49 protein-coding genes and 1 pseudogene (1 of these 50 only partly in view) are annotated in these 51567 nt (G+C 65.8%); 31 read left to right on the top strand and 19 right to left on the bottom strand.

The annotated features are described in order from the left end of the window. The 6 genes and pseudogenes from DFR67_RS18355 to DFR67_RS18330 form a co-directional block, all read left to right on the top strand. A pseudogene (locus DFR67_RS18355) lies at positions 1-225 on the top strand (cytochrome ubiquinol oxidase subunit I); the annotation flags it as partial. A 1-nt stretch (position 226) separates the two neighbouring features. Further along, positions 227-1486: a phosphoserine phosphatase SerB gene (gene serB, locus DFR67_RS18350; RefSeq protein WP_245938024.1), complete on the top strand. Its 1260-nt coding sequence runs from the start codon at positions 227-229 to the stop codon at positions 1484-1486. 2 nt (positions 1487-1488) lie between these two features. Then, on the top strand, positions 1489-2286 hold the full coding sequence (locus tag DFR67_RS18345; RefSeq protein WP_110470912.1) for an aminoacyl-tRNA hydrolase: 798 nt from the start codon (positions 1489-1491) through the stop codon (positions 2284-2286). Positions 2287-2295: 9 nt separating this feature from the next. Further along, entirely contained in the window at positions 2296-2739 is a 444-nt protein-coding gene (locus DFR67_RS18340) for a cupin domain-containing protein (protein WP_110470911.1), read from the top strand. A 93-nt stretch (positions 2740-2832) separates the two neighbouring features. Then, on the top strand, positions 2833-3663 hold the full coding sequence (locus DFR67_RS18335) for an ABC transporter ATP-binding protein (RefSeq protein WP_110470910.1): 831 nt from the start codon (positions 2833-2835) through the stop codon (positions 3661-3663). Then, positions 3660-4463, top strand: a complete 804-nt coding sequence (locus DFR67_RS18330; protein WP_110470909.1) for an NUDIX hydrolase — start codon at positions 3660-3662, stop codon at positions 4461-4463. The genes DFR67_RS18335 and DFR67_RS18330 overlap by 4 nt, the downstream gene beginning before the upstream one ends. Positions 4464-4477: 14 nt before the next feature. On the opposite strand, the gene ligD is transcribed toward DFR67_RS18330, so the two are convergent. Then, the gene (gene ligD / locus DFR67_RS18325; RefSeq protein ID WP_110470908.1) at positions 4478-5446 is read right to left on the bottom strand and encodes a non-homologous end-joining DNA ligase; all 969 of its coding nucleotides are present in this window, start codon (positions 5444-5446) and stop codon (positions 4478-4480) included. A gap of 46 nt (positions 5447-5492) precedes the next feature. Here ligD and DFR67_RS18320 point away from each other — a divergent pair, with 46 nt between their 5' ends. Both DFR67_RS18320 and DFR67_RS18315 read left to right on the top strand, forming a co-directional pair. Beyond that, positions 5493-6281 carry an enoyl-CoA hydratase-related protein gene (locus DFR67_RS18320; RefSeq protein ID WP_110470907.1) on the top strand — a complete coding sequence of 263 codons (789 nt, stop codon included), beginning with the start codon at positions 5493-5495 and terminating at the stop codon, positions 6279-6281. Between the two features lie 30 nt (positions 6282-6311). Beyond that, positions 6312-7277 (top strand): class I SAM-dependent methyltransferase, encoded by a 966-nt coding sequence (locus tag DFR67_RS18315; RefSeq protein ID WP_110470906.1) that lies wholly within the window; start codon positions 6312-6314, stop codon positions 7275-7277. Positions 7278-7351: 74 nt separating this feature from the next. Here the strand turns inward: DFR67_RS18315 and DFR67_RS18310 are convergent, their stop codons facing one another. The 3 genes from DFR67_RS18310 to DFR67_RS18300 form a co-directional block, all read right to left on the bottom strand. Then, positions 7352-7849, bottom strand: coding sequence for an FBP domain-containing protein (locus tag DFR67_RS18310; RefSeq protein WP_110470905.1), 498 nt, complete (start codon positions 7847-7849; stop codon positions 7352-7354). A 261-nt stretch (positions 7850-8110) separates the two neighbouring features. Beyond that, positions 8111-8872: a MerR family transcriptional regulator gene (locus tag DFR67_RS18305; RefSeq protein ID WP_110470956.1), complete on the bottom strand. Its 762-nt coding sequence runs from the start codon at positions 8870-8872 to the stop codon at positions 8111-8113. A 145-nt stretch (positions 8873-9017) separates the two neighbouring features. Beyond that, positions 9018-9782, bottom strand: coding sequence for an HNH endonuclease family protein (locus DFR67_RS18300; protein WP_342766741.1), 765 nt, complete (start codon positions 9780-9782; stop codon positions 9018-9020). A gap of 36 nt (positions 9783-9818) precedes the next feature. On the opposite strand from DFR67_RS18300, the gene DFR67_RS18295 reads away from it, so the two are divergent. Next, positions 9819-11009, top strand: a complete 1191-nt coding sequence (locus DFR67_RS18295) for a THUMP-like domain-containing protein (protein ID WP_110470903.1) — start codon at positions 9819-9821, stop codon at positions 11007-11009. 87 nt (positions 11010-11096) lie between these two features. Here DFR67_RS18295 and DFR67_RS18290 read toward each other — a convergent pair whose 3' ends face one another. Next, positions 11097-12401, bottom strand: coding sequence for a PQQ-binding-like beta-propeller repeat protein (locus DFR67_RS18290; RefSeq protein ID WP_245938023.1), 1305 nt, complete (start codon positions 12399-12401; stop codon positions 11097-11099). Between the two features lie 99 nt (positions 12402-12500). Between DFR67_RS18290 and DFR67_RS18285 the strand changes: the two genes are divergently transcribed. Then, positions 12501-13247 (top strand): acyltransferase, encoded by a 747-nt coding sequence (locus DFR67_RS18285; protein WP_110470901.1) that lies wholly within the window; start codon positions 12501-12503, stop codon positions 13245-13247. Here the strand turns inward: DFR67_RS18285 and DFR67_RS18280 are convergent. From DFR67_RS18280 to DFR67_RS18270, 3 genes are read right to left on the bottom strand one after another with little or no spacing between them, the layout of a single operon-like run. Continuing rightward, positions 13234-14520 carry a glycosyltransferase family 4 protein gene (locus DFR67_RS18280; protein ID WP_110470900.1) on the bottom strand — a complete coding sequence of 429 codons (1287 nt, stop codon included), beginning with the start codon at positions 14518-14520 and terminating at the stop codon, positions 13234-13236. The genes DFR67_RS18285 and DFR67_RS18280 overlap by 14 nt on opposite strands. Beyond that, positions 14517-16040: a 1,4-alpha-glucan branching protein domain-containing protein gene (locus tag DFR67_RS18275; protein ID WP_110470899.1), complete on the bottom strand. Its 1524-nt coding sequence runs from the start codon at positions 16038-16040 to the stop codon at positions 14517-14519. Before DFR67_RS18275 ends, DFR67_RS18280 begins: the two co-directional genes overlap by 4 nt. A 26-nt stretch (positions 16041-16066) precedes the next feature. Then, entirely contained in the window at positions 16067-16870 is an 804-nt protein-coding gene (locus DFR67_RS18270) for a methyltransferase domain-containing protein (RefSeq protein ID WP_110470898.1), read from the bottom strand. A gap of 228 nt (positions 16871-17098) precedes the next feature. On the opposite strand from DFR67_RS18270, the gene DFR67_RS18265 reads away from it, so the two are divergent. The 7 genes from DFR67_RS18265 (at position 17099) to DFR67_RS18235 (ending at position 24150) form a co-directional block, all read left to right on the top strand. Continuing rightward, entirely contained in the window at positions 17099-17884 is a 786-nt protein-coding gene (locus DFR67_RS18265; RefSeq protein WP_084894269.1) for an electron transfer flavoprotein subunit beta/FixA family protein, read from the top strand. Between the two features lie 47 nt (positions 17885-17931). Beyond that, a complete protein-coding gene (locus DFR67_RS18260) occupies positions 17932-18888 on the top strand; it encodes an electron transfer flavoprotein subunit alpha/FixB family protein (RefSeq protein ID WP_110470897.1) in 957 nt (318 codons plus the stop codon). A gap of 143 nt (positions 18889-19031) precedes the next feature. Next, positions 19032-19838 carry a GNAT family N-acetyltransferase gene (locus tag DFR67_RS18255; RefSeq protein ID WP_110470896.1) on the top strand — a complete coding sequence of 269 codons (807 nt, stop codon included), beginning with the start codon at positions 19032-19034 and terminating at the stop codon, positions 19836-19838. A 5-nt stretch (positions 19839-19843) separates the two neighbouring features. Further along, positions 19844-20713 (top strand): lysophospholipid acyltransferase family protein, encoded by an 870-nt coding sequence (locus tag DFR67_RS18250; protein ID WP_146240472.1) that lies wholly within the window; start codon positions 19844-19846, stop codon positions 20711-20713. 64 nt (positions 20714-20777) lie between these two features. Beyond that, entirely contained in the window at positions 20778-21998 is a 1221-nt protein-coding gene (locus DFR67_RS18245) for a cysteine desulfurase family protein (RefSeq protein WP_110470894.1), read from the top strand. Next, on the top strand, positions 21998-23140 hold the full coding sequence (gene mnmA, locus DFR67_RS18240; RefSeq protein WP_110470893.1) for a tRNA 2-thiouridine(34) synthase MnmA: 1143 nt from the start codon (positions 21998-22000) through the stop codon (positions 23138-23140). The genes DFR67_RS18245 and mnmA overlap by 1 nt, the downstream gene beginning before the upstream one ends. After that, a complete protein-coding gene (locus DFR67_RS18235; RefSeq protein WP_110470892.1) occupies positions 23137-24150 on the top strand; it encodes a uroporphyrinogen decarboxylase/cobalamine-independent methonine synthase family protein in 1014 nt (337 codons plus the stop codon). The genes mnmA and DFR67_RS18235 overlap by 4 nt, the downstream gene beginning before the upstream one ends. Before the next feature lie 101 nt (positions 24151-24251). Here DFR67_RS18235 and DFR67_RS18230 read toward each other — a convergent pair whose 3' ends face one another. Both DFR67_RS18230 and DFR67_RS18225 read right to left on the bottom strand, forming a co-directional pair. After that, positions 24252-24512: a GlsB/YeaQ/YmgE family stress response membrane protein gene (locus tag DFR67_RS18230; protein ID WP_110470891.1), complete on the bottom strand. Its 261-nt coding sequence runs from the start codon at positions 24510-24512 to the stop codon at positions 24252-24254. A gap of 53 nt (positions 24513-24565) precedes the next feature. Next, positions 24566-24970 (bottom strand): MmcQ/YjbR family DNA-binding protein, encoded by a 405-nt coding sequence (locus tag DFR67_RS18225; RefSeq protein WP_110470890.1) that lies wholly within the window; start codon positions 24968-24970, stop codon positions 24566-24568. Between the two features lie 57 nt (positions 24971-25027). On the opposite strand from DFR67_RS18225, the gene ligA reads away from it, so the two are divergent. After that, positions 25028-27181: an NAD-dependent DNA ligase LigA gene (ligA, locus tag DFR67_RS18220; protein WP_110470889.1), complete on the top strand. Its 2154-nt coding sequence runs from the start codon at positions 25028-25030 to the stop codon at positions 27179-27181. Here ligA and DFR67_RS18215 read toward each other — a convergent pair. Both DFR67_RS18215 and DFR67_RS18210 read right to left on the bottom strand, forming a co-directional pair. Beyond that, positions 27178-27843, bottom strand: coding sequence for an ACT domain-containing protein (locus DFR67_RS18215; protein WP_110470888.1), 666 nt, complete (start codon positions 27841-27843; stop codon positions 27178-27180). The two genes, ligA and DFR67_RS18215, sit on opposite strands and share 4 nt — an antisense overlap. Before the next feature lie 81 nt (positions 27844-27924). Beyond that, the gene (locus DFR67_RS18210; RefSeq protein ID WP_084836644.1) at positions 27925-28275 is read right to left on the bottom strand and encodes a YbjQ family protein; all 351 of its coding nucleotides are present in this window, start codon (positions 28273-28275) and stop codon (positions 27925-27927) included. 95 nt (positions 28276-28370) lie between these two features. Here DFR67_RS18210 and DFR67_RS18205 point away from each other — a divergent pair, with 95 nt between their 5' ends. The 3 genes from DFR67_RS18205 to gatA all read left to right on the top strand — a co-directional run bounded on the left by DFR67_RS18205 (position 28371) and on the right by gatA (position 30879). After that, positions 28371-28988: an antibiotic biosynthesis monooxygenase gene (locus DFR67_RS18205; protein ID WP_110470887.1), complete on the top strand. Its 618-nt coding sequence runs from the start codon at positions 28371-28373 to the stop codon at positions 28986-28988. 101 nt (positions 28989-29089) lie between these two features. Then, positions 29090-29389, top strand: coding sequence for an Asp-tRNA(Asn)/Glu-tRNA(Gln) amidotransferase subunit GatC (gatC, locus tag DFR67_RS18200; protein ID WP_211325094.1), 300 nt, complete (start codon positions 29090-29092; stop codon positions 29387-29389). Beyond that, the gene (gene gatA, locus DFR67_RS18195; RefSeq protein WP_110470885.1) at positions 29386-30879 is read left to right on the top strand and encodes an Asp-tRNA(Asn)/Glu-tRNA(Gln) amidotransferase subunit GatA; all 1494 of its coding nucleotides are present in this window, start codon (positions 29386-29388) and stop codon (positions 30877-30879) included. The genes gatC and gatA overlap by 4 nt, the downstream gene beginning before the upstream one ends. Before the next feature lie 75 nt (positions 30880-30954). Here gatA and DFR67_RS18190 read toward each other — a convergent pair whose 3' ends face one another. Continuing rightward, a complete protein-coding gene (locus DFR67_RS18190; protein WP_110470884.1) occupies positions 30955-32163 on the bottom strand; it encodes an alpha/beta-hydrolase family protein in 1209 nt (402 codons plus the stop codon). Further along, positions 32160-32765 carry a hypothetical protein gene (locus DFR67_RS18185; protein WP_245938022.1) on the bottom strand — a complete coding sequence of 202 codons (606 nt, stop codon included), beginning with the start codon at positions 32763-32765 and terminating at the stop codon, positions 32160-32162. The genes DFR67_RS18190 and DFR67_RS18185 overlap by 4 nt, the downstream gene beginning before the upstream one ends. Positions 32766-32930: 165 nt before the next feature. Here DFR67_RS18185 and DFR67_RS18180 point away from each other — a divergent pair, with 165 nt between their 5' ends. The 4 genes from DFR67_RS18180 to gatB all read left to right on the top strand — a co-directional run bounded on the left by DFR67_RS18180 (position 32931) and on the right by gatB (position 37635). Continuing rightward, entirely contained in the window at positions 32931-34202 is a 1272-nt protein-coding gene (locus DFR67_RS18180; RefSeq protein WP_158539986.1) for a sensor histidine kinase, read from the top strand. 15 nt (positions 34203-34217) lie between these two features. Next, the gene (locus tag DFR67_RS18175) at positions 34218-34871 is read left to right on the top strand and encodes a response regulator (RefSeq protein ID WP_110470882.1); all 654 of its coding nucleotides are present in this window, start codon (positions 34218-34220) and stop codon (positions 34869-34871) included. 141 nt (positions 34872-35012) lie between these two features. After that, positions 35013-36044 (top strand): ATP-dependent 6-phosphofructokinase, encoded by a 1032-nt coding sequence (locus DFR67_RS18170; RefSeq protein WP_110470881.1) that lies wholly within the window; start codon positions 35013-35015, stop codon positions 36042-36044. A 100-nt stretch (positions 36045-36144) separates the two neighbouring features. Continuing rightward, positions 36145-37635, top strand: a complete 1491-nt coding sequence (gatB, locus tag DFR67_RS18165; protein ID WP_110470880.1) for an Asp-tRNA(Asn)/Glu-tRNA(Gln) amidotransferase subunit GatB — start codon at positions 36145-36147, stop codon at positions 37633-37635. Between the two features lies 1 nt (position 37636). Here gatB and DFR67_RS18160 read toward each other — a convergent pair whose 3' ends face one another. Further along, positions 37637-38779 (bottom strand): PQQ-dependent sugar dehydrogenase, encoded by a 1143-nt coding sequence (locus tag DFR67_RS18160; protein WP_110470954.1) that lies wholly within the window; start codon positions 38777-38779, stop codon positions 37637-37639. A 100-nt stretch (positions 38780-38879) separates the two neighbouring features. Here DFR67_RS18160 and DFR67_RS18155 point away from each other — a divergent pair, with 100 nt between their 5' ends. After that, positions 38880-39920, top strand: coding sequence for a DoxX family protein (locus DFR67_RS18155; protein WP_245938021.1), 1041 nt, complete (start codon positions 38880-38882; stop codon positions 39918-39920). A 67-nt stretch (positions 39921-39987) separates the two neighbouring features. On the opposite strand, the gene ilvD is transcribed toward DFR67_RS18155, so the two are convergent. Next, entirely contained in the window at positions 39988-41835 is a 1848-nt protein-coding gene (gene ilvD / locus DFR67_RS18150; protein WP_110470879.1) for a dihydroxy-acid dehydratase, read from the bottom strand. Positions 41836-41909: 74 nt separating this feature from the next. After that, the gene (locus DFR67_RS18145; RefSeq protein ID WP_110470878.1) at positions 41910-42458 is read right to left on the bottom strand and encodes a PH domain-containing protein; all 549 of its coding nucleotides are present in this window, start codon (positions 42456-42458) and stop codon (positions 41910-41912) included. Between the two features lie 273 nt (positions 42459-42731). On the opposite strand from DFR67_RS18145, the gene DFR67_RS18140 reads away from it, so the two are divergent. The 3 genes from DFR67_RS18140 (at position 42732) to ilvC (ending at position 46334) form a co-directional block, all read left to right on the top strand. Next, complete coding sequence (locus DFR67_RS18140) at positions 42732-44750, top strand: acetolactate synthase large subunit (RefSeq protein WP_110470877.1); 2019 nt, start codon at positions 42732-42734, stop codon at positions 44748-44750. Further along, positions 44747-45253, top strand: a complete 507-nt coding sequence (gene ilvN, locus DFR67_RS18135; RefSeq protein ID WP_084894248.1) for an acetolactate synthase small subunit — start codon at positions 44747-44749, stop codon at positions 45251-45253. The genes DFR67_RS18140 and ilvN overlap by 4 nt, the downstream gene beginning before the upstream one ends. A gap of 79 nt (positions 45254-45332) precedes the next feature. Then, positions 45333-46334 (top strand): ketol-acid reductoisomerase, encoded by a 1002-nt coding sequence (gene ilvC, locus DFR67_RS18130; RefSeq protein ID WP_030172040.1) that lies wholly within the window; start codon positions 45333-45335, stop codon positions 46332-46334. A 435-nt stretch (positions 46335-46769) separates the two neighbouring features. Here the strand turns inward: ilvC and DFR67_RS18125 are convergent, their stop codons facing one another. Then, complete coding sequence (locus tag DFR67_RS18125) at positions 46770-47432, bottom strand: chymotrypsin family serine protease (RefSeq protein WP_110470876.1); 663 nt, start codon at positions 47430-47432, stop codon at positions 46770-46772. Between the two features lie 295 nt (positions 47433-47727). Between DFR67_RS18125 and serA the strand changes: the two genes are divergently transcribed. Together serA and DFR67_RS18115 are read left to right on the top strand one after the other, a co-directional pair. Beyond that, positions 47728-49323 (top strand): phosphoglycerate dehydrogenase, encoded by a 1596-nt coding sequence (gene serA / locus DFR67_RS18120; RefSeq protein WP_110470875.1) that lies wholly within the window; start codon positions 47728-47730, stop codon positions 49321-49323. Next, positions 49320-50333, top strand: a complete 1014-nt coding sequence (locus DFR67_RS18115; protein ID WP_110470874.1) for a 3-isopropylmalate dehydrogenase — start codon at positions 49320-49322, stop codon at positions 50331-50333. Before serA ends, DFR67_RS18115 begins: the two co-directional genes overlap by 4 nt. 94 nt (positions 50334-50427) lie before the next feature. Here DFR67_RS18115 and DFR67_RS18110 read toward each other — a convergent pair whose 3' ends face one another. Then, positions 50428-51567 carry the 3' portion of an MFS transporter gene (locus tag DFR67_RS18110; protein WP_110470873.1) on the bottom strand. Its footprint extends 63 nt past the window's final position, so only the last 1140 of its 1203 coding nucleotides appear in the window; the start codon falls outside the window, past its right edge; the stop codon is at positions 50428-50430.

Raw genomic sequence — 51567 nt, 5'->3', positions numbered from 1 at the left:
GAATGGGCAACCAGCTGCCCGCCGCCGCGGCACAACTTCACCGAGCTCCCGCGCATCCGGTCGGAGCGGCCTGCATTCGAGTTGCACTACCCGCATATGGTGGACCGCATGCGCGACGAAGCCCACGTGGGCCAGAAGAGTCACAAGGCCGAAGAGATCAAGGAAGAGCCGTTGACCGTCGGAAGTCACGAGTCGTCGGCCGAATCAGATTCCGGTTCGAACTGAAGTGACCACCGATATCAACCCCGGCCGCGCCCACACCGCGGGGCCGGAGGGTACGTCTGTGCTCATCACCGTCACCGGCCACGACAAACCAGGAGTGACCTCCGTCCTGTTCGGAGCGTTGTCGACACGCAACGTCAGCATCCTCGACGTCGAGCAGGTGGTCATTCGCGGGCGCCTCACCCTTGGTGTGCTCGTCCGATGCATCGGCGACAGCGAAGAGCTCCAGGAAGTCATCGAGCAGGCGATGGACTCGGTCGGTGTCGACGTCACGGTCGAGGTGGGCGCCGAGAACGGCGACCGCCGGCTCTCCACCCACGCGGTGGTGGTCCTCGGAAGCCCGGTCAGTGCAAAGAGTTTCAGTGCACTCGCCGGTGAGCTCGCCCGCCAGGGCGGCAACATCGATTCGATCCGGGGGATCGCGGACTACCCGGTGACCGGTCTGGAATTGCTGATCAGTGTCGACCGCGACAGCGTTGCCGCGGACGCCGCCCTGCGCAAGGGGCTGGCCGGAGTGGCCAGCAAGTTCGGCATCGACGTCGCGGTCGAGCGCGGTGGCCTGGCCCGCCGGGCCAAACGTCTCATCGTCTTCGACGTCGATTCGACGCTGATCCAGGGTGAGGTCATCGAGATGCTCGCCGCTCGTGCCGGCCGCGAAGCGGAGGTTGCAGCGGTGACCGAGGCCGCGATGCGCGGCGAACTCGATTTCGCCCAGTCGCTGCATGAGCGCGTTGCCGCCCTGGCCGGACTCGATGTGTCCGTGCTCGACGAGGTGGCCGGCGAACTGGAGTTGACGCCAGGTGCGCGGACGACGATCCGGACCCTGCATCGGATGGGCTATCACTGCGGCGTGGTCTCCGGCGGGTTCCGCCAGGTCATCGAGCCACTCGCTCACGAGCTCGAACTCGACTTCGTCAAGGCGAACACCTTGGAGATCTCCGAGGGCAAACTGACCGGCAGGGTGGTGGGCGAGGTCGTCGACCGCGCCGGAAAGGCCAAGGCTCTGCGCGCTTTTGCCGACAGCGTCGGAGTGCCGATGGAACAGACGATCGCCGTCGGTGACGGTGCCAACGACATCGACATGCTGACGGTCGCCGGACTCGGTATCGCGTTCAACGCCAAACCTGCGCTGCAGGAGGTGGCCGATGCTGCTCTGTCGCACCCGTTCCTCGACGCCGTGCTGTTCATTCTCGGTGTAACCCGGGATGAGATCGAGGCAGCCGATGCGATCGACGGCGTCATGCGTCGGGTACCGCTCAACTGATCATGGATCCTGACCCGTTCGACTCCTCGCAGGCGCAGCCAGCCCAGGCTCAGCCGTCAACGTTCGCGGAGAGGTTTGCTCGCCTGGTCGAATACATTGGCGGGCACAGTGATCCGCCGGATCCGGGCAAGGTGCTCGCCATGCAGATGGTGCTGCACATCCCGAAGGCGGAGCAACCGGATCGCACAGATCTGCTCAATGCCGCGGCATCGGCGGTCGCACTGCTGTGTCTCGACGAGCGCAGTGGCGGCGACGGCCCGTGGGCCGGGCCCATGGACGCCTGGTGTGATGCGCGGATCAGGAAAATCGCCCGGCGTGCGCGCGGGGCACACTGGGAAGCGGCGCAAGACGTTCCAGGAGTGACGGCGACCTGTGGGACGGCGATGGCCAGAGCCATCGTGCCCGGTCCGGTGGGGGAGACCGACAAGCGAATAGCCCGTCTGCAGATCGGGGGTACGGAAATCTCCGGGGACACCGCAGGCAGTCCGACCACGGACGGCCCGGTGCTGTGGGTGAACCCGACGCTGGAGATGACCGTCGGGAAGCTCGCGGCGCAGGTCGGTCACGCCTCGATGCTGGCCGTCAAACTGATGGATCAAAAGTCGGCCGAGCAATGGTTTTCGGCCGGATGCCCGGTCTCGGTTCGTGACGCATCCGCGGGCAACTGGGATCGGCTCCTGGCAGCGGATGCCGTGGGAACGGCGGTCGCGGTCCGGGACGCGGGGTTCACCGAGATCGCGCCTGGTTCGGTGACCGTGATCGCCGAGACGAGTCGCGGCGAAGGGCCGACGCCGGACTAATCTGGGCCCATGACACAGCTGCCGGATTGGGCCGTCGACCTCGGACTGGAACCGCACCCCGAAGGGGGTTTCTATCGGCAGACGTGGGTCAGCGACCTGACCATTCCCACATCGGCGCTACCCGACGGGTATCCCGGAGAGCGCTCCGCCGGGACGGCGATCTTGTTCCTGCTCCTGCCCGGCCAGCACTCTGCGTGGCATACCGTGCGCAGCGCCGAGATCTGGCTGCATCACCGGGGATCTCCGGTCACACTCGGCTTGGGTGGCCAGGGCAGCGCACCGGTGAACGAGCACACGGTGCTGGTGGGTTCCGATGTTCTCGCCGGGCAGCACCCGCAGTACGTCGTGACGCCGGGCCAGTGGCAACGCGCCACCCCGCGCGGAGACGAACCGTCGTTGGTGAGTTGTATTGTGGTGCCCGGCTTCGATTTTGCCGATTTTGCGATGGGCTGACCTTCGGGTACAGCCGCATACTCCGATCGGCGGATTTGGCGACACTCTCGGCATCGGACGGTCAGTTCTGTCGCGGTGCGGCACGATAGGGGGGTGCGTGAAACGGATCCAGACCTACTGATCGACTTCGAGGACGTGGCGTTGCGGCGCGGCGGGAACACACTCGTCGGGCCCATCTCCTGGAAAGTCGAACTGGACGAACGGTGGGTCATCCTCGGACCCAACGGCGCGGGCAAGACATCGCTGATGCGGATGGCCGCCGCCGAGACCCACCCCTCCAGCGGCAGCGCCTTCTTGCTCGGTGAACCCGTCGGCCGGACCGAGGTTCGTGAGCTGACCACCAGGATCGGTGTGACTTCCGCTTTGCTCGGTGAGCGGATTCCGGAGCGGGAGATCGTCAGTGATCTCGTCATCTCCGCCGGCTACGCGGTGCTCGGCCGTTGGAAAGAGACGTACGACGACGTCGATCGCGATCAGGCGCTCGAAATGCTCGAATCGATGGGCGCCGAGCATCTTGCCGACCGCACCTTCGGCACGCTCTCGGAAGGCGAACGCAAACGCGTGCTCGTCGCGCGTGCCCTGATGATCAACCCAGAATTGCTGTTGCTCGATGAGCCCGCCGCCGGCCTGGACCTCGGCGGACGCGAGGAACTGGTGGCCCGGCTCGCGGTCCTGGCGGCCGACCCCGACGCCCCGGCGACCGTCCTGGTGACGCATCATGTCGAAGAGATCCCGATCGGGTTCACTCACGCGATGTTGCTCAAGGAGGGTCTGGTCGTGGCTCAAGGCCTGATCGAAGACGTCATCACCGCCGAGAACCTGTCGAGTGCGTTCAGCCAGTCCATCGCTCTGGACAAGGCCGATGGCCGGTTCTTTGCCCGGCGGGCACGTGCCGCAGGCGGACACCGGAGGCGCGCCGAATGACGTTCACCATCGTCGACGACCCCGAATCAGTGCCCATGCGGGACGCGGCGACCGTAGTGCTCGTGCGGGCCGGGGAAAGCGCGCCCATCGAGGTGTTCCTGATGCGGCGGGTGAAACAGATGGAGTTCGCCGGCGGCATGACCGTGTTCCCCGGCGGTGGTGTCGACCCCCGCGACGCCGAAGTCGACCTGGCCTGGACCGGACCCGACGAGCACTGGTGGGCGAAGCAGTTCCACACCGAACCTGCGACTGCCCAGGCGCTGGTCTGCGCGGCGGTCCGCGAACTCTTCGAAGAATGCGGCGTGCTCTTGGCCGCGCGGCACGACGGCAGCTTCCCCGACACGTCGCAACTGACCGCAGAGCGTGCCGGGCTCGTCGACAAGTCGCTGTCGTTTGCGCAGTTCCTGCGCGAGGCCGGCCTCTCGCTGCGTGCGGACCTGCTTCGCCCGCTCGCGCACTGGATCACCCCGCTCGGAGAGAAGCGTCGCTACGACACACGGTTCTTTCTCGCCGTCTTGCCGGAGGGACAGACTGCTGACGGTGAGACCACCGAGGCGTCCGAGACCGGTTGGGCGACCCCGCAGGCGGCGATCGCGTCGTGGGATGACGGAAAGCACTTCTTACTGCCACCAACCTGGACCCAGTTGAAGGAACTGTCGAAGTACGACAGTGTCAACGACGCACTTGCTGCCGACCGGGTGGTCGAGAGCATCACCCCGAACTTCGTATCCACCGGAGAAAAGGTTCGGATCGAGTTCGACGGCGAAGAGGAATACCGTCGGGTCAACGATCTCTTCTGACCAGGGAACCCTGCTCAGGCGTCGGGATCAGGTGTCGGTTCGGCACCTTCGCGTTCGTCGCGGTCGGCCCACTCGAGCAGGGTGTCGAGACGGTAGGCGCGATCGTCGATCTCCGCGTGTAGATCGCCGAGTTCGGCGAAGCGATCGGGCACCGTCGCGATGGTCAGACTCGGCGGGTCCACGTCGTCGATCTCGTGCCAGGTGATGGGCGTGGAGACAGTGCCCTCGGGGTTGCCGCGTACCGAGTAGGCACTGGCAATCGTGTGGTCGCGGGTGTTCTGGTTGTAGTCGACGAACACGGCGCTGGGGTCGCGGTCTTTGCGCCACCAGGTGGTGGTCACCTCACTCGGAGCCCGGCGCTCGACTTCTCTGGCGAAGGCATGAGCGGCGCGGCGGACGTCGGCGAAACCCCACTCGGGTTCGATGCGCACGTAGATGTGCAGGCCGGACCCGCCGGACGTCTTCGGGAAACCGCGTATGCCGAGTTCGTCGAGGACCTCATTGGCGACGTGCGCGGTGCGCCGCACCTTGTCGAAGGAACAGTCGGGCATCGGGTCGAGGTCGATCCGCCACTCATCGGGTTTCTCTGTGTCGAATCGCCGCGAGTTCCAGGGATGGAACTCGACGGTCGACATCTGCACCGCCCAGATCACGCTGCCGAGCTCGGTCACACAGACTTCGTCCGCTGTCCTGCCGAACCGGGGAAAGTAGATGTTGACGGTCTCCAGCCAGTCCGGTGCGCCGGCCGGGATCCGTTTCTGGTGGACCTTCTGTCCGGCGACACCCTTGGGATAGCGGTGCAACATGCACGGTCGGTCCCGCAGGGCCCGCACGATCCCGTCGCCGACCGAGAGGTAATAGTTGACGAGGTCGAGCTTGGTCTCACCGCGAGCCGGAAAGTACTCGCGTTCGGGGCTCGACACCCGCACCACGCGGCCACCGACCTCGATCTCGACTGCCTCACCGTGTGGGGTCGCTGCCATCCCCCGACAGTAGGGGATCACCGGTGCACCCGGTAGCCTGCGGGACATGCCTGAGTTCGTGACGTTGCAGACCTCTGACGAGTTCCCCGGGGTCGGGACCATCCTGCTGAACCGTCCGCCGATGAACGCGCTGAGCCGCCAGGTCCAGGCCGAGTTGGCCGAGGCCGCGCGGGAGGCGACCGTGCGCGACGACATCAAGGCGGTTGTCGTCTACGGCGGCCCGAAGGTCTTGGCTGCGGGCGCCGACATCAAAGAGCTCAACGACCTGACGTTCGCCGAGGTTCGCAAGGTGGCGGGCCGACTGCAAGCCGACCTCGGTTCCATCGCGGCCATCCCCAAACCGACCGTCGCGGCCATCACCGGTTACGCACTGGGCGGTGGACTCGAGGTCGCACTCGGTGCCGATCGCCGGATCGCCGGCGACAACGCGAAACTGGGTGTCCCCGAGATCTTGCTCGGCGTGATCCCCGGTGGTGGAGGCACGCAGCGCCTAGCCCGCCTGATCGGCCCGGCAAAGGCGAAGGACCTGGTGTTCACCGGTCGTTTCGTAGGTGCCGCAGAAGCTCTGGAGATCGGCCTCGTGGACGAGGTCGTCGCGCCGGACGAGGTCTACAACGCCGCGCTCAAATGGGCGTCGAAGTTCAATGGCGCAGCGAGTGTCGCGCTCGCCGCGGCAAAGGCCGCCATCGACGAGGGCCTCGACGTCGACCTCACCACCGGACTCAAGATCGAAGAGCATGTCTTCGCGGCGTTGTTCTCCACCGATGACCGCAAAATCGGGATGGCATCCTTCGTCGAGAACGGCCCGGGCAAGGCCGAATTCACCGGCAAATAGCCTCCCTCTACGGAAAGTGGTTGTAGACCCATGACTTCGTCTCCCAGCGATCCCGCTCCCAATCCGCACGCCAGTGCCGACGAGGTGCAGGCGGCGCTCAAGGACACCAAACTCGCCCAGGTGCTCTACCACGACTGGGAAGCCGAGACCTATGACGACAAGTGGTCGATCAGCTACGACGAACGTTGCATCGATTACGCCCGTGGCCGGTTCGACGCGGTGGCCGGGGACCAGCCCCTGCCGTACGAACGCGCTCTGGAACTTGGTTGCGGCACAGGGTTTTTCCTGCTGAACCTGATGCAGGGCGGGATCGCGACCAAGGGATCTGTCACCGACCTCTCGCCGGGCATGGTCAAGGTTGCCCTGCGTAACGCCGAGAATCTCGGCCTCGACGTCGACGGCCGCGTTGCAGACGCCGAGACCATTCCATACGACGACAACACCTTCGACCTCGTCGTGGGTCACGCGGTGCTGCACCACATCCCCGACGTCGAGAAGTCGTTGCGCGAAGTGCTGCGCATCCTCAAGCCCGGCGGCCGCTTCGTGTTCGCCGGTGAACCGTCGACCATCGGCGACTTCTACGCCCGCTGGCTCTCCCGTGCCACCTGGGCTGCGACCACCAACGTCACCAAGTTCGGACCGCTGCAAGACTGGCGCAGGCCGCAGGCGGAACTCGACGAATCCTCCCGCGCCGCAGCGCTGGAAGCAGTCGTCGACATCCACACCTTCGACCCGGCCGATCTCGAGGCGATGTCGCGGTCGGCAGGCGCGGTCGACGTCAAGACCGCGACCGAGGAGTTCGCCGCCGCGATGCTGGGGTGGCCGGTGCGTACCTTCGAGGCCGCGGTGCCGCCCGAGAAGCTCGGGTGGGGATGGGCCCGCTTCGCCTTCGGTGGCTGGAAGCGGCTCACCTGGGTGGACGAGAACATCTTGCGAAAAGTGGTGCCGCCCAAGTTCTTCTACAACGTGATCGTCACCGGCACCAAGCCGAACTGAGATCCGTCTGAAGGCACAGAAGAAGAGACCCCCACCATCTCCGGTGGGGGTCTTTTTCGTCTTGGTGCGAGCGATCAGACGTCCTCCGCGGACAACGCATTGGAAACGAACGCCTCGACGCGTTGCCTTAGTCCTGCCACGGCCTCGGCTCGCAACGCCTCGAGGTCGGTGGCTTTGTGAAAGGCCGGCGGTAGGCGGCGAGCGTTACGCGGACAGCTGAAGTCCTCGCACGCGAGGACGCCGATCGTGTCGCCGCGACGCCCGGCCTGCCCAGCCCGGCGGGTCGAGAACATCACTGCCACGCTGGTGAGGTTCACGTCGCGACACCAAGCGCACATCGCTCGCCTTTTCGGTACAGCGTCGGCCTGGGTCAGCAGCAGCGTGACGAGGTCGCCCTGATGGGGCACACAGATGTACCCGCGGCGCGGGATCTTGCGGTCCCGCCATCCGTAGAAATCGAGTGCGTCGAAATCGGTGTCGGCGAAATCGGTCGGTAAGGTGACCCGCTTGATCTCGCTGCGCGTCGCGCCACGAAATGAGTCGATGATCTGTTGGTGAGTGAGGTGCTGCATGGTGCATCCATCCCGGCAAGCACTGCTGATACGCAATACCTGCCATCGGAGAGCCGCGTCCGTGACGCGGTGAGTCGAATCCCCGACCGAGTCGGGGCGAGGACATGGCTACGCAGCCGACCGGCACGGACGGCTGCGGGGCGCGGTCATCTCGATGCGGCGCGCGGGGCGCCGGCACCTGCTTCGTCTCGATGGATCACGTGGCCACCGTACCGCGGGGCGAGACGGTGATGCATCTCCATTACCGACCGCTGCCGGCCATCACTCGAGCATCGCATCGGCATAGACGGCCATCGCGTCGCGGTAGTACTCCGCGAGGCCGGTGGCGATCTTGTCGTAGGTCGCGGTGAACCGCGGATCATCGACGTACATGTCGCCGAGGCACTTGAACGCTGTGGCGTCCGGAGTCCACATCGTGCAGATCGTCCGGTAGGCCGCATCGATCTCTGCCTGAACCGCGGGATCACCGATGTCGGTTCCGGCGCCCATGAGTTCGGCCATTCGGATCATCGCAGCGGTCTGCTCCTGCTGCAGCCGCTCGACGTCCGCCGGGGTCATCGCCGCGGTGCGCTGCTTCGACTCCTGCCACTGCTCGGGCCATCGCTGCCTGGCCTCCTCGTCGTACTCGGTCGGGTCGAATCCCTCGAAGAGATTCTCGGGCCTGTTGATGCGCGACATGTTGCTGTCTCCTGCATGGTTTTCAAGTTCTTCGATGGTGCGGGCGACGGTGTGTGCCACCCGGGTCAGTCGGTCGCGTTCGGTGAGCAGTCGCTGGTGGTGGCCGCGCAGGGCCTCCGCCGGATCGGACTGCTCGTCGAGAATTGCCTTGATCTCGGTGAGTCCGAGATCGAGCTCCCGCAATACGCGAATCTGCTGGAGCCGCAACAGATCACTCTCGTGGTAGTAGCGGTAACCGTTGCTCTGCACACCGGCTGCCGGGAGCAGCCCGATGTCGTCGTAGTGACGAAGGGTCCGCGACGTCACCCCGGACATCCGGGCGACCTCCACGATCGACCACGACATGCGACCACCTCCCACCTGAACTCGGCCGGAATCTCCGACCATCATGACGGTAGAGGTTGACGTTGCGTGAACGTCAAGGCCGATTTTGGTGGGTTCTGGCGACCGCCACCTGGGCGAACGGTCGCCGAAACCCACCAAGATCGGGTCAGCAGGTGGCCAGCGTCCTCGCCATGGCGTCTTTTTCGGCAGCGGTGACCCAGAGCCCGTAGTGAGCCTTCACCGCGATCTGTCTGCTGACGTAGGTACAGCGATAGGCCTTGTTGGGAGGCAACCAGGTGGCGGCGTCGCCATTGCCCTTTTTCTGATTGGTCGGCCCATCGGTGGCTTGCAGGTTGGCGGGATCATTGGCGAAGTCGGTGCGCTTGGCTCTGTCCCACTGCGCGGCGCCCTTCTGCCAGGCGTCTGACATCGCGACCACGTGGTCGATCTGGACGGCAGGAGAGGTCTTCTCGCCCCGCATGAAGTCGATGGTCTTCCCGGAATAGGGGTCCAGGAGGATCCCGGAGAGCACCACGCACTCCCTGGACCCCGGTTTGACGGTGATGGCGGTGAGGTCGCGCCGCAAGACGTCGTTGCGGGTGTCGCACCCATTGCGACCCTGGGCAACGGTGACGTCATCGGTCCAGGCCTGCCCGAACTCGCTGCGTTCATAACCGGTTTTCGGGGCGCGTCCCTTGACATCGAGCGTGTCGAGTTGGGCTTGCGCCGTGGACGGTGAGACCGGCGTAGTCGGTGATGAGAGCGGGGGAGCGGGAGCCGACGTCGTCATCGACGGTGCCTTACCCTGCTCGCCCCCGCCGGTGTTCACGCCGATCCAGGTCAGGCCCGCGATGGCCACCACCACGATCAGTGCCACCGGCCCGGCGGCCCGGCCACGCATACGGCGGGATCGGGGTTTGGGTCGGTTCACGTTCTCCTCTTGGCCGGCATCGATACTGTTATACCTGTGGGATACGACTTCACCATCGACGACGTCACGTTTCTGCGGTCGGATTCCGGACGCAGCGCTCTGGCGTACGCCGATTCGCTTGTCCTGCAACCGGACACGATGCTCGCCGACATCGGAAATCTCTCTCGGAGATTCCCGGAACACCAGGCGGCGTTGGTGGAGACCGTCACGTGTCGTCGGAAGGCGGTCGGAAAGCTGCGCCATCCGGATCGGTTGTTGCTGACCGCTGATGCCCTGCAGCAGGCGACCGCGTTCCAGGTCGCCGAACACCGCGCCGCCGAGATAGCGGACCGGTATCCGGACGCGACCGTGCACGATGTCACCTGCTCCATCGGCGCCGATCTCGCCGCCCTGACGGCGGCCGAAGGCATCGCCGGAGCGATCGGCAGCGATCTCGACGTGGTCCGGCTCGCGATGGCCGCCCACAACGTCCCGGCCGCGACGCTGGCCCGTGCCGATGCGCTGACACCGACGAGCAACGCGGATGTCGTGATCGCCGATCCGGCCCGCCGCAGTGGAGGCAGACGCAGCTTTCGGATCGAGGACACCGAACCTCCGCTCCTGGAGGTGCTCGCGGTGTACGCGGGCAGGCCACTCGTGGTGAAATCAGCGCCGGGCGTGGACTATCGGCTGCTGCGGGACCGATACGGATTCGCAGGCGAGGTGCAGTTGGTGTCGCTGAACGGGGGCGTTCGGGAGGCCTGCCTCTGGTCGCAGCCGAGCCCCGGTGTACGCCGCCGCGCAACGGTGATCCGTACGGCTGGAACGAGTTTCGAGATCACCGACGCCGCGGATGATGCGGCAGACGTCGATGACGCCGGCACCTGGATTCTCGACCCCGACGGTGCGGTGATCCGGGCCGGCCTGGTCCGGCATTTCGCGCAGGCGCACGGGCTGTGGCAACTCGATCCCCAGATCGCCTATCTCAGCGGCGAGGAGTTGCCGCCGGGGGAGCGCGGCTGGCGGGTCATCGAGCAACTCGGCTTCTCGGAGAAAAATCTCAAGCGCCGCCTCGCCGAGTTGGAGTGCGGAACTCTGGAGATCACCGTCCGTGGCATCGATCTGGACCCGGATCGGTTGCGTAAACGGCTCAAGCTCAAGGGTTCACGATCGCTCGCTGTGGTGATCACGCGTATCGGCAGGGCCGGGGTCATGTTCATCTGCGAGTCCGGAGTTCGGCAGAGCTAGCCGGCAGTCACAAACCCAGCTGGTGCAGGCAAACCCACCTGCTGCAGCACGTGGGTTTGCCTGCAGAACCTGGGCTTGTGGGACCGGCTACTGCTGCTTCGGCACGTCGTAGAAGTAGACCTCGCCGAGGTTGGTGGCGGTGGCGACCTGTCCGGAGGCCGACACCGCGACCCCGGTGGTGAAACCGACCGAACCCGGTATGGCAAGTGAGCGTTTGGTGGTTCCGTCCGCGGCGTTGAGCTCCATCAGGGTGAGCTCGTCCTCGTTGGGCTCGCGCACCACGGTCCAGGCGGTGCCGTAGTTGGTCAACGCGGACAGACTGACCGACCGCAGATCGTTGCGCTGCCACACCGGAACCGCTTTGTCGCCCTCGTCTTTGAACGCCCTGACCGGTGAGTCGAGAACGCCGGTGGGAATGAGCAACCCGTCCGGTGTGATCGTCATCGTGGCGAAGCCGTAGTTGTCGACGAAGTAGTCCCACTTCGGGGTTCCGGTCAACGCGTCCAGTGCATAGATGCTGCCGAGGCGATTGAAGACGTACACCGTCCGGCGGTCGGCAGACAGGGTCGGCGGTCCGATGACCCCACCGGGGATCTCGGTCTGCCACGATTCGCGGATGTCGCGGCCACCGTCTCGCTCGGCGTACTCGTAGCTACGCACTCCCGACGCGATGGCACCCTCGGGCCAGTAGTTCAGATAAAAGCGTTCTCTGTCGGAGTCGACGGCGGGCGGCGCCTGCACGGGACAACGAGGACCGCCCGACACACAGTCGCCGAGACCGTAGAGCGGTTGGTTCGGATCCGCGTCGGGGCGAAGCGCAACCCCGGGTGCCGCGAGTTTGCCGGTCTGCGAATCGAACAGCAGGATCTGGCCGAGGTGACTGACCATCAGCACCAGCCCGGGTGCCGCGAACTTCGCCGAGAGTGGCACCCCGATCGTGCCGAAGCGCCAGCGGACATCGCCGGACCCGGTGAGCCCGAAGAAGGTGCCTGCCTCCCCGAGGTAGATGTTCTCGTACTGATCGACCAGCATTGCGTTGAGCTCGACACCGTCGGCGAGGTTCTTGCAGAAGTTCTTCCGGCCGGCGCGGGGGTCGAACAGGAAGGTGTTGCACCCCGACTCGGTGCCCGCGGTGACGCCGACGCTGGAGCGGCCGGAGATCGTCAGCGGCGCCGAGATCGGTCCTCCGACCGGCCGCGACCAGGACAAGCTCAGTTCATCGCTGACCTCGGGGTAGACGAAGTTCGAGTTCTGGGCGTTTCCGCCGAAGCTCGACCATCCCGCACTCGGGATCGAACGAACGTCGTCGACGCCGTCCGAGCAGGAGCTGATCAGCACCGCGAGCAGTGGCACCAGCACCAACAGGGCGCGTGTGGTGGTCCGGCGGCGCATCGTGCTCCTCATCGTCACTCGCACTTGCTTCGATCGCCCGTGAGCCTATCGCGAACGACCGGCACGACCCGGAAACGGTGTCGATTAGTGTTCCTAGACATGACGAGCATGTGGAATGCCCCGCTGCATCGCCGATGGCGGGCAGGTCGGCGCCGCGACAAGGCGCAGGCCAGGTTCCTGACCCGGGAGTCGTTGCGGTGGGTGATCGCCAATCGGGCGTACTCGCCCTGGTACCTCGTACGCTATGCACGCCTGCTGCGATTCCGGCTGGCCAACCCGCATGTGGTGCTGCGGGGAATGGTGTTCCTGGGCAAGGACGTCGAGATCCACGCGACCCCGGAGTTGTCGCGGATGGAGATCGGGCGCTGGGTGCACATCGGTGACGGGAATTCGATCCGCTGCCACGAGGGCTCCCTCAAGATCGGCGACAAGGTGGTGTTCGGTGAGAACAACGTCGTCAACACCTACCTCGACATCGAGATCGGGGCTTCGACGCTGGTCGCCGACTGGTGCTATATCTGCGACTTCGACCACAAGATGGACGACATCACCGTCGCCATCAAGGATCAGGGGATCGTCAAGGGGCCGGTGAGAATCGGGCCCGACACGTGGGTTGCCGCGAAGGTCTCGGTGCTGCGTAACACGGTGGTGGGCCGCGGATGCGTGCTCGGTTCGCATGCCGTCGTCAAAGGTGTGATCCCCGACTTCTCGATCGCCGTCGGTGCCCCGGCGCGGGTGGTCAAGAATCGTAAGGACGACTGGGCCACCAATGCAGAAGAACGTGCCGAACTCGAACGCGCCCTCGCCGACATCGAGCGTAAGAAGGCTGCCGCTAGGGGAGAGTGATGTCGACCGGTTTCGCCGGATCTCGTTCGGGTAGGGGGCGTTCGACGATGTTCGGTCGTCCCAGTGGCCGACGGATGCGCCGTTTGGCACCGAGATACACCCCGGCGGTGCGCTGGGCGACCTGATTCCACGCGAACCCCTCTGCGACTCGGTGGCGAGCGGCGATCGCTCGGTTCTGGGTGGCGTCCGGATCGGAGAGGGTGCCACGGATCGCGGCGGTCAGACCGGTGACGTCGCCGGGAGCGAAGCTCATCCCGGTGACCCCGTCGGTGACCGCTTCGCCGAGACCGCCGGCGGTGGAGGTCACCAGCGGCGCTCCGGTCGCCGCTGCCTCCAGTGCGACGATCCCGAACGGTTCGTACCGGCTGGGGAGCACGATGGCGTCGCAGCGATGCAGGAGTGTGGTCAGGCCGACGCGGTCGACGCTCCCGACGAAGCGAACCGCCCGCGAGACCCGGTGCTTGCGCGCCACGTCCTGCAGCCAGGCCAGCTGTGTTCCGTCACCGGCGACGGTGAGCGTGGTGCCGGGATGTGTCCGGCGGACGCGGGCGAGCGCTGCGATCGCGTCCTGTAGGCCCTTTTCGTATTCGAGTCTGCCGGCGAAGAGGAGCTCCGGTCCGGAGTTTGTGGGGGTCCGTGCGGCGAACGGCCAGGCGTCGATGTCGATGCCGTTGTGGATGGTGTGGATCTCGGACAGTTCGGGTCCGAACAGCCTGTTCACCTCATCGTGCATCGACACCGAACAGGTGATGAGTGCATCTGATTCGGCGGCGAGCCACCACTCGACCGAGTGGACTTGCTTGTTGACCCGGCCACTCACCCAGCCGCTGTGCCTGCCGGCCTCGGTGGCGTGGAACGTGCTCACCAGGGGCACGTCGAAGTGTTCGGCGAGTGCTATCGCGGGGTGTGCCACCAACCAGTCGTGGGCGTGTACGACGTCGGGGATCCAGGGGCCTTTGGCGCCGAGGTTCTTGGAGTCGCCGAGCTTCAAACCTGCTCGGATGAGCGAGTGACCCATCGCCAGCACCCACGCCATCATGTCTTCGCCGAACACGAAGTGTGGGGGATCTTCGGAGGCTGCGATCACGCGGACGCCTTCGCAGGCGCGGTCGCTGCCGGGGTGGCTCAAACCGTCGCTCCCACCGGGTTGACGGGACAGCACCACCACGTCGTGGCCGGCGCGGGCCAACTCCACCGCGAGGTGGTGGACATGACGACCGAGACCGCCGACCACCACCGGCGGGTATTCCCAGGACACGATCAGAACTCTCATACGGCGCCCATCCTGCGTGCATCGAGGCCGGCGAAAAGGTTGTCTGCGATGTTCCACCGCGCGGAGAGGTCGTTTGCGAGACCCTCTCTGCCGCGATCGGCGGCATCGCAGATCTCTCGGGTCGCGTGTGCGTGGGTGTACATCCGGTTGCGTGCGTAGTCGGCGGCCGTGTCCTTGGAGACCATGAACGGCCAGTCCGACGAGGCGGTCAGGAGTGCCTCACGCAGGATCTGATCGCTGACCCGGTCACGTGTGACGTCGCCGCGGCCCCGGCGCTTGTCGACGGTGGCCAGTGCGCTCTGCACGACTTCGGCGTTGATCTGGACCAGATCTTCGACCTCGGGTCCGTTCCACACCCGCCAATCCTTGCCCGATCCCCATGACGATTTCGGCAGAGCCGCAGGTGCACCGACGAATCCTTGCTCACGCGCAGCCCGTAACGTGCCGACCCGGATGCCTGCTTCCGGGAGCGCACGCAGCACCGCCTCGAGCCATTGCGGCCCCTCGTGCCACCAGTGTCCGAACAGCTCGGTGTCGAAGGCGGCGACGACCAGTGCCCCTCTGCCGATGCGGGCGCTCTCGTCGATCAGGCGGGCGCGGACGCAGTCCACGAAGTCGGCGACATGGCGCGACAGCACCGCCTGCGTGCGTTGCGGTTCGTAGGGTTTCTTGTCGGCGCCGGCGACCCCACGGCCCGTGACCCGGGCGGGTTTGAGCCCGAAGAGATGGTCGTAGGTGTGAAAGTCGCGGTACGCCGGGTGGCCCGGATATCCGGATTTCGGAGACCAGACCCGGTAGGACACCTGCAGGTCGCGGCCGAAGGCGACGACGTCGCTCTCGTGTACCGGTCGGCCCAGCGAGGTGTCCCCGTGCAGCGCAGGGCCATCGACCATGAAGTGGCCGACACCCGCCCGCTGGTAGTCGGTCTCCATCCCGGGCGCGTAGGCACATTCCGGCGCCCAGATACCGGCGGGTGTGGCGCCGAATCGCTGCTGGGAGTCGGCGAGACCCTCCCGCAACGAGAAATCACGCAGTCGTGGATCCAGCAGCGGCCCGAAGGGATGCGCGAGTGGCCCGCCGAGCAGTTCGATGGTGCCCGCGTCGACCATCGAACGGATCAACGCAGAACCGCCGTGGCGCCAGTGTGTTTCGAAATCGACGAGTGTCGCTGCCGCGGAACGGTATTCGCGTAGGCCCAGGTCGTTGATCGTCGACGCCGACCGGGCGGTGGTGCCCGCCTCGTCGCCGGCCACCGCCGCCTCGCTCGCCCGCAGCTGCCAGTCGCCCAGCCACTGGTGCATCGAGGAGAGGCAGTGCGGATCGTCGAGCTGAGCGGCGAGCACCGGCGTCACCCCCAGGCTCAGTTGGTCGGTGAAACCGTCCGCAGCCAGCCTGCGCAACGCCGCGAAGACGGGTTGATAGGAACCCGCCCACGACTGGTACAGCCATTCCTCGCCGACGGGCCATCGGCCGTGGTTCGCGAGCCAGGGCAGGTGCGAGTGCAGCACCAACGAGAACATTCCCGGAACCGCGCGACCGGTTGTGGTCAAGGCTTCACCGCGACGAACAGCAGATCCAGACTGGTGTCGAGGTCGTCATCGTCGATGTCGAAGTCCGCGGTCCGGATGGCCGCGACATCGGCGGTCAACTCCGGCGGCCATGGCTGCCCCGACAATGCGCGCTCGATTTGAGCATCGATGAACGACCCGCCCCAGGTCGCATCGAACTCGCGCAGGCGTGTGCCGTGCGACACACCGAGTGCCTCCGTCACGACGAAACCGGACGCGGTGACGAGCGCACGTAATTCCGCCGGATCGAGCTCGCGAGTGTGGAATGGATTGAGCGGGGTGTCGCGGCCGGGGGAGAAGGTGATGCGGTTCGGCGTCGAGATGAGCAGCTCGCCGCCGGGGCGCAGCACCCGCAGGCACTCGCTGATGAAGGCCTGCTGATCCCACAGGTGCTCGATGACCTGGAAGTTGACCACGGTGTCGACGGAGGAGTCCGGTAGTGGCAGATCGATCAGGTTGGCCTGGTGAATTGTCACATGCGGGTAGCGCGACCGGGTGTGTTCGACTGCGGATAGATCGTAATCAACGCAGGTCACGGCGCTCGCGACGGTCGAGATGAGGTTGGCTCCGTACCCCTCGCCCGACCCGGCCTCGAGCACGGCGCGGTCCCGGCACCGCTCGAGGATGTACTCGTACGCCACCTCGTGACGCCGAAACCAGTAGTTCTCCTCGGCGATGCCCGGCACCGTTCGTTCGCCGGTCAGCGCTAGCGTTTCGGGCTCTGGCTCCATCGTCTGCGGAGTAGAAATGGTGTCGTGTGGTCCACGAGGTCCTCTGGCCATGGGGGGAGCCTAGTGGGCGGTGAACGAGACCTGAAGCATCAGCTAGAACCGGAGTACAGAACCTGGGACGGCGAGGGCGAATGTGACGCACCTCATTCCGGGCGTAATCTGGTGTTCGACCTGGCATTAGGGCGCGCTAAGGTGGGTAAGACCCCGGAGTACTTACCGCTTAGTAAGTTCTTTTCGGTAAGTTGTCCAGAACCCTACGCAGGAGGTCGACGAAGACCCATGACAAACATTGTCGTTCTGATCAAGCAGGTCCCTGACACCTACTCCGAGCGCAAGCTCAGCGATGGTGACTACACCCTCGATCGTGAAGCTGCCGACGCCGTACTCGACGAGATCAACGAGAAGGCCGTCGAAGAAGCGCTGAAGATCAAAGAAGCGGGCGAAGGCGAGGTGACGGTGCTCGCAGTCGGACCCGACCGCACCACCGACGCCATCCGCAAGGCCCTGTCGATGGGCGCCGACAAGGCGATCCACATCAAAGACGACGCGATCCACGGCAGCGACGCCATCCAGACCGCGTGGGTCATCGCTCGCGCCCTGGGCACCGTCGAAGGTGTCGAGCTGGTCATTGCAGGCAACGAGGCAACCGACGGTCGCGTCGGCGCAGTGCCCGCGATCATCGCCGAATACCTCGAACTGCCGCACCTGACCCACATGCGCAAGCTCAGTGTCGACGGCGACAAGCTGTCCGGTGAGCGTGAGACCGACGAGGGCATCTTCCACCTCGAGGCCACACTCCCGGCCATCGTCAGCGTCGGTGAGAAGATCAACGAACCTCGCTTCCCGTCCTTCAAGGGCATCATGGCTGCGAAAAAGAAAGAGGTTCAGGTTCTTTCGCTCGCTGACATCGGTGTAGAAGCAGAAGAGGTCGGACTGGCCAACGCCGGTTCGACGGTCACCAGCTCGACCCCGAAGCCGCCGAAGACCGCGGGCGAGAAGGTTGTCGATGAGGGTGACGGCGGCACGAAGGTCGCCGAGTACCTGGTCGGCCAGAAGATCATCTGACCCCCGGCCACACCCCCTATCGACCACAGTCCCAAGGAGTAACCACCATGGCTGAAGTACTTGTCCTCGCTGAGCTGGACGCCGAAGGTGCCCTGAAGAAGGTCACCTCTGAGCTCATCACCGCTGCCCGCGCGCTGGGCAGCCCGTCGGTCGTCGTCGCGGGTAAGCCCGGCACCACCGACAGCATCGCCGACGCCTTGAAAGAAGCAGGCGCCGAGAAGATCTACGTCGCCGAATCCGACGACGTCGCCGGCTACCTGATCACCCCGCAGGTCGACATCCTCGGCACCGTCGTAGAGCAGGCATCGCCGGCCGGTGTGATCGTGGCCGCGACAGCGGACGGCAAAGAGATCGCCGGCCGTCTTGCCGCACGCCTGGGATCCGGCGTGCACGCCGACGTCATCGAGGTGAAGGAAGGCGGCGCCGGGGTCTACTCGATCTTCGGTGGCGCATTCACCGTCGAGGCGACCGCCGGCGGCGACGTCCCCGTCTACTCGGTCCGTCCGGGCGCCGTCGAGGCCGCCCCGCAGGCAGGCGCAGGCGAACGTGTCGACATCGAGGTGCCCGGTGCACCTGAGAACGGCGTGAAGATCACCAAGGTCGAGCCCAACGTCGGTGGCGATCGGCCCGAGCTGACCGAGGCCACCATCGTGGTCTCCGGTGGCCGCGGCGTCGGCAGTGCCGACAAGTTCTCGGTCGTCGAGGATCTCGCCGATTCGCTCGGTGCAGCCGTCGGTGCCTCACGCGCCGCTGTCGACTCCGGGTACTACCCGGGCCAGTTCCAGGTGGGTCAGACCGGTAAGACGGTTTCTCCCCAGCTGTACGTTGCGCTCGGCATCTCCGGTGCCATCCAGCACCGCGCCGGCATGCAGACGTCCAAGACGATCGTGGCGGTCAACAAGGACGAAGAGGCCCCGATCTTCGAGATCGCGGACTTCGGCATCGTCGGTGACCTGTTCAACGTCGCCCCGCAGCTGACCGAAGCGGTCAAGTCGCGTAAGTGACCCTGCTCGGCTCGTAAAAGCCCGAACACCGGAAACGACCCCTCGACCTCGTGTCGGGGGGTCGTTTCCTGTTCATCCACCTTGCATCGACGCGTCACGCCGTCGCTGCCGCGAGGTCCAACTGGCTCTATACACCTGTGCCCATGAGGACATCCACGTCACTTAGTTCAGCCGCACTGGTTTCCGGCACCACCTACAGCCTCTATCTGAGCACCGACGTCCGCGACATCGACACCATCACCCGGTTGCGATACCGCGTCTTCGCGGACGAGCCCGGGTTCGCCACCGCGATGTCGGGCGTGATCGACGGTCGCGATGCCGACCGTTTCGACGAGCACTGCGATCACCTGATCGTGCGCCACAACCCGACGGATGAGGTTGTCGGTTGTTACCGGTTGCTGCCACCGCCTGGTGCCATTGCCGCCGGAGGCCTTTACACGGCAACAGAATTCGAGCTCGGCGAACTCGATGCGATTGCGCCCCAAACGGTGGAGATGGGCCGGGCGTGTGTGGCGGCCGAGCACCGCTCAGGTGCAGTGCTGGCGTTGATGTGGGCGGGGATCCTCGTCTATCTCGAGCGCACGGACTACCGCTACCTGATGGGCGCGACGTCGGTCCCCGTCCTTCGGGATGTGGACGGCGGCATCCCGGGCTCCCAGATCCGCGGAATCCGAGATTTTGTCTCCGAGCGCCACCGCGGGCCCTGGCAGGTCACACCCCGCCGGTCTGTGCTGCTCGACGGCAAGTCCCTGGACGAGATTCCGGCTCCCGCGCGGCTGTCGTTCCCGCCCCTGCTCACCGGATATCTGCGGATGGGAGCCTGGATCTGCGGGGAGCCCGCCCACGACCCGGACTTCGGGGTGGCCGACTTCCCGACGGTGCTCGATCGCAGGAGAGCCAACACGCGGTATCTGGAGCGACTGCGCCAGATCACGGCGGGCGCGCGATAGTGCGCGTGCGGGCAGTGCACGGCTGGTTCCCGGCCAGCTCCTGCGACAACAGCTGCATCGCCGACGAGTCGGTGGCCGGTCGGGTACGACAGGGGTGGCGGGTGTTCGCGCTGCTGACCACTGCGGCGGTGGTGCTCTCGGTGGGCATGGTCATCGGCGTTTTGCCTCGCAGTGTCCGCGCGCGGTATGTCCGCACCTCTGCCCACCTGTTGATCAGCTCGCTCGGCATTCGGATCCAGGTCAGCGGTCACCGACCCCAGGTCAGCGGTCACCGACCGGGCGACAGGGCGCGGCCGGGCCACGCGATGATCGTGTCCAACCACATCTCGTTTCTCGACGTGCTCGCGATCGCCTCGGTGAGCCCGGCTCGGTTCGTCGCCAAAGCGGAGCTGGCCGCCTGGCCGGTGATCGGTGTCATCACGCGCAGGCTCGCGGTGATCCCGATCAGGCGGGAATCGTTGCGCGATCTGCCCGCAGTCGTGCACACCGCCCGCGACGGTCTGCTCGCAGGCGACTCCGTCGGCGTGTTCCCCGAGGGCACCACACGGTGCGGGCGCGGTGGGGGCCGTTTCCGGCCCGCACTTTTTCAGGCAGCGGTCGATACGGGGGTCCCGGTACACCCGGTGGTGGTGAGTTTCCACACATCCACCGGCAGCCTGAGCACCGCGGCGTGCTTCATCGGTGCCGACGACATCGGGGACACGATGCGCAGGGTCCTGGCGGCGAAGGGCCTCGTCGTCCGAATACGGATGTGCGAGCAGCAGCTTCCGGGCGACGACCGGCGTGAGTTGGCGTTGCGCTGCGAGCGAGCCGTGTTCGGCCACCCTGCCATGCTGACCTCGGCGAACACCGGCTCGGTGGCGCTCGCTGCCTGATCGCGGCCTCGCGCGTACCAGGGGGAACAGAACCACCTACCGATGTGGTTATCCTTGATTAGTTATGTTCCCAGCCGATCGAAACCCGATTTACCTCGACCACGCCGCCGCGACCCACATGGTTCCCGCCGCAGTCGTGGCGATGAACCAGATCCTGGGCACAGCCGGCAATGCCTCTTCGCTGCACGGTTCGGGACGTCGGGCACGCAGACAACTCGAAGAATCTCGTGAGTCGATCGCCGCGTCGTTGGGTGGACGCCCTTCCGAGGTGATCTTCACCGGCGGTGGCACCGAGAGCGACAATCTTGCCGTCAAGGGCATTTTCTGGGCCCGCAACAAGCCCGATGCGGCTCGCCCGAAGGGCAGGCCGCGCATCATCGCGTCGGCCATCGAGCATCACGCGGTACTGGATCCGGTGCTCTGGCTCGCCGACTCCGCGGGCGCGGAGGTGACGTGGTTGCCGGTCGACAGTCGCGGATTCGTCGCCCCCGCCGAGCTGCGAGCCGAGCTCGCCGCACATGCCGACGAGACTGCTCTGGTCAGTGTGATGTGGGCCAACAACGAGGTCGGCACCATTGCGCCGGTCGCGGAACTGGCCGCGATCTGCCGTGAATTCGACGTCCCGATGCATTCGGACGCCATTCAAGCTGCTGGTCACCTACCGATCGATTTCGCCTCCAGCGGACTCTCGGCGATGAGCGTGGCAGGCCACAAGTTCGGCGGTCCGCACGGAATCGGTGCGTTGATGCTGGGCCGCGATGTCGAGTGTGTGCCCCTGCTGCACGGTGGTGGACATGAACGCGATGTCCGTTCTGGCACTCCCGATGTGGCAGCTGCGGTCGGGATGGCTGTGGCGCTTGATCATTCGGTTCGTGAGCTGGCGACTGCGATGCCTGCGGTCGCGGCGCTGAGGGACAGGCTTTTCGACGTGCTGATGCGATCGACTGATGACTGTGTCATCAACGGTCCGCTCGGCGACGACAGGTTGCCAGGGAACGTGCACGTCTCGTTCCCCGGCTGCGAGGGTGACTCTTTGCTCATGTTGCTCGATGCCAACGGCATCGAGTGCTCCACCGGATCGGCGTGCACGGCAGGGGTGGCGCAGGCGAGTCATGTGCTGACCGCGATGGGCGTCTCGACCGCCCGCGCCCGCAGCTCGCTGCGTTTCTCGCTGGCCCCATCGACCACCGCCGAGGAGATCGACGCCGTCGGAGCGGTCATCGGTGAGGTGGTGTCGCGGGCACGGGCGGCAGGTATGGCGACGGCGATGGCGGGAGAACGCTGATGCGGGTTCTGGCGGCGATGAGTGGCGGAGTCGACTCCGCTGTGGCGGCAGCTCGGGCCGTTGACGCCGGTCACGATGTGGTGGGGGTACACCTCGCGCTGTCCACGGCCCCGGGCGCTCTGCGCACCGGTTCGCGGGGGTGCTGTTCGCGTGAAGACGCAGGCGATGCGCGCCGAGCCGCCGACGTGCTCGGGATCCCGTTCTACGTATGGGATTTCGCAGACCGCTTCAAAGACGACGTCATCGATGAGTTCGTGGCGGCCTATGCGGCCGGCCAAACCCCGAACCCGTGTCTGACGTGCAACGAGAAGATCAAGTTCTCGGCACTGTCCGAGCGCGCGGTCGCGCTGGGCTTCGACGCCGTGGCAACCGGTCACTATGCGCGGCTCGACAACGGTGAACTCCGCCGGGCGGTCGACGAGGACAAAGACCAGTCCTATGTGCTCGCAGTGTTGACCCCCCAGCAGCTGTCGCGAGCGATGTTCCCGATCGGCGACACCCCGAAGGACCAGATCCGCGCCGAGGCGGCTGCCCGTCAGCTCTCGGTCGCCAACAAGCCTGACTCCCACGACATCTGCTTCATCCCGACGGGCGACACCCGGGCGTTTCTCGGCGCCACGATCGGTGTCCGGCCAGGGAAGGTCGTCGATGCCGACTCCGGCGCCGAACTCGGTGATCACGAGGGTGTGCACGGTTTCACGATCGGCCAGCGCAAAGGCCTGGGCATCGACGCACCGGCCGCGGATGGCAAGCCCCGCTACGTCACCGAGATCGATCCGGACTCCGGCACGGTCACAGTGGGATCGTCCGAGCACCTGCAGGTGTGGACGATTGTCGCGCGCCGTGCCATCTGGACCTCGGGTACGACACCGACCGAGCCCTTCGAGGCGATGGTGCAGGTCCGGGCACACGGTGGGCTCGCGCTCGCCGACGTCGAACCACTGGACGGCGACGGCACCGACGGTGTGGAGGGTCCCGCCTTTCGGATCAGGCTCCGCAGCCCGCTGACCGGAGTTGCGCGCGGGCAGGCGGCCGTCCTTTATCGGCCGGATGCCGAGGCGGGGGATCTCGTGCTCGGCAGTGGCCGGATCGCGGTCACCGGCTCGGTCCCGGGCGAACTCGCCACCAGCGCGGGCAAGTGAGCTCCATCCCGGCGGGTACCGGGACCGGTGTCGGATCGATGCCGGGACTCGACCCCTTGCGCGCCGCCGAGATCAGCGTCGGCGAATGCGAGTTCGCATTCCTTCCCGAGTTACCTGCACGTGGGCTCGGGGCCGACATGGTCGGTCGCGCGGCGGCTCTGCTCGTGGACATGCCGATGGACTACGCCGCTTCTGGGTATCGACTATCGACCAGGCAATCAGTGATGGGCCGGCGCAGCCGCGACTTCCTCAGTGCCGATCTCGATGCCTTTGAAGAGGTCTGGGAGCGCGCGGGTCTGCGGGGCACGGATCGCACGGTGAAGGTGCAGGCCTGTGGTCCGTTCACGCTCGCCGCGTCGGTCGAACTCGCGCGTGGACACAAGATCTTGCATGATCGCGGGGCCTGGACCGACCTCGTCGAATCGCTCGCCGAAGGCCTCCGGGTGCACGCCGATCAAATGGAAAAACGGACCGGCGCCGCGGTCGTCGTGCAGATCGACGAACCGATGATCAGCCGGGTGATCGAGGGTTCGGTGACTCCGCTGACGCGGTTCAACGTCATCAACCCGATCCCGGAGCAGGTGCTCACCGAACAGTTCGACAATTTCATCACCGTGGTCGACAGGCCGGTGATCTTGCACGATTGTTCGACGACTGTGCCGTGGAACCTACTGGCACGCACCCGTTTCACCGGCGTCAGCGTCGATCTTGCGCAGATCCGGACCGCAGATCTCGACGGCATCGGGCAGCTTCTGGACGAGGGCAGGGACGTGATCATCGGGGCGGTGCCGGGTACCGCTCCCGAACCCTCACCCGCGGCCGAACAGATCGCCGCCTCGTGCGCAGAACTGACCGACCGCATCGGACTGTCGCGCAAAGTGCTCGCCGAGCATGTCCTCATCAGTCCGGCCTGTGGACTGGCCGGCGCGGACGAGAAATGGGCCAAGACCTCGCTCGCGCTCTGTTCGACTGCGGCACAAGGACTATTGGCCGATCCGAACGCGGTCTGAAGCAGCGCCGGGAACATTTCGCGGCCGGGTCGACTCTGACCTGTATGAGCTACTACGAACGGGCCTGCGGTCGGCCGTCGAGGTGCAGTCCGCGCCGACGGTCAGGCGGCCGAGCGCTTTTTGTACCACAGCCACCCTGCGGTCACCAGTATCGCGCCCACCAACGAACCGATGATGCCGCTGGGCCGGAAGTCGAGGCCGTCGCCCGCGATGAGGCTGATGAGCAGGCCACCGACGAATGAGCCGACCAGACCGGCGACGATGGCCAGGCTCCAGTTGATCCCACCCTCGGGTTTACCGACGATGAGTTGGGCGCCGGCGCCGATCAGCATGCCGAACAAGATGAGACCGATGATGAGCATGGGAGGAGTATAGGCAGGTGAGGTCGGGTGTACCGCCGTCGCCACCCCATCGTTCAGCCGAGTTCGGGTGGTCGTTCTCCGTCGTCGAGGCGGGCGATCAGCTTCTTCGGAGCGATGAGGCGATAGCTCGCGTCGAGCAACTCCGCGACCTCCCGCCAATCCGGATCGTTCGACAAGTCCAGGCCCAGCCAGCCATACGGACCGACGTAGGCCGGATAGAAGAAGCGGGCATCCTGCTCCAGGGCAGCGCGATCGTCTTCCTCGACCTTGAACAGCAGGGATGTCTCGAATTGCGGTCCACCCTTGACACCACCGCCGTACATCCCGAACATCTTGCCGCCGCGAAAGGTGGGCCGCCCGTGTGCGACGACTTCCGCCGCGTCAGGAAACGCCAGTGCGACCTCGCGCAGACGGTTCAGGACCGGGTCGTCGTCGGAGAACATGATGGGGTGAGGCATGGGACAAGGGTAAAAGACCAGCGATGATCTGTCGGTGGTCTCGACTATCTTGAGTACGTGGCCGACAGTGCAGATATCAGCGAAGAGACGCCCGCGGACCCGACGCCGTCCGCGGCCAGGGAGCAGTGGTCGAAGCTGGCGGAAGAGCTGCGTGAACACCAATTTCGCTACTACGTGAAAGACGCCCCGGTCATCACCGACGGCGAGTTCGACACCTTGCTCCGCAACCTCCAGGCGCTCGAAGAGCAACACCCGGAGCTGGCCGTCGCCGATTCGCCGACCAAACTCGTCGGCGGCGGTTTCGCCACCGAGTTCAAGGCGGTCGACCATCTCGAGCGGATGATGTCGCTGGACAACGTCTTCGACAGCGACGAGATGCGGGCGTGGGTTGCCAGGGTCGAGGCCGACGCAGGCACCGGCCTCGAGTACCTGTGCGAACTGAAGATCGACGGGGTTGCGCTGAGCCTGGTCTACGAAAAAGGTGTGCTCGTCCGCGGCACCACCCGCGGCGACGGACGCACGGGGGAGGATGTCACCCTCAACGCCAAGACCATCGACGACGTACCCCATCGTCTTGTCGAGTCGGACGAATATCCCATACCCGAGCTGCTCGAGGTCCGCGGTGAGGTCTTCTTCCGGGTCGAGGACTTCGAAGCGCTGAACGCGTCGCTGGTGGAGGCCGGTAAGGCGCCGTTCGCCAACCCTCGCAACTCGGCCGCAGGGTCGCTGCGCCAGAAGAACCCTCAGATCACCGCGCGGCGCCGGCTCGGCATGATCTGTCACGGGCTCGGCAGGCTCGAGGGCACGACCCCGAAGACCCTGCACGATATCTACCTGGCGCTCGCGGCCTGGGGGCTGCCGGTGTCGAAACACACCACCAAACTCGTTGGTGCCGACGCCATCTTGGAGAAGATCGAGTACTGGGGTGAGCATCGCCATGACGTCGAACACGAAATCGACGGCATCGTGGTCAAGGTCGACGACTTCAGTCTGCAGCGCCGGCTCGGATCGACGTCGCGTGCACCGCGCTGGGCGATCGCGTACAAGTACCCGCCCGAGGAAGCGACCACGAAGCTGCTCGACATCCTCGTCAACGTCGGTCGCACCGGCCGCGTGACCCCGTTCGCCTCCATGACCCCGGTGTTGGTGGCCGGATCCACGGTGTCGATGGCAACCCTGCACAACGGATCAGAGGTCAAACGCAAAGGTGTCCTCATCGGAGACACGGTCACCATCCGCAAAGCGGGCGACGTCATACCCGAGGTGCTCGGGCCGGTCGTCGACCTCCGTGACGGCACCGAGCGCGAGTTCGAGATGCCGACGCACTGCCCCGAATGTGGCACGGAGTTGGCGCCGCAGAAAGAGGGCGACGCCGATATCCGTTGCCCCAACAGTCGATCCTGTCCGGCGCAGCTTCGTGAACGGCTGTACCACATAGCCGGCCGCGGGTCGTTCGACATCGAAGCGCTGGGTTACGAAGCGGCGTCGGCGCTGCTGACGAACAATGTGCTCGACAACGAAGGCGACCTGTTCTCGCTCACCGAGGACGACCTGCTCAAGACCAATCTGTTCACCACCAAGGCCGGTGACCTCTCGGCCAACGGAAAACGGTTGCTGGCCAACCTCGATGCTGCCAAGAAGGTACCGCTGTGGCGAGTACTGGTGGGTCTGTCGATCAGGCATGTCGGTCCGAGCGCGGCGCGTGCCCTGGCCACCGAGTTCGGCACTCTGGAGGCGATCGAGTCCGCCACGGTCGAACAACTCGCTGACGTCGAAGGCATGGGAAACACGTTGGCGCAGAGCGTCGTCGACTGGTTCGCGGTGGACTGGCATCGGGAGATCGTGGAGAAGTGGCGTGCCGCCGGGGTGCAGATGGAAGACGAGCGGGACGCGTCCATCCCGCGCAACCTCGAGGGCTTGAGCATCGTCGTCACCGGCTCGCTGCAGGACTTCTCGCGCGACGGGGCGAAAGAAGCGATTCTGGCTCGGGGCGGCAAGGCGTCGGGGTCGGTATCGAAGAAGACCGCTTTTGTCGTACTCGGTGAGTCACCGGGCACGAAAGCAGCCAAGGCCGAGCAACTCGGCGTGCCGATTCTCGACGAGGACGGTTTCAAGAAGCTACTCGCCGAGGGACCACCGGCGGCGGAGGATCAGGAGGGCGCGGACTCGGACGTGCCGGACACCGACCCTGACAAAGCTGTCGATGACTAGGGCTGAGCCAGCACCGTCGTGACGATTTTCGAGAGGTAGCCCAGCCGGGTGATCTCGGAGGGCCGGAAGTCGGGACCGCCGGGACGGCCCAACAGCAGCGCCTTGCCGGGTGACCCGATCGGCGCTGCGGCCAACCGCGTGTCCATGTCGCGCCAGAGTGGGGGCACCCAGTCCGATTCCGGATCGAGTTCCTGAGCGTGCGTGATGGGTAGCCAACTCGCATCGGTCACCTGGGTCTCGGGCGCACTGGAGCTTCCGAACAGCTGAATCGCCCCGGCGCCACCCGAGGTGATGATGGTCGCCCATGCCACCCGCAGCACCCCGGGAGCGGCGTCGACGAGTACTTGCAGCCGCTCGCGCCCGGCACCGGCGATGTCGTTGACGAGTTCGAGTTCACGATGGGTCTCGAGGACACCGGTGTAGGGCCGAATCGAATCGACCCGCACACCATCCACCTTTTCTGCTGCGGTGATCAGGGTGTCGGGTAGGGCGCCGCGCGGAACCTCCACCACGATGTCATCGACCGCGTAGCCCTCGCCACGCTCGACGACATCGAGCGACAGGATGTCGGCACCGATGGAGCCGAGCGAGACAGCAAGCAATCCGAGCGATCCGGGGCGGTCTTGGAGATAGACGCGCAAGAGGTAGGACACGCCGGATATTGTCGCACCGTGTGGGCGCCCGCGCCGCGCGCCGGGTTCGCCCCGTGCCGAGCGCTCGTATGCGCCGCAGTTCGTGGCCGGTCAGAACTCGCTGGGACCGGGGACCGTTCCTGGTAGGGGTTCGATGGCGACGGCGGTGCCGTACGCGCACACCTCGATGCCGGTGCCGCCGAACTCGGTGGTCTCGAATCGGAACGCGGTGACCGCGTTGGCGCCGCGTTGCTGGGCTTCATTTGCCAGGCGCTGCAGTGCTTCCTGACGGCAGTCGTGCAGCAGTTGAGTGATGCCTTTGAGCTCACCGCCGGCCATGGCCTTGAAACCGGCTCCGATGTTCGAACCGATGTTGCGGGAGCGAACTGTGAGACCGAAGCACTCGCCGAAGGCGTAGTTGATTCGGTAACCGGGGATTTCATTGGATGTGACGATGATCATTGGACGACCTTACCGAGCAGGCACGTTGCGAGCAGCGCAATGACTGGCGTGGTCCCGGATATGCACAGCCACCGTGAAGGCGAGACCATGAAGACATGGTTACCGAACGCAGTCCACAAGACTCCGGTGATCCGCGCGAGCAACAGTCGAATCTGCCCGATCGGCACGACGATTCTGATGTGACCACATCCGTTGCTCGGCGGATCGAACCAGAGCGCGAACACGATTTCGTCGCCTGGACCGATGCCGGCATCGCGCTGGCCCGAACTTTCCCCGGCTTTCTGGGCGGCGGCTGGGTCCGATCGTCCAAGATCCGTGACGAGTACTACGTGATGTACCGATTCGAGACCCACGCGCAGGTCGACGACTGGGTGTCGTCGCCGGTACGGAAGGCGTGGTTGTCGCGAGGGGAGGGGATAGCCGTCGACTACGCGACCCATCGGCTCTCGGGCATCGAAGGCTGGTTCGAGCCACAGTCGACGTTGACCAACGCAGTCCGGATCCTCAACGCACCACCGCCACGTTGGAAGCAGGCGATCACCATCTGGTTGGGCTTCTTCCCTTTGAGCCTGGCCATCAACTTCCTGGTGATCGCTCATCTGGGCACCCTGCCGCTGGTGGTCAAGACCCTTATCGCGACAGTGATCAACACCCCGCTGATGGTCTACCTGGTCTTGCCATGGATCACCGCCAGGCTCAAACGCTGGCTGTGACCGGACGGCCTGCCGGGGTAGAGCGCTCGGCGACTAGTCTGGTCCGGGGTCTGGCCCACATCCGTGAGCCACTCCACCGACTTTAGAAAGGGTGCATCTGCGTGTCTGCCATCTCGCGCGATGAGGTTGCGCATCTGGCCCGGCTGTCGCGGCTGGCGCTGACCGACGACGAACTCGACCACTACGCAGGACAGCTCGATTCGATCCTGTCGCACGTTGCCAACATCTCCGAGGTCGCCGCCGCGGACATCCCTGGCACCGCTCATCCGGCTGATCTCGCCAACGTGCTGCGGCCCGATGTGGTTGTCCCAGGGCTCACCACCGACGAAGCGCTGTCCGGTGCACCCAACGTAGAGCAGGGCCGTTTCGCGGTACCGCAGATCCTCGGAGAAGACGAATGAGCGCCTCCACGCGCGAGTCCGGTGCGATCACGGGACAGTCCGCTGCCGAGCTCGCCGAGAAGATCCACTCCGGCGACCTGTCCGCTGTCGAGGTCACCCAGGCCCACCTCGACCGCATCGGCGAGATCGATGGCGAACTCCATGCCTTCTTGCACGTGAACTCGGGTGAAGCACTCACCGCTGCCGCCGAGGTCGACAAGGCTGTCGCGGCCGGCCAGGCGCCTGCCTCACCGCTTGCCGGGGTCCCGCTCGCCCTGAAAGACGTCTTCACGACCACCGACGCGCCCACCACGTGCGGTTCGAAGATGCTCGAGGGCTGGGTGCCCCCGTACGACGCGACGGTCACCGCACGGCTGCGTGCGGCCGGGATCCCGATCCTCGGCAAGACGAACATGGACGAGTTCGCGATGGGTTCCTCCACGGAGAACTCGGCGTACGGCGTCACGCGAAACCCCTGGGACATCACCAAGATCCCCGGCGGCTCCGGCGGCGGTTCGGCTGCGGCACTCGCGTCGTTCCAGGCGCCGCTCGCCATCGGCACCGACACCGGTGGTTCGGTGCGCCAACCGGCGTCGGTCACCGGCACCGTCGGTGTCAAACCGACGTACGGAACGGTCTCGCGGTACGGCCTCGTCGCCTGCGCATCCTCGCTCGATCAGGGTGGCCCGTGTGCACGCACCGTCCTCGACACGGCGTTGCTGCACCAGGTGATCGCCGGACACGATCCGCGCGATTCGACGTCGATCGACAAGCCGATCGGAGACATGGTGGCGGCTGCCAAAGCTGGTGCATCAGAAGACCTTTCCGGCGTCAAGGTCGGGATCGTCACCGAACTGCAGGGCGAGGGATACCAGGCGGGCGTGCTGAGCTCGTTCAACGCCGCTGTCGAGACCCTCAAAGAGCGTGGCGCCGAGATCGTCGAGGTGTCGTGCCCCCACTTCACCTACGCCCTCGGTGCGTACTACCTGATCCTGCCCTCGGAGGTGTCGAGCAACCTCGCCCGATTCGATGCCATGCGGTACGGCCTGCGGGTCGGCGACGACGGCAGCCACAGCGCCGAACAGGTGATGGCGTTGACACGTGAAGCGGGGTTCGGTGCGGAGGTCAAGCGACGCATCATGATCGGCACCTACGCGCTGTCGTCGGGCTACTACGACGCGTACTACGGTCAGGCACAGAAGGTGCGGACGCTGATCGCCCGCGACTTCGCCAAGGCCTACGAATCGGTCGACGTCCTGATCTCGCCGACCACCCCGACGACCGCATTTGCGATCGGCGAGAAGGTCGACGATCCGCTGGCGATGTACCTCTTCGACCTCTGCACCTTGCCCGTCAACCTCGCGGGCAACTGCGCGATGTCGGTGCCGTCGGGGTTGTCGGCGGACGACGGTCTGCCCGTCGGTCTGCAGATCATGGCTCCGTCGCTGGCCGATGAACGTCTGTACCGGGTCGGTGCCGCCTACGAAGCCGCCCGAGGCCCGATCGTCTGAGCGAGCACCCCGAAGATGGGGCCTTTTGGCGGTGCCCACCTGGGCGTATGGTCGCCAAAAGGCCCCATTTTCGGTCTACCGGGGGCAGCTGGGGACGGTGAGCCCCTGTTCGATGCCGTATTGGTGTCCGTGTCCGGCGGGGAACGACAGCGCTCCGATCAGGTCGGCGCTGGCCTGCACAAAACTGGCGACCGGAAACCACGGTGGCGTCGGTACGTCCTTGCTGATCGTCGGCGGCACTTCCGGTGGCTGCCACAACAGTCGCGGCGACCACTTCACGACTGGATCTGATCCGTTCGCGACCACCGTGGTCCGCGTCGCCGCGAGCGCGGCCGTACCGGCAGGCGCTCCGACCAGCACTGTGTGGCAGAGGGAGTGCGGGGCGTGCGCCTCTATCCACCGTCGGGCCGAGTCGGCCCCTACCGCCCCCAGGCTCTGGCCGTAGACATAGATGTCGGGTCGCAGCGACTGCGGTGCGGTGTCGATGGTGTCCACCAGCGCGGCCACCACGGCGACGGCACTCGCGCGGGCGGGTCCGGTGCTGCCGAGGAAGGCCTGCCAGGAAGGGATGTCGCTGTACTGCAGGGCGATGACACTGACGTCGCCTGCGAACCGTGCCTCGAATCCCGCCATCGCATCGGCGTCGACCCACCCCGACCCGGTGGGGACCGCGACCACCACTGCCCCGCGTCGCAGGCCTCCCGCAACCTGCCATCGGTGCACGGCGGCCGCGGCGCGGGCATCGAAATCGTTGTCGTCGTGGTGGTCGAGTGCGCCGTAGACACGGAGCGAGGACGGCTGCGCGAGTGCGCTGACAAAAGTGGTGGCCACCGCATCGGCGGAACCGTTCGCCGCGGCGGGTGAAGGCATCACCGTGAGCGCCGCGGCCGCGGCCAGAGCCGCGACCGTCGCGCGAGTCCGCCGGCCGAGTACGCACGCCGCCGCGACGACCGCCGACGGGGCCAGCGCGGTCAGAATCCAGTATGCGTCGACCGCTGGGGTGTCCATGGCATTTCGAAGATCGTTCTGCCATAACACCATCGCGGTGAAGAACGCGACTCCGAGGGTGCCGGCGACCGCGGCCGCGATGCGCCGCGGTCGGTCGCCGCACGGACACCAGTGGCCCGCGACCATGCCCAACAGAGCGCCCACGATCCCGAACGCCGCAAGAAGAAGTCCCGCGACCAGACCAGTCCGCGGTAGAGAGCCCGGGGCCGACGCGAGCGCGGAGCCCATCAGGGCGCCGACACAGGTGTAGGGATGCGGCCAGCGCGGCGCGGTCATCGCAGACCCACCGACGCCGCGATCTCTTCGCCGCCGCGGACAAACGTCGACGCGACGATGGCGGTCGTCGACTCTGTCGCCCCCGGGGCGCGCTCTCGCTGGCGCCAGGTGTTGAAGGCGACCCCGGTGTGCGCGAGGTCGGCCGCCCAGTCGCAGATCGGATTGCTGCAGGTCCGGTGCATCTCCTGTGCCAGCATGCGGTCGAGTGCTACACGAGCCCAGCCGCCCAGCGGTGTGCCGTGTCTCGCGGCGAGCCGCAAGAGGTCGTAGCCGAAGTCGTGGACCTTGCACGGGTGCTCGAATCGGTCGGGCAACGGGATCGGTGACGAACAGTCGCCGGCGGGGTCGGTAGGCGTACCGTCGATCAGTTCCGGTCGGTAGCCCATCTCCGCCTCGAAATCAGCGGGCAGCACGGCCACGGCCCGTGCCGGATCCGGGCCGACGAGCGCTGCGACCGCGGCGCCCGCGGGCGTGTAGAGATCGGCGGTGTCGGCGTAGGATCCGGTGGCTGTCGCCGCTGCGGACGCAGGCCACATTCCGAGGGCGACGACAAACGTCGCGGCCAAGCTGGACAACAACATTCGACTTCGTACTGCGTGCATGGGATCAACATAGAAATCGAGTGCACGTGTCCACATCAGCCGGATGAGTGGACTGCGACCGACCTCGCGGCGTGAGCTCACCCTCGGTGGCTGCGCCGAAAGTCAGGCCGTATCTCCCTCTCAGGTATGAGGACCGATGAGGGTTCGGTGGCTACCGTGAGCGCAATGAGACTGTGGAATGCCGCCACCGACTATGTGGTGGACGAGGCCAAGAGGTTGCCGATCGCCACCGAACCGGCGGTCGCACACTTCTTGGGTCAGAAGATCAACCTCGTTTTCACCCTCCTCGCATTGATCATGTACTCGATTGCCTGGCCGACCCTGGCCTTGACGCATGAGGTGCAGCCGGCCATGTTGCCGATCATCTCGGCATTCGCTGCGCTGCCGATCATGTTCGGATGGTCGAACCCGACCCTGGGCTGGGCGATCTCGGTGATCTCGGCACAGGTCATCGGCCTCACCGTCGATCGCATCGATGACTGGAACTACACCATCCAGGTGGTGCACCTGATCGAGCTGCTGGTGCTGACGGTGTTGGCTTATCTGCGAGCGCCGTTGCGATTGCTGCCGGTCTTCTGGGCGGTCTCGTGCGTCGTGGTGTACATGGCGGCGCCGCCGGAAGCCGAGGACGGCTGGGTGGTGGGACTGACCATCGCAGGGGTGATCTGCGTGTTGATCCGGATCATTCTACGGTCGCGGGCGCAGTTGGCGCAGCAGACGATGCTAAAAGACACCGAGAAGTCGAAGAACGCGGTCTTGGAAGAGCGCACCAGGATCGCCCGAGACCTTCATGATGTTGTGGCACATCGGATGTCGGTGGTCGTGGTGCAGTCACAAACCGCCAAGTACCGGATCGACGGGGTGGGGGACGCGGCGGCCGCTGAGTTCGATGCGATCGCCGATGTCGCGCGTGAGGCCCTCGACGAGGTCCGCGTGATGTTGGGAGTTCTTCGGCTCGAAGATGATTCACCTCGTGCGGAAGCGTATGCGCGCAATCCGAACCCGGGGATCGCGGACATCGAAGGAATCGTTGCGGCCACCAGGGGCGCCGGCGTCGACGTCAGCTACCGACCGCTCGACACCGGCGAACACGTCGGGGATGCCTGCGCGTTGGTGGCATACCGCATCGTCCAGGAGTCGCTGGCCAACGTCACCCGCTATGCCGCCGGAGCCCGCGTCGACGTCGACTTGTCGGTATCCGGTGACGACCTCGACGTGGTGGTCCGGAACACCGTGCCGACCGCCAGCCCGATCAATCTGGAATCGTCTGGTGGTCAGGGAATTCCGGGAATGCTCGAACGCGCCAAAGCGGTCGGCGGGGTGCTGTCGGCGGCGCCTCAACCCGACGGCGGTTTCGTGGTCCGCGCCCGGCTACCGCTGCGGGCAATCGGGACGCCGGGCCTCGGGCAGTGGGGTCCCGTCGCCGAGTCGGCCTGAAAGTAGGGTGGGGTCGTGTCGATCACGGTCTTCATCGCAGACGATCAAGCGATGGTGCGGCAAGGCTTCGGTGCCCTGTTGGGCGCCCAGTCCGACATCTCGGTGGTCGGCGACGCGGCAGACGGGCAGGCGGCGGTCACCGCGATACGCGAGTTGCATCCTGACGTCGTGCTGATGGACGTCCGGATGCCCAAGTTGGACGGGCTGGCCGCCGCTGAGCAGCTGTTGACCGGCCCGGCGAAGGTGCAGAGCAAGATCCTCATGCTCACCACGTTCGACATCGACGACTACGTCTATCAGGCCCTGCGGATCGGGGCGTCCGGGTTCATGTTGAAGGACGCGCCCGCCGAGGAACTCGTCCGGGCGGTACGTGTGGTGGCCGCCGGCGAGGCGCTGCTGGCACCGTCGGTCACTCGCAGGCTCATCGCCGAGGTGACAAGCAGGCATCGGATCCGCAGAGCAGAACCCGGGGAACTCGCCGGCCTGACCCCGCGCGAGCGCGAGGTGCTCGAACAGGTTGCCGAGGGCAAGTCGAACGCGGAGATCGCCGGGCACCTGTTCGTGGCCGAACAGACGGTCAAGACCCATGTCAGCAACGTGCTGTCGAAGTTGCATCTACGTGATCGCGCACAAGCTGTGGTCTACGCGTATGAAAACGGAGTGCGCTGACCTGAAGTCGCAGTGCGCTGACCACCCCCGACGCCGGTAGGTCAGCGGAGACCCGGGGATGAGTTGCACAATTGAACCGGCGGCGCAGATGCCCGTCGAACCGCAGAAACGATATTCGTCAGACGAGGAGCGGGACACCAAATGCGCATTGGAGTGCTTACCGGTGGCGGTGACTGCCCAGGCCTGAACGCGGTGATCCGCGCTGTGGTCCGAACCAGCGAGGTGCGTTACGGCTCGGCGGTGGTCGGATTTCTCGACGGCTGGCGAGGGTTGCTGGAGGACCGGCGCATCCATCTCGCCGCCGACGATCGCAATGATCGTCTGCTCGCCAAGGGCGGAACGATGCTGGGAACCGCACGGACGCATCCGGACAAGCTGCGGGCCGGGCTCGACCAGATCCGCCAAACCCTCGACGACAACGGGATCGACGTGTTGATCCCCATCGGCGGTGAGGGGACGCTGACCGCGGCCAGCTGGCTGGCGGATGAGGGAGTGCCGGTCGTCGGTGTGCCCAAGACCATCGACAACGACATCGATTGCACCGACGTCACGTTCGGGTTCGACACCGCGCTGACCGTCGCCACCGATGCGATCGATCGGCTGCACAGCACCGCGGAATCGCATCAGCGGGTGATGCTGGTCGAGGTGATGGGACGCCACGCCGGCTGGATCGCCCTGCATTCCGGGATCGCCTCGGGCGCGCACATGATCTTGATCCCGGAACAGCCCTTCGACGTCGAGGAGGTCTGCCGGTTGGTCAAACGCCGATTCCAACGTGGTGATTCGCATTTCATCTGCGTCGTTGCCGAGGGTGCCAAACCCAAGGAGGGCACCTTCTCGATGGCTCAGGGCGGACTCGATGAGTTCGGCCACGAACGGTTCACCGGTGTCGCACAGCAACTGGCGATCGAGATCGAGCGTCGGATCAACAAAGAGGTCCGCACCACCGTGCTCGGCCACGTCCAGCGCGGTGGTAAGCCGACCCCCTACGACCGGGTGCTCGCCACGAGATTCGGCGTCAATGCCGCTGACGCCGCGCACAACGGTGACACCGGGATGATGGTGAGCCTGCAGGGCCCGAACATCGGCCTGGTCCCGATCGGTGAGGCGACCAAGGAACTCAAGCTCGTCCCACAGAACCGCTACGAGGACGCAGCAGCCTTCTTCGGCTGACCCGGCGTCCGGTCTTGGTGGGTTCTGGCGAGGTCGACCTGGCCTTTTGTTCGCCAGAACCCACCAATTCCGGGCCGCGGCAGCCGGTTAAACTCGTGGCATGACTGACTTGCTCGACTATGACGATGTGATCGCGGAATTCGACCCGGTGATGGGTATGGAGGTCCACGTCGAGCTGGGGACCAACACCAAGATGTTCTGCGGTTGCCCCACCACGTTCGGCGCCGAGCCGAACACCCAGGTGTGCCCGGTGTGCATCGGTCTGCCGGGATCGCTGCCCGTGGTGAACGAGAAGGCCATCGAGTCGGCCATCCGGATAGGCCTCGCGCTGAACTGTTCCATCCGCCCGTCGAGCACATTCGCGCGGAAGAACTACTTCTACCCGGACCAGCCGAAGAACTATCAGATCTCGCAATACGACGACCCGATCGCTCACGACGGATACCTCGACGTCGCATTGGACGACGGCACCACATGGCGCGTGGACATCGAGCGCGCGCACATGGAAGAAGACACCGGCAAGTCCCTGCACATCGGCACCACCGGCCGGATCTCCGGGGCGAGCCACTCGCTGCTCGATTACAACCGGGCCGGCGTGCCGCTCATCGAGATCGTCTCCAAGCCCATCGAGGGTGCGGGCTCCCGGGCCCCCGAGGTCGCCCGCGCGTACGTCACTGCGCTGCGCGACCTGCTCAAATCACTCGACGTATCGGATGTGCGGATGGATCAGGGTTCGATGCGGTGCGACGCGAACCTGTCGCTGATGCGCAAGGACGCGACCGAGTTCGGCACGCGGACCGAGACGAAGAACGTCAACTCGCTCAAGAGCGTCGAGGTCGCGGTTCGGTACGAGATGCGCCGGCAGGCAGCGCTTCTGCTCGCAGGCACGGCCATCGTTCAGGAGACGCGCCACTTCCAGGAGACCGACGGCTCCACCTCGGCGGGCCGGCGCAAGGAAACCGCCGACGACTACCGGTACTTCCCCGAGCCCGACCTACCGCCGGTGCAGCCCGCCGCGGACTGGATCGAAGAGATCCGTGCGAGCCTGCCCGAGCTGCCGTGGCTGCGCCGGGCCCGCATCCAGCAGGAGTGGGGTGTCTCCGACGAGGTGATGCGCGACCTCGTCAACGTCGGTGCCGTCGACCTGATCATCGCCACCGTCGACGCCGGGGCGCCCGTCGAGGCGGCCCGCGGTTGGTGGGTGTCCTTCCTTGCGCAGCAGGCGAATACCCGCGGCACCGAGCTGGCCGATCTGCCGATCACCCCCGCTCAGGTCGCCAAGGTCGTGGCCTTGGTCGACGAGGGGAAGCTGACCAACAAGCTTGCCCAGCAGGTGGTCACGGCGGTCCTCGACGGCGAGGGCGAACCCGAGCAGATCATCGCCGACAAAGGGCTGGAAGTGGTGCGCGACGATTCGGCCCTGCAGAAGGCCGTCGACGAAGCCCTCGCGAACAACCCCGACATCGCCGAGAAGATCCGCAGCGGCAAGGTCGCCGCAGCCGGGAAAATCGTCGGCGACGTCATGAAGGCCACCCGCGGCCAGGCCGACCCCGGCCGCGTGAAAGAGCTTGTGCTGGCTGCCTGCCAGTAGGTCAGACGTTGGTGTCGGCGGCACCCTGCGGCATCGGGATGATGATGACCCGATCGTCGGTGGGGCCCGCGGTACCGGTCTGCTTGTTGACGGTTCCGACCTGGAAGAGGCCGGCGGGAACGGCGGTCAGGCGACCGAGTGCGCCGTAACGCCGTTCGAGGACGGTGATGGGCTCGGCGGTCGTCGGCTTCTCCTCGGTCGGCGCGGTGATGGCCTGCAGTCGCTGAGTCCTGGTCTGCGACACCATGATCACGCCGTTCACCGCTGCGCATCCTGCGGTTTCCGGCTTGTCCGGCCAGGTCCACAGGGTGCGTCCGACTCCGGTCGGGCTGATCAGCTGCAGGCGGTCCTCCGCTGGAGCCCGGTCACTCAGATAGAGCGCGCCGGTCACCACGTCCGGACACAACGCCGGGTTCTGCCCGAGGCCGCTCGTGAGCACCCGCGGGGGAGTGTTGCCCCCCGACGACAGATCGGTCACCGACAGCAGTTTTCCGGCCAGTGAGCCCGGATCAGCAGCGGCACCGGGGTCGCCGGCGTCTCCGGTGGCCACCAGCAATTCGCCCGGGCTCTTGAAATGAATCGTGCCCATGTTGCCGGTGTCGCCCTTCGGGATCCCGGTGAGGATCGGCTTCGGCACGTCGCCTGGTGCCAGCCGCACCACGCGGTTGTCCGTGGGAGTGGTGATGTAGGCGTACATCAACTGGTCCTGCGCATAGTCGGGGGACGGAGCGAAGTCGAGGAGTCCGCCGTCGCCGGAGGCATCGACCTCGAAAGAAGCGATGTCGACCGTCGGCCCGCCGCGTTTGGTGCGCACGATCTTGCCGCTCGTGCGCTGGGCCACCACGGTCGACGTGGCGTCCGCACTGGCGGCGATCAGACCGCTGGTTGCGTCCAGACAGGTGGCGATCACGGTCGGATCCGGATCGGGACAGGGCCCCGTCGGTGCGCCGGGATCGGTCGGGGGCGCGCTCGGCGGCGGCTGTTCCGGCTGCTGCATCGGCGGATTGACGTTGGTGGAAAAATCGCCGGCCTCCCGGTTACGGTCTTGTTCGGCGAATCCATCCGAACATCCGGTCACCATCACGGCGGCCGCCACCAGCATGATCACGATCCGCGCGATAGCAGACCGGTGGGGCGTTGTCATGGCGTCCACACTACTGATCGGGCGTGGCGAAACTTCCGATCGGGCGCGCCGTGCCCAGGGCAAGGATGCGTTCGACCGACATGCCTCTAAGGTCACTAGGGTGACCGAACGAGATCCCGACGGCCAAGGGTCGAGCCCATACGACGAGCCCACCGAACAGATCGAACTGCCCGTGACACGGGCGAACGAGCCGTACCCGGCCGAAGGTGACACCGGTGCCTACGGGTACGCCCCGTACCGCTCGGACAAGGCAGGCCAGGATGAAGCGGCTCGGTTCGACGAGGACCTCGAGGAGACCGAGCAGATCCCCACGCTGCGTAAGCGGCCGGTGACCGGTTCTGCCGGAACGGGGCAGGTCGTCCGCGATGACGTCGCCGATCAGGACACGGATGTCGTGGGTGCGCCGTCGGCACACACCACCCGGATCCCGGCGGGCGTCGTGGACCGTGACGACTTCCACCGCGAGTACGGACCGCCGCCCCGCTACGACGATGACGACGATTTCGCGCTGCGTGGGCCTGCTGAACCCGAACCCATCGAGCCGCTCGTCACAGAGGTCCCCGCCCGCCGCGGCACCCTCGATCTCGGGTTGCTGCTACTTCGCGTCGGCGTCGGACTGATCGCGATGGCGCACGGCAGTCAGAAGCTGTTCGGCTGGTGGAATGGTCCGCGTCTCAGCGGGTTCGAGGACTACCTCTTGAACGCCGCGAACACCAACATCGGGTTCAGCTCCGACGCCGCGAAGCCGTTGGCGATCCTGGGCGCTCTGTCGGAGACCATCGGCGGACTCATGCTGGTGCTCGGCCTGCTGACCCCGATCGCAGGCTCGGCGGTGCTGGGCGTGATGACCGTCGCCGCGGCCTACAAGGCGACTCTCGCCGGCGGTGTCTGGTTCTTCGCCGCCGACCCCGACTTCACCGGCGGCGGTATCGAGTACGAACTGTTCCTCGGTCTCGCTGCCGCGGTGATCATCCTGACCGGGCCGGGCCGCATCTCGCTCGACTTCGGACGCGGCTGGGCGACCAGACCGTTCATCGGTTCGGTCGCATGGCTGATTGTCGGTATCGCGGCACCGGTCGCCATCTGGTTCCTCTTCAACGGCACCAACCCGTTCGAATCGCCGGGTAACCCCACCCAGTAGCCCGATGATGGTGGGTTCTGGCGACCGCGACCTGCGGAAACAGTCGCCAGAACCCACCGCAATCGGGTCAGTCGACCTGGCGAACTGCGCCCTTGTCCGCTGAGGTGGCCAGCTTGGCGTAGGCGCGCAACGCGGTGGTGACCTTACGTTCGCGGTGCTCCCTGGGCTGCCACGGTCGTTCGGCGGCGTCCATTTTTGCCCGGCGATCGGCGAGGACCTCATCGTCGACGAGGACTTCGAGCTTGCGAGTCTTGACGTCGATCAGGATCTGGTCGCCGTCTTCGATCAGTCCGATGACCCCACCTGCAGCGGCTTCGGGGGAGATGTGTCCGACCGAGAGTCCCGATGAGCCACCGGAGAACCGGCCGTCGGTGATGAGCGCACACTTCTTGCCCATACCGGTGCCCTTCATGAACGCGGTCGGATGCAGCATCTCCTGCATCCCGGGACCGCCGGCCGGTCCCTCGTAGCGGACGACCAGGACCTCGCCCGCCTTGATGGTCTTGCTCAGGATCACCTGCACCGCCTCGTCCTGTGATTCCACGACGCGGGCGGGGCCTTGGAAGTGCCAGAGGTCCTCGTCGATACCGGCGGTCTTCAGCACTGCCCCGTCGACGGCAAGGTTGCCCTTGAGAACGCAGAGGCCACCTTCGACGGTGTACGCGTGTTCGAGATCGCGGATGCACCCACCGGCGGCGTCGGTGTCGAGGGATTCCCAGCGGTTCTCGGTCGAGAACGGCGTCGTGGTGCGCACCCCTCCCGGAGCGGCGTGGAACAGCTCCAGCGCCTCGTCGGTGGCGGTGCCACTGCGGATGTCCCAGTCATCGAGAAACGACGCGAGGGTCGGAGAGTGGACGGTGCTGGTGGTGTCGTCGATGAGTCCGGCGCGACGCAGTTCGCCGAGGATGGCGGCGATTCCGCCGGCCCGGTGGACGTCCTCCATGTGGTAATCGGAGTTGGGGGAGACCTTCGACAGGCAGGGCACCTTGCGACTGATGTCGTCGATGACCCCGAGGTCGAAGCCCTCGACTTCGCCCTCCTGTGCGGCGGCGAGCACGTGCAACACAGTGTTGGTGGATCCGCCCATCGCGACGTCGAGCGCCATGGCGTTCCGGAAAGCGGTGGGAGTTGCGATGTTCCGGGGAAGCACGGACTCGTCGTCGTCGCGGTAGTAGCGCAGGGCCGCATCGACGATCACCTGTCCTGCCTTGGTGAACAGTCCGCGTCGCGCTTCATGTGTGGCCAGTGTGGACCCGTTGCCCGGCAACGCCAGACCGAGCGCTTCGGTCAGGCAGTTCATCGAGTTGGCGGTGAACATGCCCGAGCATGATCCGCAGGTGGGGCACGCCGCGAGTTCGACCTCTCGGAGTGCCGCCTCGTCGACGGCGTCGTTGGCCGAGGCGGAGATCGAGGTGATCAGATCCGACGACGGATGCACGGTGCCGTCGACGACCACGGCCTTGCCTGCCTCCATGGGTCCGCCGGAGACGAACACGGTGGGGACGTTGAGTCGCATCGCGGCGTTGAGCATGCCGGGGGTGATCTTGTCGCAGTTCGAGATACAGACCAGGGCGTCCGCGGTGTGCGCATTCACCATGTACTCGACGGAATCGGCGATGATCTCGCGGCTCGGCAGCGAGTAGAGCATCCCGTCGTGGCCCATCGCTATTCCGTCATCGACGGCGATGGTGTGGAACTCGCGGGGCACACCACCGGCAGCACGGACCGCGTCGGCGACGATCTCCCCGACGTCCTTGAGGTGGACGTGTCCGGGAACGAACTGGGTGTACGAGTTCGCTATCGCCACAATCGGTTTGCCGAAGTCGTCGTCGGTCATGCCGGTGGCGCGCCAGAGCGAACGCGCTCCGGCTGCGTTACGACCGACGGTGGTTGTGCGTGACCTCAACTGCGGCATGGCTGTTCGTTCCTCGACTGGCTCGGGTCGACTCCGCCTCAGGGCTGGGAGGGGGAGAACTTGCGCAAGTCAGGCTACTCCGAGGTCTTGCTGTCGCCCTTGTCGGCCGGATCAGAGGCGTCCGCTGCGGACTCGGTGGTTGCCGTCGCCCCGGTTTCTTCGGCCGCCTTCTTCGGCGCCGCCGCTGAGCCGGTGCTGTCGACGTCGATGCGCTCGGCGTCCGGACTGTCGATGGCGTACGGGTCGGGAATGCGTCCCCGGCTCGCGGCCGACAGACGCGGTAGGTCGCGGAAGCTGATGGCGGGCAGGATGAGATGTGATTTGTCGTCGAGCACAGCACGGACCGCACCCCACCGTGGGAACTGCAATCCGGAGATCTGCTCCCACGTCGCCGACCTGCGCCCACGCAGGGTCACCGACGTCACGCCGTCCTCGGTCACGATGGTCCGCAGTCGCCGCACCCAGACGGCCACCACGATCGGTAGAGCCAGCGTCCACCCGAGGTAGGGCAGCGACACACCGGCCAGGACAAGCGCGGAAACACCCATCATGAAGACGGCGAAGTACGCGATCGGGTGAATGCGGAACTCCGCGGGCAACTCGATGACTTGGGGCTCAGACACGGCCCCATTGTTTCATCCCGCGCGGTGTGTCCCATCATGTGGGATGCGAGGTGGTCAAGTTTGACTCATCGCAGCACACAGCCCTAGCCTGGCTCATTGTGATGCAAAAACAGATTCTCGTACTCGGCCGGCGCGTCAACGCCTGACCGAGTACAACGAGTACTCACAAAGCATCGACGCGCCACCCTCGCACAGCACCTGCTGTCGGGGGTTTTTTGTTGTCCACCGACGTACTCGGCCCCGCGCCGCGTCGTCAGAGCAGAGGGAAGTGCAGTGAGCGCACCAGCAGCACGCACCCAGCCGGGGTCGCACCCAGGCGGTCCGGGATCGCAGCAGGCCAAAGGGCCCGCAGCACCGCGGCGCCAGTCGGGGAACGGCTCGCCAGTAACGGCGGCCGCGGCCGCAAACCGTCGCACCGTAGCGCCGGAACGTGTCAGCGGCGCGAAGGCGGTAGTGCGCGCCCTCGAAGAGCTCGGCGTCACCTCTGTATTCGGCATTCCCGGCGGCGCTGTGCTCCCGGTCTACGATCCACTCCTCGACTCCGAGCAGGTCCGCCACATCCTCGTCCGCCACGAGCAGGGCGCGGGTCACGCGGCCACCGGCTACGCGCAGGCAACCGGTCGCGTCGGAGTGTGCATCGCCACCTCGGGTCCCGGTGCCACCAACCTCGTGACCCCGCTCGCGGATGCCCAGATGGATTCGGTGCCCATTGTCGCGATCACCGGTCAGGTGGGTCGTTCGCTCATCGGGACCGATGCCTTCCAGGAGGCCGACATCTCCGGCATCACCATGCCGGTGACCAAACACAACTTCCTCGTCAACAACGGTGCCGAGATCGCCAAGGTGATGGCCGAGGCGTTCTACATCGCCGAAAGCGGGCGTCCCGGCGCGGTTTTGGTGGACATCCCCAAGGACGTGCTGCAGGCGCAGACCACGTTCTCGTGGCCACCGCAACTCGACCTGCCCGGCTACCGGCCGGTCACCAAGCCGCATGGCAAGCAGGTGCGTGAGGCGGCGCGGCTGATCGCGGCAGCCACCTCACCCGTGCTGTACGTGGGCGGCGGCGTCATCAAGGCCAATGCCTCCGCGCAGCTGCTCGAACTCGCAGAACTGACAGGCGTCCCCGTGGTCACCACCCTCATGGCCCGCGGCGCTTTCCCGGACAGCCACAAGCAACATCTGGGAATGCCAGGAATGCACGGCACCGTCGCCGCGGTGGCCGCACTGCAACGTAGCGATCTGCTGATCACCCTCGGCGCCCGCTTCGATGACCGCGTCACCGGCATGCTCGACTCGTTCGCACCGGACGCCAAGGTGATCCACGCGGACATCGATCCCGCCGAGATCGGTAAGAACCGCCACGCCGACGTCCCCATCGTGGGTGATTGCGGTGCGGTGATCTCCGAACTGGTCGAGGCGGTGCGCGACGAGCGCGCCACCACGACCGCCGCGCCCGACCTGAGTACCTGGTGGTCGTACCTCGATGGGATCCGGCGCACATACCCGCTGAGCTACGACCGTCCGGCCGACGGTTCGATGTCGCCGGAGTTCGTCATCTCGGCGATCGGCAAGGCTGCCGGACCCGACGCGATCTACTGTTCCGGTGTCGGACAGCACCAGATGTGGGCGGCGCAGTTCATCTCCTACGAGAAGCCACGAACCTGGCTCAACTCGGGTGGACTGGGCACCATGGGTTACGCGGTGCCCGCCGCCATGGGCGCCAAGCAGGGCATGCCCGACACCGAGGTGTGGGCCATCGATGGCGACGGCTGCTTCCAGATGACCAATCAGGAACTGGCCACCTGCGCCATCGAAGGCATCCCCATCAAGGTCGCTGTCATCAACAACGGCAACCTGGGCATGGTCCGGCAGTGGCAGACACTCTTCTACGAAGAGCGGTACTCCAACACGAATCTGTCGACCCACAACACCGAGACGTCGGTGCGCATCCCGGATTTCCTGAAGCTGGCCGAAGCGCTCGGATGTGTCGGATTGCGTTGTGAGCGCGAAGAAGACGTCGATGCCGTGCTCGCCGAGGCGCGTGCCATCAACGACCGCCCGGTCGTGATCGACTTCGTCGTCGGTGCCGACGCACAGGTGTGGCCGATGGTCGCTGCCGGCACCGGCAACGACGAGATCATGGCTGCCCGTGGCATTCGGCCGTTGTTCGACGACGATGCCGAAGCGTCCACCGAGTCCGGTGAGGATCCCCAGGCCACCGCGGGCAATGTCCGCGGGGTCGAAGCGGTCGGTTCGCAGCGCGAGTCCGACGAGAAAGGCGAGCAGCAGTGACCACCACCCATCACACCCTGAGCGTGCTCGTAGAAGACCGACCGGGTGTACTCGCCCGCGTGTCTTCGCTGTTCTCCCGGCGCGGCTTCAACATCGAGTCACTCGCCGTCGGCGCCACCGAACTCAAAGGTGTCTCGCGGATGACCATCATGGTCTCGGTCGAGGACTTTCCACTGGAGCAGGTCACCAAGCAGCTCAACAAGCTGATCAACGTGATCAAGATCGTCGAGCAAGATCCGGAGACCTCGGTCGCTCGCGAACTGATGATGATCAAGGTGCGCTCGGACGCATCGGCGCGCGGAGAGGTGATCGAGGTCGTGAACCTGTTCCGTGCGAAAGTTATCGACGTGTCGCCCGAATCGATCACCGTCGAGGCGACCGGCACCCCGGACAAGCTCGAGGCGCTGCTGAAGATGCTCGATCCGTACGGCATCCGGGAGATCGCCCAATCGGGCATCGTCGCCCTGGGCCGCGGACCGAAGAGCATGTCGGCAACTCGCTAGATATCGAAACCAAGTACTGATCCCTGGCCAAAGAGGGCCGGGAGATTCACCGAAGAAGGGAAGTCAAGTGGCAGTCGAGATGTTCTACGACGACGATGCCGACCTGTCGATCATCCAGGGCCGCAAGGTTGCGGTCATCGGATACGGCAGTCAGGGACACGCACACTCACTGAGCCTGCGTGATTCGGGTGTCGAGGTCGTGATCGGCCTGCGCGAGGGCAGCGCTTCGCGCGCCAAGGCCGAGGAGCAGGGCCTCAAGGTCCTGACCGCGTCCGAGGCCGCCGCCTGGGCCGACGTCATCATGGTGCTCGCCCCGGACACCTCGCAGGCGAAGATCTTCAAGGATGAGATCGAGCCCAACCTGAACGACGGCGACGCGCTGTTCTTCGGCCACGGCCTCAACATCCACTTCGACCTGATCGAGCCGGCCGACAACATCACCGTCGGCATGGTCGCCCCCAAGGGACCCGGCCACCTGGTGCGTCGTCAGTACGTCGACGGCAAGGGTGTGCCGTGCCTCATCGCGGTCGATCAGGATCCCAAAGGCAACGGCGAGGCCCTGGCCCTGAGCTACGCCGCGGCGATCGGTGGAGCCCGCGCGGGCGTCATCAAGACCACGTTCAAAGAAGAGACCGAAACCGACCTCTTCGGTGAGCAGGCCGTGCTCTGCGGTGGCACCGAGGAACTGGTCAAGATCGGTTTCGAGGTCATGGTCGAAGCCGGCTACGCGCCCGAGATGGCTTACTTCGAGGTGCTGCACGAGCTCAAGCTCATCGTCGACCTCATGTACGAAGGCGGCATCGCCCGCATGAACTACTCGGTCTCCGACACCGCTGAGTTCGGTGGCTACGTCTCCGGTCCCCGCGTCATCGACTCGGGCACCAAAGAGCGTATGCAGGGCATCCTCAAGGACATCCAGGACGGCACCTTCGTCAAGCGTCTGGTCGCCAACGTCGAAGGCGGCAACAAAGAGCTCGAAGGTCTGCGCAAGCAGAACGCCGAGCACCCCATCGAGGTCACCGGTCAGAAGCTGCGCGACCTGATGAGCTGGGTCGATCGGCCCATCACCGAAACTGCCTGATAAGCAACAGGACTGAGTTCGACCACTCAAACCCCGGACCATGAGGTCCGGGGTTTGTTTGTCTGGAACTGACACCGCCCGTGTGCGGCCCCGCGTGCTCTGGACGGAGGAGCGAGGGAGCGCAGCGACTGAGTCGACGGAGGAAGAGCACGCGAGAAAGGGCCGCACACCCCGCGTAGCGAAGCGGAGCGAGAAAACACAGCTGGTGAGACGAAAGACAAAGCCGCAGACCACGCGAGAAAGGGCCGCACACCCCGCCCAGCGAAGCGGAGCGAAAAAACACAGCTGGTGAGACGAGGAACAAAGCCGCAGACCACGCGGGCCGCCCGCGGGCGGTGCCAGTTTCACGCCACTTGAGTTTGAGCCGACGTGAAACCCAGTGACCCCTCGTGTTCTGAAGTCTCACGATCGGGCCGGGACGAGCGGCAAGTCCAATCAGTAGACGCGAAAGCCTTCGACGCCACGTCTGGGCAGGTCCGCCAGGATCGGTTTGATGTTGGTGCCGGTCTCAGGACCGATGCATCCGACGAAGTAGTAGGCATTGACCATGCCGATCAACCTGTCGCCGACGACGACCGGACTTCCGGAGTCACCTTCGGTGACGCAGATCTGACTGATGTGCTCGACGCCGTTGGAGAACCAGGTGACCCCGCAGGTACCGCCGGTGGTCCGGCCTTCCTTGCAGGCGATGGTTCCGAAGTTCGGGGGAGTGGTCTGTACGCCGCGGATGGTCACACTCCCGACCGTGCGGGTGGGCGCGACCTTGTCCTGATCGAACGCGATAATCGCGTAGTCGAGTTTGTGGTTGGAGAAGGTGATGCGTCCGATGACGCCGCGGTTCTGTTGCTGTTCGGCGACCACGCGCTGTCCGCCTTCTCCGCAATGCGCTGCGGTCAAGCCGTACAGCCCGCCCCTGTTGTCGTAACCGATGGTCGTCAGCGTGCACGCCGACGCGCTGTTTCCACCTTTGAGGACGAGGATCCCCGAGCCTCCGCCCAGCGCCACCTTCGACGGAGCCGCGGTCGCGGTGCCCGCCCCGCTCAACAGCAGCGCGGCAGTCACAAGTGCCGCGCACAGAGCGAGCAGTTTTCTGAGCATTGGGTCCCCAATCGTGGTGTACGGGCTCCTCGCGATAGGCAGCGACCTCGACCGCGCGCCGCTGCGTATCTTCTCCCCGGCCCGGATGCAATATAACCGTAACGCAAGTCACAGGCAGCATATTGATCGTCGGAAGGATGAGCGATGCTTATTCGCGCAGGTCCGCCCGCATGGGTGGCGAATAGACCCGGGGCAACGGCGCTGGGCGCGACCTCTAAGCTGATCGCTGGAGTTGCCACTGTTCTGCGACCGGCGTACAGCGTCGTTCGTTGCCCGAACCCCAGGAGAAATCACCGTGAGCCCCACCGGCCGCCCAATCGTCTTGATCGCCGACAAACTGGCACAGTCCACCGTTGCCGCCCTCGGTGAGGATGTCGAGGTGCGTTGGGTCGACGGGCCTGATCGTCCGAAATTGCTCGAGGCAGTGAAGGACGCCGACGCCATCCTGGTGCGCTCGGCAACGCAGGTCGACGAGGAAGTCCTCGCCGCCGGCCCGAACCTCAAGATCGTCGCCCGAGCGGGTGTCGGTCTCGACAACGTCGATGTGCCGGCCGCGACCGAGCGCGGCGTCATGGTGGTCAACGCCCCGACGTCCAACATCCACACCGCCGCCGAGCACGCGGTGAGTCTGCTGCTGTCCGCGGCGCGTCAGATTCCTGCCGCCGACGCCACCTTGCGCGAGCACACCTGGAAGCGTTCGAAGTTCAACGGTGTGGAGATCTTCGGCAAGACCGTCGGCGTCGTCGGCCTCGGACGTATCGGCCAGCTGTTCGCGCAGCGTCTGGCCGCCTTCGAGACCAACATCATCGCCTACGACCCCTACGTGTCCCCGGCGCGCGCGGCGCAGCTCGGCATCGAGCTGGTCACCCTCGACGAACTCCTCGAGCGCGCCGACATGTTCTCGGTGCACCTGCCCAAGACCCCTGAGACGCTCGGGCTGATCGGCGCCGACGAACTGGCTCGCACCAAGAAGGGCGTCATCGTCGTCAACGCTGCGCGCGGCGGGCTGATCGACGAGCAGGCCCTCGCCGACGCAATCAACTCCGGACACGTATTCGGCGCAGGCCTCGACGTCTACGCGACCGAGCCGTGCACCGATTCGCCGTTGTTCGAGCTCCCGCAGGTCGTGGTGACCCCGCACCTGGGTGCATCCACTTCCGAGGCGCAGGACCGCGCCGGCACCGACGTCGCCAAGAGTGTGCGGCTGGCGCTGGCGGGGCATTTCGTCCCCGACGCTGTGAACATCACCGGCGGCACCGTGGACGACGAGGTCGCGCCGTGGCTCGAACTCGTCCGCAAACTCGGTGTCCTCGTGGGTGCGCTGTCCGGTCAGGTGCCTGCCAACATCACCGTCGACGTCCGCGGTGAGATCGCCGTCAAGAGTGTCGACGTCCTGGGTCTGTCTGCGCTGCGAGGTCTGTTCTCAGCGGTCATCGAAGAGCCGGTCACGTTCGTCAACGCGCCGGCACTGGCTGCCGAGCGTGGTGTCACCTCAGAGGTGACCACCGCGTCCGAGAGCCCGAACCATCGCAACCTCGTCGATCTGCGAGCCGTATTCGGCGACGGCACAGTCCTCAACGTGGCAGGCACCCTCTCCGGACCGGCCGAGGTCCAGAAGATCGTGAACATCAACAGCCGCAACTTCGATCTGCGTGCCGAAGGTCTCAACCTGGTGGTCTCGTACGGCGATCAGCCGGGCTCGCTCGGCAAGATCGGCACCCTGCTCGGCAACGCGGGTATCGACATCCAGGCGGCGGGATTGTCGCAGGACGCCGAGGGCGAAGGCGCCACGATCTTGCTGCGCGTGAGCCAGCAGATCCCGGACGCGGTGGTCACGGCCATCGGTGAAGCTGTCGAGGCCACCCTGATCGAACAGGTCGACCTGTCATGAAGCTCGCGGTCATCAAGGGCGATGGCATCGGTCCCGAGGTCATCGACGTGGCATTGTCGGTGCTGAATCAGGTGCTGCCCGGCGTGGAGACCACCGAGTTCGATCTGGGCGCGCAGCGTTACCACCGCACTGGCGACCTCCTGACCGACGAGGACCTGGACGCGATCCGCAGACATGACGCAATCCTCTTGGGCGCCATCGGCGATCCGTCGGTGACGCCGGGCATCCTCGAGCGCGGGTTGCTGCTGAAGATGCGGTTCGCCCTCGATCACCATGTGAACCTGCGTCCGAGCAAGCTCTTCCCCGGTGTGACATCACCACTTGCGGGCAACCCGGACATCGACTTCGTGGTCGTCAGGGAAGGCACCGAAGGTCCGTACACCGGCAACGGTGGTGCCATACGCGTCGGAACTCCACACGAGATCGCCACCGAGGTCAGCGTCAACACCCGGTTCGGTGTCGAACGTGTTGTCCGTGACGCTTTTGCGCGTGCGCAGAGTCGCCGGAAGCATCTGACCCTGATCCACAAGACCAACGTGCTCACGTTCGCCGGGTCGATGTGGAAGCGCGCAGTCGATGACGTCGCGGTCGAGTTCCCGGATGTCACCGTGGCGTACAACCACATCGACGCGGCGACGATCTACATGGTCACCGATCCGGGCCGCTACGACGTGATCGTCACCGACAACCTGTTCGGCGACATCATCACCGACATCGCAGGTGCGGTCAGCGGCGGCATCGGCCTCGCGGCGTCGGGCAACATCGACGCCACCGGAACCAATCCGTCGATGTTCGAGCCGGTCCACGGCAGCGCGCCGGATATCGCCGGGCAGGGCAAAGCGGACCCGACCGCAGCGATCCTGTCGGTCGTATTGCTCCTTCGTCATCTCGGGCACGATGCCGAGGCAGACCGGATCGATCAAGCGGTGTCCGCCGATCTGGCGAGCCGCGGTGACACCCCGGTGACCACGGCCGAGATCGGCACGAGGATCCGAGTCGCACTCGGCTGAGATCGCGCACTGTTGATTCGCGCCACCTGCGTACGTTCGCGCCAGTTATACCTGACGCGTTCGCACGCAGGTGGCGCGAATTCCGAGAGATGAGTCAGGACGCCGTGACTGCGGCCTTGCGCTCCTCGTCCGCCGGCACCAGGCCGATCGCGACCGCAGGCGCGGCTGCCGAGAGCAAGAACGCCGCCGGGTAACCGAATGCGCCGATCGCCATACCGAACACCGGGGTCGACGCGGCCATCCAGAGGTACTGCCCGGTGTTCTGGATCGCCAGGCCCCGGCCGCTCCATTGAGGGCCTGCGAACTCGGCGATGGCGGTGAACGCCAACCCGTTGTCTGCCACCGTGATCACACTCGCGACGACCATGACGAGGGCAGCGGTGGGGCTGTCGAGCCAATCGGTGAATGCCAACAGACCCACCGATGCCGTTGCGCCGATGGCGATCAGCCGGATGGGTTTGGTACGGGAGCCCCACGAATCCGACCAGCGACCTGCCGCGATCCGACCGAACGCGCCCAGCACCTGGCTGATCGTCACCAGGACACCCGCGGTCAGCGCCGACCACTCGTGCTGCACGATCAGCCATGCCGGCACGAAGGTCCAGAGCATCGATTGCGGTATCGACAGCAGGATGCTCACCCCGTGTACTCGCGGCAGGAAGGTGCTTCCGCGGTACGGGTTCGGTGAGGTGATGGCCGACCCGTCCGCCATCGTCTCCCGTGGCGGGTCCATGATCACTGCTGCGACGAGGATCGTGGCGAATATCGTGACGACGAAGGGCACAGCCAAACCGGCTGTGACACCTAGGTTCTCGGCCAGCACGGGCATGGTCAGCGCGCACACGCCGATGCCCAGGGGCTGCGCCATCTGCCGGACGCCCATCGCTGTTCCGCGACGTTCGGGCGGGAACCAGCCGACGACGATCCGGCCTCCGGCTCCGTTGGTGGCGGCGGAGGTGATGCCCGCGACCAGCAGGATTGCGCCGAGGACCACTTTCGACGCGTCGAGTGCGTCTGCCAGGCAGGCCGATCCGGTTGCGGCAACCGTCAGTGTCAGCGAGAGCAACAGTATTCGGCGTTCCCCGAACCGGTCCAGGGCCATGCCCCAACCGATGGTCGCCAGCAGTAGCCCGACCATCGGTACCGCCGCCAGCGTCGAGGCTTCCGTGAGTGAGAGTCCTTCGGAGCGATGGAGCTCGGGGATGAGGAACGCGACTCCGCTGACGACGCAGGT

This window comes from Williamsia limnetica, assembly GCF_003217475.1.
In the GTDB taxonomy this organism is placed as follows: domain Bacteria; phylum Actinomycetota; class Actinomycetes; order Mycobacteriales; family Mycobacteriaceae; genus Williamsia; species Williamsia limnetica.
The sequence above is the reverse complement of the archived record's forward strand: the minus strand, read 5'-3'. Positions and strand labels throughout refer to the sequence as shown.

Coding starts and splice junctions, on each gene's coding strand:
- DFR67_RS18345 (WP_110470912.1), top strand. CDS start 1,489: ATGGATCCTGACCCGTTCGACTCCTCGCAGGCGCAGCCAGCCCAGGCT.
- DFR67_RS18340 (WP_110470911.1), top strand. CDS start 2,296: ATGACACAGCTGCCGGATTGGGCCGTCGACCTCGGACTGGAACCGCAC.
- DFR67_RS18330 (WP_110470909.1), top strand. CDS start 3,660: ATGACGTTCACCATCGTCGACGACCCCGAATCAGTGCCCATGCGGGAC.
- ligD (WP_110470908.1), bottom strand. CDS start 5,446: ATGGCAGCGACCCCACACGGTGAGGCAGTCGAGATCGAGGTCGGTGGC.
- DFR67_RS18320 (WP_110470907.1), top strand. CDS start 5,493: ATGCCTGAGTTCGTGACGTTGCAGACCTCTGACGAGTTCCCCGGGGTC.
- DFR67_RS18315 (WP_110470906.1), top strand. CDS start 6,312: ATGACTTCGTCTCCCAGCGATCCCGCTCCCAATCCGCACGCCAGTGCC.
- DFR67_RS18310 (WP_110470905.1), bottom strand. CDS start 7,849: ATGCAGCACCTCACTCACCAACAGATCATCGACTCATTTCGTGGCGCG.
- DFR67_RS18305 (WP_110470956.1), bottom strand. CDS start 8,872: ATGTCGTGGTCGATCGTGGAGGTCGCCCGGATGTCCGGGGTGACGTCG.
- DFR67_RS18290 (WP_245938023.1), bottom strand. CDS start 12,401: ATGCGCCGCCGGACCACCACACGCGCCCTGTTGGTGCTGGTGCCACTG.
- DFR67_RS18285 (WP_110470901.1), top strand. CDS start 12,501: ATGACGAGCATGTGGAATGCCCCGCTGCATCGCCGATGGCGGGCAGGT.
- DFR67_RS18280 (WP_110470900.1), bottom strand. CDS start 14,520: ATGAGAGTTCTGATCGTGTCCTGGGAATACCCGCCGGTGGTGGTCGGC.
- DFR67_RS18275 (WP_110470899.1), bottom strand. CDS start 16,040: ATGTTCTCGTTGGTGCTGCACTCGCACCTGCCCTGGCTCGCGAACCAC.
- DFR67_RS18270 (WP_110470898.1), bottom strand. CDS start 16,870: ATGGCCAGAGGACCTCGTGGACCACACGACACCATTTCTACTCCGCAG.
- DFR67_RS18265 (WP_084894269.1), top strand. CDS start 17,099: ATGACAAACATTGTCGTTCTGATCAAGCAGGTCCCTGACACCTACTCC.
- DFR67_RS18260 (WP_110470897.1), top strand. CDS start 17,932: ATGGCTGAAGTACTTGTCCTCGCTGAGCTGGACGCCGAAGGTGCCCTG.
- DFR67_RS18255 (WP_110470896.1), top strand. CDS start 19,032: ATGAGGACATCCACGTCACTTAGTTCAGCCGCACTGGTTTCCGGCACC.
- DFR67_RS18245 (WP_110470894.1), top strand. CDS start 20,778: ATGTTCCCAGCCGATCGAAACCCGATTTACCTCGACCACGCCGCCGCG.
- mnmA (WP_110470893.1), top strand. CDS start 21,998: ATGCGGGTTCTGGCGGCGATGAGTGGCGGAGTCGACTCCGCTGTGGCG.
- DFR67_RS18230 (WP_110470891.1), bottom strand. CDS start 24,512: ATGCTCATCATCGGTCTCATCTTGTTCGGCATGCTGATCGGCGCCGGC.
- DFR67_RS18225 (WP_110470890.1), bottom strand. CDS start 24,970: ATGCCTCACCCCATCATGTTCTCCGACGACGACCCGGTCCTGAACCGT.
- DFR67_RS18210 (WP_084836644.1), bottom strand. CDS start 28,275: ATGATCATCGTCACATCCAATGAAATCCCCGGTTACCGAATCAACTAC.
- DFR67_RS18205 (WP_110470887.1), top strand. CDS start 28,371: ATGGTTACCGAACGCAGTCCACAAGACTCCGGTGATCCGCGCGAGCAA.
- gatA (WP_110470885.1), top strand. CDS start 29,386: ATGAGCGCCTCCACGCGCGAGTCCGGTGCGATCACGGGACAGTCCGCT.
- DFR67_RS18190 (WP_110470884.1), bottom strand. CDS start 32,163: ATGACCGCGCCGCGCTGGCCGCATCCCTACACCTGTGTCGGCGCCCTG.
- DFR67_RS18185 (WP_245938022.1), bottom strand. CDS start 32,765: ATGCACGCAGTACGAAGTCGAATGTTGTTGTCCAGCTTGGCCGCGACG.
- DFR67_RS18180 (WP_158539986.1), top strand. CDS start 32,931: ATGAGACTGTGGAATGCCGCCACCGACTATGTGGTGGACGAGGCCAAG.
- DFR67_RS18170 (WP_110470881.1), top strand. CDS start 35,013: ATGCGCATTGGAGTGCTTACCGGTGGCGGTGACTGCCCAGGCCTGAAC.
- gatB (WP_110470880.1), top strand. CDS start 36,145: ATGACTGACTTGCTCGACTATGACGATGTGATCGCGGAATTCGACCCG.
- DFR67_RS18160 (WP_110470954.1), bottom strand. CDS start 38,779: ATGACAACGCCCCACCGGTCTGCTATCGCGCGGATCGTGATCATGCTG.
- ilvD (WP_110470879.1), bottom strand. CDS start 41,835: ATGCCGCAGTTGAGGTCACGCACAACCACCGTCGGTCGTAACGCAGCC.
- ilvC (WP_030172040.1), top strand. CDS start 45,333: ATGTTCTACGACGACGATGCCGACCTGTCGATCATCCAGGGCCGCAAG.
- DFR67_RS18125 (WP_110470876.1), bottom strand. CDS start 47,432: ATGCTCAGAAAACTGCTCGCTCTGTGCGCGGCACTTGTGACTGCCGCG.
- DFR67_RS18115 (WP_110470874.1), top strand. CDS start 49,320: ATGAAGCTCGCGGTCATCAAGGGCGATGGCATCGGTCCCGAGGTCATC.